General features: G+C 40.8%; 52 protein-coding genes and 1 CRISPR repeat array (2 of these 53 only partly in view). Of the genes, 16 read left to right on the top strand and 36 right to left on the bottom strand.

Annotated features, from left to right (window positions below; translation table 11 throughout):
* The 14 genes from BMW53_RS01395 to hisG all read right to left on the bottom strand — a co-directional run.
* Positions 1 to 636 carry the 5' portion of a cytochrome c3 family protein gene (locus tag BMW53_RS01395; protein ID WP_038561056.1) on the bottom strand. Its footprint begins 303 nt before the window's first position, so 636 of the gene's 939 nt are visible here — the first part of the coding sequence; it begins with the start codon at positions 634 to 636; its stop codon lies beyond the left edge, outside the window.
* Between the two features lie 112 nt (positions 637 to 748).
* Positions 749 to 1,645, bottom strand: coding sequence for a DUF5777 family beta-barrel protein (locus tag BMW53_RS01390; protein WP_139177992.1), 897 nt, complete (start codon positions 1,643 to 1,645; stop codon positions 749 to 751).
* A 16-nt stretch (positions 1,646 to 1,661) separates the two neighbouring features.
* Positions 1,662 to 2,039, bottom strand: coding sequence for a hypothetical protein (locus BMW53_RS01385; protein WP_139177991.1), 378 nt, complete (start codon positions 2,037 to 2,039; stop codon positions 1,662 to 1,664).
* A 67-nt stretch (positions 2,040 to 2,106) separates the two neighbouring features.
* Complete coding sequence (locus BMW53_RS01380) at positions 2,107 to 3,189, bottom strand: hypothetical protein (RefSeq protein ID WP_139177990.1); 1,083 nt, start codon at positions 3,187 to 3,189, stop codon at positions 2,107 to 2,109.
* A 146-nt stretch (positions 3,190 to 3,335) separates the two neighbouring features.
* Positions 3,336 to 4,067, bottom strand: a complete 732-nt coding sequence (locus tag BMW53_RS01375) for a Crp/Fnr family transcriptional regulator (protein WP_038561078.1) — start codon at positions 4,065 to 4,067, stop codon at positions 3,336 to 3,338.
* A 305-nt stretch (positions 4,068 to 4,372) separates the two neighbouring features.
* Positions 4,373 to 5,140, bottom strand: a complete 768-nt coding sequence (gene argB / locus BMW53_RS01370; protein ID WP_038561081.1) for an acetylglutamate kinase — start codon at positions 5,138 to 5,140, stop codon at positions 4,373 to 4,375.
* A 91-nt stretch (positions 5,141 to 5,231) separates the two neighbouring features.
* The gene (hisH, locus tag BMW53_RS01365; RefSeq protein ID WP_038561083.1) at positions 5,232 to 5,831 is read right to left on the bottom strand and encodes an imidazole glycerol phosphate synthase subunit HisH; all 600 of its coding nucleotides are present in this window, start codon (positions 5,829 to 5,831) and stop codon (positions 5,232 to 5,234) included.
* Positions 5,832 to 5,845: 14 nt separating this feature from the next.
* Entirely contained in the window at positions 5,846 to 6,394 is a 549-nt protein-coding gene (locus BMW53_RS01360) for a TlpA family protein disulfide reductase (protein ID WP_038565149.1), read from the bottom strand.
* A gap of 79 nt (positions 6,395 to 6,473) precedes the next feature.
* Entirely contained in the window at positions 6,474 to 7,358 is an 885-nt protein-coding gene (gene purU, locus BMW53_RS01355) for a formyltetrahydrofolate deformylase (protein ID WP_051567950.1), read from the bottom strand.
* Between the two features lie 57 nt (positions 7,359 to 7,415).
* Complete coding sequence (gene hisB, locus BMW53_RS01350) at positions 7,416 to 8,537, bottom strand: bifunctional histidinol-phosphatase/imidazoleglycerol-phosphate dehydratase HisB (RefSeq protein ID WP_038561086.1); 1,122 nt, start codon at positions 8,535 to 8,537, stop codon at positions 7,416 to 7,418.
* Positions 8,538 to 8,542: 5 nt separating this feature from the next.
* Entirely contained in the window at positions 8,543 to 9,574 is a 1,032-nt protein-coding gene (gene hisC, locus BMW53_RS01345; protein ID WP_038561089.1) for a histidinol-phosphate transaminase, read from the bottom strand.
* Between the two features lie 135 nt (positions 9,575 to 9,709).
* On the bottom strand, positions 9,710 to 9,997 hold the full coding sequence (locus BMW53_RS01340) for a GIY-YIG nuclease family protein (RefSeq protein WP_038561092.1): 288 nt from the start codon (positions 9,995 to 9,997) through the stop codon (positions 9,710 to 9,712).
* Between the two features lie 38 nt (positions 9,998 to 10,035).
* Positions 10,036 to 11,319: a histidinol dehydrogenase gene (gene hisD, locus BMW53_RS01335; RefSeq protein ID WP_038561095.1), complete on the bottom strand. Its 1,284-nt coding sequence runs from the start codon at positions 11,317 to 11,319 to the stop codon at positions 10,036 to 10,038.
* Between the two features lie 255 nt (positions 11,320 to 11,574).
* Positions 11,575 to 12,432 (bottom strand): ATP phosphoribosyltransferase, encoded by an 858-nt coding sequence (gene hisG / locus BMW53_RS01330; protein ID WP_038561097.1) that lies wholly within the window; start codon positions 12,430 to 12,432, stop codon positions 11,575 to 11,577.
* 336 nt (positions 12,433 to 12,768) lie between these two features.
* Between hisG and BMW53_RS01325 the strand changes: the two genes are divergently transcribed.
* Positions 12,769 to 13,872 (top strand): glycoside hydrolase family 88/105 protein, encoded by a 1,104-nt coding sequence (locus BMW53_RS01325; protein WP_038561100.1) that lies wholly within the window; start codon positions 12,769 to 12,771, stop codon positions 13,870 to 13,872.
* 256 nt (positions 13,873 to 14,128) lie between these two features.
* On the opposite strand, the gene BMW53_RS01320 is transcribed toward BMW53_RS01325, so the two are convergent.
* Positions 14,129 to 14,500 carry a hypothetical protein gene (locus BMW53_RS01320; RefSeq protein WP_038561102.1) on the bottom strand — a complete coding sequence of 124 codons (372 nt, stop codon included), beginning with the start codon at positions 14,498 to 14,500 and terminating at the stop codon, positions 14,129 to 14,131.
* Between the two features lie 233 nt (positions 14,501 to 14,733).
* On the opposite strand from BMW53_RS01320, the gene BMW53_RS01315 reads away from it, so the two are divergent.
* On the top strand, positions 14,734 to 15,846 hold the full coding sequence (locus tag BMW53_RS01315) for a DUF4934 domain-containing protein (RefSeq protein ID WP_038561105.1): 1,113 nt from the start codon (positions 14,734 to 14,736) through the stop codon (positions 15,844 to 15,846).
* Position 15,847: 1 nt separating this feature from the next.
* Here BMW53_RS01315 and BMW53_RS01310 read toward each other — a convergent pair whose 3' ends face one another.
* Both BMW53_RS01310 and BMW53_RS01305 read right to left on the bottom strand, forming a co-directional pair.
* Positions 15,848 to 16,468, bottom strand: a complete 621-nt coding sequence (locus BMW53_RS01310; protein WP_038561107.1) for an NUDIX hydrolase N-terminal domain-containing protein — start codon at positions 16,466 to 16,468, stop codon at positions 15,848 to 15,850.
* Positions 16,469 to 16,519: 51 nt separating this feature from the next.
* Positions 16,520 to 16,873: a hypothetical protein gene (locus tag BMW53_RS01305; protein WP_038561110.1), complete on the bottom strand. Its 354-nt coding sequence runs from the start codon at positions 16,871 to 16,873 to the stop codon at positions 16,520 to 16,522.
* 202 nt (positions 16,874 to 17,075) lie between these two features.
* Here BMW53_RS01305 and BMW53_RS01300 point away from each other — a divergent pair, with 202 nt between their 5' ends.
* Together BMW53_RS01300 and BMW53_RS01295 are read left to right on the top strand one after the other, a co-directional pair.
* Positions 17,076 to 17,417 carry a single-stranded DNA-binding protein gene (locus tag BMW53_RS01300; RefSeq protein WP_038561113.1) on the top strand — a complete coding sequence of 114 codons (342 nt, stop codon included), beginning with the start codon at positions 17,076 to 17,078 and terminating at the stop codon, positions 17,415 to 17,417.
* A gap of 179 nt (positions 17,418 to 17,596) precedes the next feature.
* Positions 17,597 to 18,046, top strand: a complete 450-nt coding sequence (locus BMW53_RS01295) for a hypothetical protein (RefSeq protein ID WP_038561116.1) — start codon at positions 17,597 to 17,599, stop codon at positions 18,044 to 18,046.
* A 125-nt stretch (positions 18,047 to 18,171) separates the two neighbouring features.
* On the opposite strand, the gene BMW53_RS01290 is transcribed toward BMW53_RS01295, so the two are convergent.
* From BMW53_RS01290 to BMW53_RS01260, 7 genes are all read right to left on the bottom strand, one after another.
* Positions 18,172 to 19,344, bottom strand: a complete 1,173-nt coding sequence (locus BMW53_RS01290; protein WP_139177989.1) for a hypothetical protein — start codon at positions 19,342 to 19,344, stop codon at positions 18,172 to 18,174.
* A 138-nt stretch (positions 19,345 to 19,482) separates the two neighbouring features.
* Positions 19,483 to 20,154, bottom strand: a complete 672-nt coding sequence (locus BMW53_RS01285; RefSeq protein WP_038561120.1) for a CAP domain-containing protein — start codon at positions 20,152 to 20,154, stop codon at positions 19,483 to 19,485.
* 41 nt (positions 20,155 to 20,195) lie between these two features.
* The gene (locus BMW53_RS01280; protein ID WP_038561123.1) at positions 20,196 to 20,879 is read right to left on the bottom strand and encodes an ABC transporter ATP-binding protein; all 684 of its coding nucleotides are present in this window, start codon (positions 20,877 to 20,879) and stop codon (positions 20,196 to 20,198) included.
* Between the two features lie 189 nt (positions 20,880 to 21,068).
* Positions 21,069 to 22,289: an ABC transporter permease gene (locus BMW53_RS01275; protein WP_038561126.1), complete on the bottom strand. Its 1,221-nt coding sequence runs from the start codon at positions 22,287 to 22,289 to the stop codon at positions 21,069 to 21,071.
* Between the two features lie 137 nt (positions 22,290 to 22,426).
* Entirely contained in the window at positions 22,427 to 23,647 is a 1,221-nt protein-coding gene (locus tag BMW53_RS01270; RefSeq protein ID WP_038561129.1) for an ABC transporter permease, read from the bottom strand.
* Between the two features lie 75 nt (positions 23,648 to 23,722).
* Positions 23,723 to 24,103 (bottom strand): four helix bundle protein, encoded by a 381-nt coding sequence (locus tag BMW53_RS01265; RefSeq protein ID WP_038565158.1) that lies wholly within the window; start codon positions 24,101 to 24,103, stop codon positions 23,723 to 23,725.
* 191 nt (positions 24,104 to 24,294) lie between these two features.
* Positions 24,295 to 25,038, bottom strand: a complete 744-nt coding sequence (locus BMW53_RS01260) for an outer membrane lipoprotein-sorting protein (protein WP_038561132.1) — start codon at positions 25,036 to 25,038, stop codon at positions 24,295 to 24,297.
* A gap of 425 nt (positions 25,039 to 25,463) precedes the next feature.
* On the opposite strand from BMW53_RS01260, the gene BMW53_RS01250 reads away from it, so the two are divergent.
* From BMW53_RS01250 to cas2, 7 genes are all read left to right on the top strand, one after another.
* On the top strand, positions 25,464 to 27,236 hold the full coding sequence (locus tag BMW53_RS01250) for a hypothetical protein (protein ID WP_038561135.1): 1,773 nt from the start codon (positions 25,464 to 25,466) through the stop codon (positions 27,234 to 27,236).
* 322 nt (positions 27,237 to 27,558) lie between these two features.
* A complete protein-coding gene (gene cas9, locus BMW53_RS01245; RefSeq protein WP_175463505.1) occupies positions 27,559 to 31,551 on the top strand; it encodes a type II CRISPR RNA-guided endonuclease Cas9 in 3,993 nt (1,330 codons plus the stop codon).
* A 192-nt stretch (positions 31,552 to 31,743) separates the two neighbouring features.
* On the top strand, positions 31,744 to 31,944 hold the full coding sequence (locus BMW53_RS01240; protein WP_139177988.1) for a hypothetical protein: 201 nt from the start codon (positions 31,744 to 31,746) through the stop codon (positions 31,942 to 31,944).
* Positions 31,945 to 32,141: 197 nt separating this feature from the next.
* Positions 32,142 to 32,798 (top strand): PQLLE family protein, encoded by a 657-nt coding sequence (locus BMW53_RS01235; protein WP_038561141.1) that lies wholly within the window; start codon positions 32,142 to 32,144, stop codon positions 32,796 to 32,798.
* Positions 32,799 to 32,861: 63 nt separating this feature from the next.
* Positions 32,862 to 33,485, top strand: a complete 624-nt coding sequence (locus BMW53_RS01230) for a hypothetical protein (RefSeq protein ID WP_038561144.1) — start codon at positions 32,862 to 32,864, stop codon at positions 33,483 to 33,485.
* A 52-nt stretch (positions 33,486 to 33,537) separates the two neighbouring features.
* Positions 33,538 to 34,428, top strand: a complete 891-nt coding sequence (gene cas1, locus BMW53_RS01225) for a type II CRISPR-associated endonuclease Cas1 (protein WP_038561147.1) — start codon at positions 33,538 to 33,540, stop codon at positions 34,426 to 34,428.
* Positions 34,429 to 34,524: 96 nt separating this feature from the next.
* Entirely contained in the window at positions 34,525 to 34,830 is a 306-nt protein-coding gene (gene cas2 / locus BMW53_RS01220) for a CRISPR-associated endonuclease Cas2 (protein ID WP_217642862.1), read from the top strand.
* A gap of 219 nt (positions 34,831 to 35,049) precedes the next feature.
* Positions 35,050 to 38,511: a CRISPR direct-repeat array (repeat unit 36 nt; unit sequence GTTGTGGTTTGATGTAAAATTGAAATGATATTCACC).
* Between the two features lie 116 nt (positions 38,512 to 38,627).
* On the opposite strand, the gene BMW53_RS01215 is transcribed toward cas2, so the two are convergent.
* The 6 genes from BMW53_RS01215 to BMW53_RS01190 all read right to left on the bottom strand — a co-directional run bounded on the left by BMW53_RS01215 (position 38,628) and on the right by BMW53_RS01190 (position 45,436).
* The gene (locus tag BMW53_RS01215) at positions 38,628 to 39,584 is read right to left on the bottom strand and encodes an L-threonylcarbamoyladenylate synthase (RefSeq protein ID WP_038561153.1); all 957 of its coding nucleotides are present in this window, start codon (positions 39,582 to 39,584) and stop codon (positions 38,628 to 38,630) included.
* Between the two features lie 170 nt (positions 39,585 to 39,754).
* On the bottom strand, positions 39,755 to 40,228 hold the full coding sequence (locus BMW53_RS01210; protein ID WP_038561156.1) for an AIR carboxylase family protein: 474 nt from the start codon (positions 40,226 to 40,228) through the stop codon (positions 39,755 to 39,757).
* Entirely contained in the window at positions 40,197 to 42,158 is a 1,962-nt protein-coding gene (locus tag BMW53_RS01205; RefSeq protein ID WP_038561159.1) for a DUF4914 family protein, read from the bottom strand. Before BMW53_RS01205 ends, BMW53_RS01210 begins: the two co-directional genes overlap by 32 nt.
* Positions 42,159 to 42,321: 163 nt before the next feature.
* Complete coding sequence (locus BMW53_RS01200; RefSeq protein ID WP_038561162.1) at positions 42,322 to 42,873, bottom strand: helix-turn-helix domain-containing protein; 552 nt, start codon at positions 42,871 to 42,873, stop codon at positions 42,322 to 42,324.
* A gap of 273 nt (positions 42,874 to 43,146) precedes the next feature.
* Complete coding sequence (locus tag BMW53_RS01195) at positions 43,147 to 43,719, bottom strand: DUF2179 domain-containing protein (RefSeq protein ID WP_038561176.1); 573 nt, start codon at positions 43,717 to 43,719, stop codon at positions 43,147 to 43,149.
* A 142-nt stretch (positions 43,720 to 43,861) separates the two neighbouring features.
* Entirely contained in the window at positions 43,862 to 45,436 is a 1,575-nt protein-coding gene (locus BMW53_RS01190) for a peptide chain release factor 3 (protein WP_038561179.1), read from the bottom strand.
* Between the two features lie 114 nt (positions 45,437 to 45,550).
* On the opposite strand from BMW53_RS01190, the gene BMW53_RS01185 reads away from it, so the two are divergent.
* Both BMW53_RS01185 and ovoA read left to right on the top strand, forming a co-directional pair.
* Entirely contained in the window at positions 45,551 to 46,087 is a 537-nt protein-coding gene (locus tag BMW53_RS01185; protein WP_038561182.1) for a GNAT family N-acetyltransferase, read from the top strand.
* A 111-nt stretch (positions 46,088 to 46,198) separates the two neighbouring features.
* Positions 46,199 to 48,298: a 5-histidylcysteine sulfoxide synthase gene (ovoA, locus tag BMW53_RS01180; protein ID WP_074780094.1), complete on the top strand. Its 2,100-nt coding sequence runs from the start codon at positions 46,199 to 46,201 to the stop codon at positions 48,296 to 48,298.
* Between the two features lie 109 nt (positions 48,299 to 48,407).
* On the opposite strand, the gene BMW53_RS01175 is transcribed toward ovoA, so the two are convergent.
* Complete coding sequence (locus BMW53_RS01175; RefSeq protein WP_038561185.1) at positions 48,408 to 49,520, bottom strand: gamma-glutamyl-gamma-aminobutyrate hydrolase family protein; 1,113 nt, start codon at positions 49,518 to 49,520, stop codon at positions 48,408 to 48,410.
* 165 nt (positions 49,521 to 49,685) lie between these two features.
* Between BMW53_RS01175 and BMW53_RS01170 the strand changes: the two genes are divergently transcribed.
* The gene (locus BMW53_RS01170) at positions 49,686 to 50,504 is read left to right on the top strand and encodes a prohibitin family protein (RefSeq protein ID WP_038561187.1); all 819 of its coding nucleotides are present in this window, start codon (positions 49,686 to 49,688) and stop codon (positions 50,502 to 50,504) included.
* Positions 50,505 to 50,689: 185 nt separating this feature from the next.
* Positions 50,690 to 51,172 carry a PaaI family thioesterase gene (locus BMW53_RS01165; RefSeq protein WP_038561190.1) on the top strand — a complete coding sequence of 161 codons (483 nt, stop codon included), beginning with the start codon at positions 50,690 to 50,692 and terminating at the stop codon, positions 51,170 to 51,172.
* Positions 51,173 to 51,222: 50 nt separating this feature from the next.
* Here BMW53_RS01165 and BMW53_RS01160 read toward each other — a convergent pair whose 3' ends face one another.
* A complete protein-coding gene (locus BMW53_RS01160; RefSeq protein ID WP_038561194.1) occupies positions 51,223 to 51,402 on the bottom strand; it encodes a hypothetical protein in 180 nt (59 codons plus the stop codon).
* 176 nt (positions 51,403 to 51,578) lie between these two features.
* Between BMW53_RS01160 and BMW53_RS01155 the strand changes: the two genes are divergently transcribed.
* Positions 51,579 to 53,462, top strand: a complete 1,884-nt coding sequence (locus tag BMW53_RS01155; protein WP_168136435.1) for an OmpA family protein — start codon at positions 51,579 to 51,581, stop codon at positions 53,460 to 53,462.
* Between the two features lie 21 nt (positions 53,463 to 53,483).
* Here BMW53_RS01155 and BMW53_RS01150 read toward each other — a convergent pair whose 3' ends face one another.
* From BMW53_RS01150 to ilvB, 4 genes are all read right to left on the bottom strand, one after another.
* Positions 53,484 to 55,568 (bottom strand): TonB-dependent receptor family protein, encoded by a 2,085-nt coding sequence (locus BMW53_RS01150; protein ID WP_038561200.1) that lies wholly within the window; start codon positions 55,566 to 55,568, stop codon positions 53,484 to 53,486.
* Between the two features lie 115 nt (positions 55,569 to 55,683).
* Positions 55,684 to 56,793, bottom strand: coding sequence for a mandelate racemase/muconate lactonizing enzyme family protein (locus BMW53_RS01145; protein ID WP_038561203.1), 1,110 nt, complete (start codon positions 56,791 to 56,793; stop codon positions 55,684 to 55,686).
* 192 nt (positions 56,794 to 56,985) lie between these two features.
* Positions 56,986 to 57,528, bottom strand: a complete 543-nt coding sequence (gene ilvN / locus BMW53_RS01140; RefSeq protein WP_038561208.1) for an acetolactate synthase small subunit — start codon at positions 57,526 to 57,528, stop codon at positions 56,986 to 56,988.
* A gap of 34 nt (positions 57,529 to 57,562) precedes the next feature.
* On the bottom strand, positions 57,563 to 57,671 hold the final stretch of the coding sequence (ilvB, locus tag BMW53_RS01135; protein WP_038561210.1) for a biosynthetic-type acetolactate synthase large subunit. 1,589 nt of this gene lie beyond the right edge of the window; 109 of the gene's 1,698 nt are visible here — the last part of the coding sequence; its start codon lies beyond the right edge, outside the window; the stop codon is at positions 57,563 to 57,565.

The raw sequence follows: 57,671 nt of genomic DNA, 5'->3' as shown, positions 1-57,671 counted from the left end.
GCACTCGATACAGCGTACATGTTTAAAGTGAAGCTCCTGGTTTGGCAGCCAGTCGTGAATATCAACAATGGCAGATTTTAATTCGCCTGACACCAGACTGAACTTTTTCATATCGTTGTGGCACGATAAGCACATGGCGTTGCTGTTTTCAACAATCTCCATAACACTGCTACTTGTGCGGGCACTGGTAGAGTAGTAGTGTTGGTTGTGGCATTTTGAACAGGTAAAATTGTCGCCAAAACTCTGGCGGTGAATACTCTTGTTAACTTCTTCGTCTATCTTTTCAAACTCGTATTTTGCAAACGACTCATCGCCGGCATGGCAATCCAAACATGTCATCATTGGCTCGAGCTTTAACGATGCCGCATGTGGGTAGGTTGTATAATCGAATGAGTGGCAGTCTGTGCAATCGAAATTTTGATGAACACCTGTGCGTAACCGAATGGTATCGATTATCAGGTAAGGATTCATCAGACGTTTCTCCTCGGTATCCATCATGTCGTTATGGAATGCATAGGTCTGTTGGGAGTGACACTTTAAACAATCGTGACTTTTGGGATCGTCGTAAAATTGCCCGAAACTTTTTAACGTGATTGTTAAAAGCATCAGGATTTGTAAAGGAATGAAATATTTCATGGGTTAAATCGTGTAAAAAAATCTGAAGTTTGCAATAACTTTATGGAAAGAAAAATGGTAATATCACCTTTCCCGGATATTACCATCTTTATCTTTTGTACTTTCTAATCGATTAGAACATCCAGATACGAGTTATAGTAAAACCAAAGGCCAATCCTTTATTGGTCCAGTCTTTTTGGTTATACATCATCGCATCCTGAGGAAGAATACCCTGTGCTGTTCCAACATAAATTTGGAAAGCGTGGGTGAATGTAAAGAATTCAACACCAACTGCCAGGTTTTCTTTAGCATGTGTATCCCAGGTGTACTGCTCGGTAATATCTTTAATTTTAAGTGGATTGTCGTAGTTGAAAATAAAAGACCCCTGTGGAGAGAATTTAATTTTTCCACTAAAATGTAGTCCGATAACATCGTGATCGTAATCCCATTCTACCGTATTGTAGTGCGTAAAGCTGGCACCTGCCTGCAACGATAATACATCGCCGAAATTGCGGGTAACCATAGCTTGCGAGAAATATGAAAGACGGTCGGTGAATCCAAACTGGTACTGAGCCGGTTTGCCTTTTGATTCAACGGTGTTACCGGTTCCAAAAGCGCTTTTGTTTCTTCCATCGATAGCTATATTACCAAATACGGTAAGTGATACTGGCATTCCGCTTGTTTTTTGCTGTAGTATTTTGTACTTCGCATTAAAATCGGAATACATGAATTTTTTTGTGATACCTGCACCAATTTGAAGATTTTTAACCGGTACATAATTTAGTGCTAACCTTACATTAGACCCCGGAGCATAAATTCCCCACAAATCGGATTTACCGTTTTCGAGTGTGCCGAATTTGTGTTGAATAACAAATTCCAGTGTACGTGCATCAGGAATGTAAGATGTTTGTGCATCAATCAGTATTCCGCTGTTAAAGGCGTAAACCGGATCTGCTTCCTCCTCCTGTGCAAACGAATTGGAAAAAGTTACTCCTAAAATAATCAGAATCAATATATATTTTTTCATCATTAATCAGTTTAGGTTTTTAATTGTTTTGAGCTCCTTGCGTTATCCATGTTAGCACCAGCGCTGCTTCGGCTTCAGAATACTGCACGTGGTTTCCAGTTGGGCTTGCTTTGGTGTAAATCAAGCTCGATGCCGGATCTGAAGTGTTTATATAGCGGCTGCTGTTAAGCGAATTATACGCATTGGCAGAAGTAAGGTCTGGCATTTGATTTCCGGTGGTATGGCATGCTGTACATTTCGATGCGAAGATAGGTGTAATATCTGATGAGAATGATACTTCTTCTGCATTCGGATCAGTAGGATCTATTACTGGTTCTTCAACAATCCAATTGTACGCACAGCCACCAAAAATCAACCCTATAAGAAATATTGATAATAGATTTTTTAGTGCTTTCATAATCATATTCAAGTTTATTGAAAAAAAAGACTTCCCGAGAGAAGTCTTTTCACTCTATTTCTTTTAATTAATTAGCTGCCGTAGCAGATAATTCAGCTTCCATTGCTTCGATAGAGTTGAGCAATAACGCTTTAACATATTTTGGATTGTGTACACCCAAGCTGCGGTCTTCTTCCAGACCTGTCCAGTTAAAGAATGCCTGTACCTGTACCATTGGGAAGGTTCCGACAACAGGGTGGTAGCCGTCAGTATCATCTCCGGCAACTACACCAAGTTCGATAAGCTGGTCGCGCAATTCAACCAATAATTCTTCAACCTCGGTTTGAACCCCACCGTAATTGTAGTCTTCCAATTCTGTATCGTGACATTCGTTACATGCAGCAACACTTGGAATAAATGAATGGCCACCTTCTTTGTCGGTAAAATCACCCATATGACAACCAGTACAAGATGCCTGTTCCAGGTGAATCGAACCTCCGGCTGTTGGGTAAGCAACAGATCCTTCAATTTCGGCAAATCCTGTTCCGTAAACAACGTTGGCCTGTGCACCGTGGTGTGGTCCGTAGTGTGTACTTGTAATTCTGTATGTATCGCCAGGACTTTCAATATTTGGTTCTGGTCTTCTTGATTGATGACAGTTTGCGCATAAATTGCTGTTTCCATTTAAATCCATGGTAAAACCAGCAACAACTTCCATGTCGTCCACGATGTTCGAAAGAGGACTTACAGCATCGTGCATACGTAATGCGTAATCTTGTCCTTCAAACGTTTCGTGAAGTCCGTGGCAAGTATTACATTCCCAGGCTGAAGGATTTGAAATATCTCCAAGAACTTCGCCTAATGTTGCATATTGAACGAAACCCTCGTGAGAGTGGCATTGTGCACATGATTGACGGCCACCGGCATAATCAACAGCAATGGCACCAACTGCGTGGGCAGACATCCAGAACTGTCCTTGCTTGGCTTCCATATTGGATCCCGAGTGGCAAACTAAACAAGTAACTTGTCCGTCAACACCGTCAGTTCCATCAGTTCCGTCAGCACCGTCAGCACCGGCAGGTCCCATTGGCCCTTCCTTTGTACATGAAGAAAACATGAATGCCAGAATAAATCCTAGCAAGAATAATTTTGAGATAGATTTGTAGTTCATAACGTAGTATATTAGGTAATTTATATTTGTTATTACTCTTTGGGAGATAAAAGTAGTTGGATAACTATTATGAACTTTAGCGGAAAGAGTGATATAATAGAATGGCTAAATTGATAATAAACAAGCGAAAAGTTGATATATGTCAATTATCCGTTTTCGCTAATTGAAACTAATGAACTTTCGTCTAGTATGCTTATTCTGTTTCCCTTGGTATTAATGTATTTTGAGTCTTTAAATTGGTGGAGTATCCGAACAAAGCTTTCTTTTGTCATGTTCGACATTTCGGCTAATTCCTGCCGCGTAAGAGGCACCGAGAACTCATCAGCACTGAAAATTTCGTTCTTTAAATACAGTAAGGTATCGGCTACCCGTCCCGGCATATATTTTTGTGTATGGTCAACCAGTTTTTTTAGCAGGTAATTGTTTTGTTTGGTGTGGTTGCGCAGTAATTTTACAGCAAACTCGTTGTTATTGGCAAAAATGCTGGTTAGGTTTGCCGAATCAATCATGCAACACCTGACTTTTGTGATTGCCGAAACGCTAAAATGTTGAAAGTTTCCGTTAAAAAGACCTCCACCACTTATAAAATCGCCGGCTTTGGCAATCCGAATAATTACGTTTTTTCCATTTGTACTTTCAACATAAAATTTCGCCAACCCTTCGTTAATACAAATCACCGAAGTTGAAGCCGTATTTTGTTTGGTGATGGTTTCGCCAACGTTATATACAATTTGTCGTTTTTTGTCAATCAGAAAGTCAATTTCTTCCTGCGTGAGGGGTGAAAAAATGTTGTTTCGATGTTCTTTTATACACGATTTGCAACCTCTTCCATGAAGCTTACTGCCATTGTTACAATTTTCGGTATTATTGAGCGCCATTATAAAGTTTTGGTATTAAGTTAATTATAGCTGTTAGGTTTCTCTCCTTATATTGTTGTGCACAATTTCGTTTCTGAACTTCAACATAGTAAAATATTTCAATATATAAAAGTGTGGATTGCTGCAAATTTTATATGAACTAATGTGAAAATTAGCAATAAAAATCGGGAATAAGTAAAAATGCGATCGAAAAACAGATTTACATTTTTCTGTTTTACGACAGGTAAGGGTTACTTATACATAAACATAAGTAAGCAAAGGGTTTGAGAATATATGTGGAAATGGGGGAGTTGTGCAAAATAGAATCAGGTAAGCCGGGTACCTCTTCCGGTTGCAATATTTTCGGGGTTGGTAATCAGGATTTCCTGTACGCCTTTTGCTTTTGCACGGAAACCATTGTCCAGTTTTGGAATCATTCCTTCGCTGATAACTCCTTCTGTTTTGTACTGATCAAATAATTTGTAATCGAGATCGTAAATTACGGATGATTCATCGTTTGGATCGGTTAAAACACCACGTTTTTCGAAACAATAGAAAAGGTAAACCTTAAAGTAATTGGATAATTCGATGGCCAATTCGGAAGCAATGGTATCGGCGTTGGTATTTAATAACTGGCCTCTGGCATCGTGGGTTAGTGGTGCAACAACCGGAATAACGTTTTCTTCGATAAGCATTCGCAGTTCGCGGGCATTTACATCGTCAACGTCGCCAACAAAACCGTAATCAACATCCTGTACAGGGCGTTTGTGGGCTTTTATTAAACCCAGGTCGGCTCCGGTCAAGCCAACTGCATTCATGTCTCGTGCCTGCAAACCGGCAACAATTTTCTTATTAACCAAACCGCCATAAACCATGGTAACCACTTCAAGCATGTCGGCATCGGTAATACGGCGGCCATCAACCATTTTGGTTTCAATTCCCAATCGTTTTGCAATTTCGGTAGCCGTGCGTCCTCCACCATGAACCAGTAGTTTATTTCCTGAAATTTTACGAAACTGATCGAGCAGTGCATTTAACGATTCAGGTTCTTCAACTACTTTTCCGCCTACTTTAATGATTGTTAGCCTATCCATGATTTTGCTGATTATTTTTTTTGTTGCCAGTTTCGATTGAGTAACGTTTGTTACCAGTTAAAATTGTTGTTGTAAAGTTACGTTAGTGTGCTCAGAGTTTTAGAAAGTTCTCCAATATTTTTGCGCCAATTGTTCCACTTTTTTCCGGATGAAACTGCGTGGCATAAAAATTATCGCGATGCAAAGCTGCACTAAATGGCAGAATATAATTGCAGGTGGCAATGGTATGCTCGCTTTTTTCGGCGTAATACGAGTGTACAAAATAAACGTATTCATTTTCCAGATCAGCCGTAAAAAGGTCGCTTTTCAGGTCTTGAATGGCATTCCATCCCATGTGCGGAACTTTGGTAATGTATTCTTCGCCGGGTTTTGGAATAAAACGTTTTACTTTTTCATCGAAAATACCCAGGCACTCGGTATCGTTTTCTTCCGAATGCGAGCACATCAACTGCAATCCGAGGCAAATTCCCAAAACCGGTTGCTTCAGCGAAACGATCAGTTCGTCGAGTTTGTTTTCGCGCAGGTAGGCCATTGTGGTGCTGGCCTCGCCAACTCCCGGAAAGATTACTTTGTCGGCCTTCCTGATTTTGTCGGGATCGGCTGTAATTTCCGCATTCACTCCCAATCGGTTGAGTGCGTTATTTACCGACTCGATGTTTCCGGCGTTGTATTTTATTATTACGATATTCATTACAACTTGTGGTTTTATTTTTTCAGTAAAAGATCAATAACGTCCACCATTTCATTGAATTCGTCTTCTTTAAAAAGGCGGGTCATATATACAATTTTTCCTGTTTTGTCGATAATTACATTTCGGGTTACACCGGCACCTTTGGCGGCAAAAGTATAAAAGATTTCGGCGCCCGGATCAAGAGCCAGCGGATAGGTAGTTTTCATCGTTTTTTTGAAAGCTTTAACCTTATCGAGCGGTTCGTCCATATCTACACCGATCAGCACAAAATCATCGTTGTTTTTGTGTTTTTGCCAGATCTCTTTTTCAATGTGTGGCATTTCTTTTCGGCATACCGAACACCAGCTGGCGGTAAATTGCAACATGGTTACTTTGCCTTTTAAATCGGCGGTAGTAATTTTTGTGCCATCGGTAAGTTCCATTGTAATATCAGGCATTTGCTGGCCAATTTTTACAACGTAACCGTAATCGGCGGGAATTTCTTTCTCAGGGATTGTACTTAGTTGTGCAAATGCTGACATGGCGAATAATGTTATACTTATGATGGATAGTAGTATTTTCATGATTTGTTGTTTGTTACATGTTTTAAGCTGGTTACTTGTTTCTGGATATTGGATACTGGATACCAGTAAGCGTATCAATTTAATTAAACACAACCGTTCGGTTTTTATATACCAAAACTTTACGCTGAAGGTGTTTGTAAACGGCTTGCGAAAGAACGATTTTTTCCAGATCGCGGCCTTTGCGTATTAAGTTTTGTACCGTATCAACGTGGCTGCAGCGGGTAACATCCTGCTCAATTATTGGCCCTGCATCTAACTCGGAAGTAACGTAATGACTGGTAGCTCCAATAATTTTAACTCCGCGCTCGTGTGCTGCATGATAAGGTTTGGCGCCCGCAAATGCCGGCAAAAACGAATGGTGAATGTTGATCACTTTGTTCGGGTAGTTCTTTACAAAATCCTCTGAAAGGATTTGCATGTAGCGTGCCAGCACCACAAAATCGATCTTGTTTTCCTGTAACAGTTTTAGCTCGGCAGCTTCCTGTTCTTCCTTGTTTTCTTTATTTATTGGGAAATAATGAAAATCGATGCCAAAACGTTCGGCAACCGGACGCAATGTTTCGTGGTTACTAATAATCATTGGTATTTCCACATCCCATTCGCCGGCCGTATAACGCGCCAGGATATCGAACAAACAATGTGGCATTTTCGATACAAACAGCGCCATTCGCGGAATTTCATTCGAAAAATAGATTTTCCAGTTCATTTGCAACGGGCTACCGATTAAAGTGTCGAAATATTCACCGATTTTATCTGCCGGAATTGCAAAATTCTCTAATTCCCATTCAACCCGCATGTAAAAGATCTTCTCCTGCCGATCGACATGCTGATCGAGGTAAATAATGTTGCCTTTATTTTTGTTCAGAAACTCAGTTACAGTGGCAAGGATTCCTTGTTTATCCGGACAGTGAATCAGTAAGATTGCCGTGTCCTTTTTTTCGTTTAATATTTTTATTGTCTTCATAGTTTTTAACCGCAGAGAGCACAGAGTTTTACTCAGAGTTACGCGGAGTTTTTAAAATTACAACATTCCTTTAGTTGAAGGCAAATCAAAGTTAAATACATCGCGGCGAATGGCCATTTTTATCGCTTTTGCCAGTGCTTTAAAAATCGCTTCTATTTTATGGTGTTCGTTAGTACCTTCGGCCTTAATATTCAAATTACACAAAGCTGCATCGGAGAACGATTTAAAGAAATGCATAAACATTTCGGTAGGCATGTCGCCCACCATTTCGCGTTTAAAATCGGCCTCCCAAACCAACCACGGACGTCCGCCAAAATCAATAGCAGCCATAACCAGGCACTCGTCCATTGGCAGGCAAAAACCGTAGCGTTCCATACCGAGTTTGTTGCCAACAGCCTTTTTAAAAGCTTCGCCAAGAGCCAGTGCTGTATCTTCAATGGTATGATGCTCATCCACCTCTAAATCGCCTTTTACCTTGATGTTCAGATCAACACCACTGTGGCGCCCAATTTGTTCCAGCATGTGATCGAAAAATCCCAACCCGGTTGAAATATTACAAACACCCGAGCCGTCGAGATTTAACGAAACCGAAATTGCAGTTTCTTTTGTGGTTCGTTCAACTTTTGCAGTTCGCTGAGGCGAGGCAACGCATGCGTAAATATCGTCCCAGTCGTCGGAAATTAAAGCACAAACATTAGCCAAACCTTCTTTTTCAAGTTCTTCAACCTGGTCGCCGTTATTAATGAAAATACCTTTTGCACCGAGGTTTTTGGCCAGCATAATATCGGTAAGCCGATCGCCGATTACAAAGCTGTTTGCCAGATCGTAATCGCCTTCGATATATTTTGTAAGCATTCCGGTTGCCGGCTTGCGGGTGGGCGAGTTATCTTCCGGAAAATGACGGTCGATACAAATATCGTCGAAAACAACACCTTCGTTTTCAAAAGCTTTCAGAATAAAGTTTTGTACCGGCCAAAAGGTATCCTCAGGGAACGAATCGGTGCCCAGACCGTCCTGGTTGGTCACCATTACCAGCTCGTAATCCAGGTTTTTACGGATGTAATGCATATTACGAAAAACCTTGGGCAGAAACTCCAGCTTTTCAAATGCATCAATTTGTTCGTCGGGCGTTTCGTAATTCAAGGTTCCGTCGCGGTCTATAAATAGTACTTTCTTCATCGTTTTTAAATTAGTTTTTTTAGCGCACACAGCAGGTTTTCGTTTTCTTCTGAATTACCTATGGTTATTCGCAAACTTTCGTCGCACAAATGTACTTTCGAACGGTCGCGAACGATTATTCCTTCCTCAACCAGGTAGTTGTAAATGCCTCGGGCATCGTGCATTTTTACCAGCAGGAAATTTGCTTCAGATGGATAAACCTTAACTACAAACAGAAATTCAGCAAGCAGTTTCTCCATTTTTTCGCGCTCGGCAATCAATAGTTTCACCCATTTCTGCACGGTAACTTTTTTGTCGAGCAGTTCCATGGCTTTTTCCTGCGTAAGAATATTCAGGTTGTACGGGTACTTAATTTTGTTCAGAATACTGATCAGTTCCGTACTTGCGAATGCCATTCCTAAACGTATTCCGGCCATTCCCCAGGCTTTCGAAAAAGTTTGCAGAATTACCAGGTTGGGGAAGTGTTCCAGTTCCGGCATCAGGGTTTTTCCGGGTGCAAAGTCGATGTACGCTTCATCAACAATAACCAGCCCGTGAAACTGATTGGCCAGCTCCAGCATGGCTTCTTTTTTCAAACTGTTGCCGGTAGGATTGTTGGGCGAACATAAAAATATCAGCTTGGTATTTTTGTCGGTTTCGCCAAGTACGTCGTTAATATTCAGCTGGAAATCCTCGGTTAGTGAAACTTTGCGCAGTTCAACACCCGAAATGTCGGCTGCAACCTGGTACATGCCGTATGTTGGGTCGATGCTAACCACATTGTCTTTTCCCGGTTCGCAAAAGGCGCGGATGAGCAAATCTATAGGTTCATCGCTGCCGTTTCCGAGGAAAATATTTTCAGAACCTACCTTTTTTATCACAGCAATTTTCTCCTTTACCATTCGCTGCAAAGGGTCGGGGTAGCGGTTGTAGGGGGCGTTAAAAGGATTTTCGTTGGCATCGAGAAAAACCATTGCATCGCCACTGTACTCGTCGCGTGCCGAAGAGTAAGGTTTCAGGTTTTTAATGTTCTCGCGAAGTAGATTATTTAGTTCCATAATATGTTATGTACGTCATGCCGAACTTGTTTCGGCATCTGTTTTTGTATTTATTACCAGATATAGACTCTGAAACGAGTTCAAGGTGATGTCTTTGATCGTATCCGTCATACTGAACTTGTTTCTGTATCTTATTCATCTTATTTCCCAATATAAATCATTCATTTGTGGATTCTTCGATTTTATGAGGTTGATTTTCCATTGTCTGTGCCAATTCTTTAATTGTTTTTCCCGATCGATGGCTTGATAGATATCCGGAAAATCTTCGTAATACAATAAATCTGTTAGTTTATATTTTGATGTAAATGCTGAACCAATTCCATTCTTGTGATCAGCAATTCTGGTCTTCAAATCACTGGTAACGCCAATATAAAATGCGGTTCTCCTTTCATTACTCATAATATAAACAAATCCTCCCTTCATAATTGAGAACCTGAAACAAGTTCAGGTTGACGTTTTGATCAAGTTAAATATTTCAAACGTAAAGTTACGGCATTTTTGTGCGCTTCAAGTTGTTCGGTAGCGGCCATTTTTTCAATAGCAGGGCCAATTGCCAGGAGACCTTCTTTATTAATCTCCTGGAAAGTTATTTTTTTCAGGAAACTATCTAAATTAACTCCGCTGTACGATCGTGCCCAGCCGTTTGTAGGCAAGGTATGGTTGGTGCCCGAAGCATAATCGCCGGCACTTTCAGGTGTGAATTCGCCCAGGAATACCGAACCTGCATTGGTGATTTTCTCTGCCAGTTCCATATAACTTTTGGTGCTGATGATCAGGTGTTCCGGCGCGTATTCGTTAATTAAATCCACACGCTCGGCATCATCCGAAACAACGATCAATACACTGTTGGATAGTGCTTTTTCTGCCAGTTCTTTTCTGGGCAGTTGTGCAACCTGAGCGTCAACTTCTGCAACTACTTCTTTTAACGTATTTTCGTTATTAGTAACCAGCACCACCTGGCTGTCGGCACCGTGCTCGGCCTGCGACAACAAATCGGAAGCCACAAAAGCCGGATTCGATGTTTCGTCGGCAACAACCAGTACTTCTGAAGGGCCGGCCGGCATATCGATCGAAACTTGGTTCATGCTAACCAACTGTTTTGCAGCTGTTACATATTGATTTCCGGGGCCAAAAATTTTGTAGGTTTTCGGAACCGTTTCGGTACCATAAGCCATTGCACCGATAGCCTGTACACCGCCGAGTTTGTAGATTTGAGTAACTCCTGCAACCTTCGCAGCGTACAAAATTGCCGGATGAATTTCTCCATTTTTATCCGGTGGCGAACAAAGCACAATTTGTTTGCAGCCTGCAATTTTTGCCGGAAGTGCCAACATTAACACCGTTGAAAAAAGTGGTGCTGTTCCGCCCGGAATATACAAGCCAACTTTTTCGATGGCCACCGGTTTTTGCCAGCAGATAACACCTGTCCGGGTTTCCATTTTTTTGACTTCCGGCATTTGAGCGCTATGAAAAGCCTGTATGTTTTCAGCAGCTAAAGCAATCGCGTCTTTTAAATCCTGATCGATTGCAGCTTCTGCTTTGGCGATTTCTTCCGGCGAAACCTCAAAATTATACAGTTTCACACCGTCGAAACGTTCGGTGTATTCGCGCAATTTTTCATCGCCCTGCTCACGAATTTCTGTTAATATATTTTGAACGCGTTCGTGTAATTCCGAAACATCGAAAAGCGGTCGTTTTAAAATGTCTGTCCAGGTATTTTCTCCCGGATTTATATAAGTTTTCATGAAGTCATTTTTATTACCAGTTTATTCTTACATCTTATCTCCGAAAATTCTGAATTATCACAATTCATTTTGTTGCAAAAAATGTTTCAAGAGCTTTTATCTCCAAGATCACTATATCACAACGTTTAGCAACAGAATACTTCGCATTTCTTTGTGCCTTCGTGTTTTAATTTTTCAACCGCAAAGCCCTATTGATGCCCGAAAATAGCAAATTATTGCTTTGGCCTTTTGCAAGGCGGTTTCAAACGTATAACGTTAAAAAATCATTTTCTCGATAGGAACAACCAAAATTCCTTCGGCACCGGCTTTTTTTAGTTTGCCAATTACATCCCAAAAATCGTTTTCTTCAATTACCGAGTGCATCGAGCTCCAACCTTCCTTAGCCAGTGGAACCAGCGTTGGGGCTTTCATTCCCGGAAGCAGCGAAATTATTTCTTCCACTTTTTCGTTCGGAACATTCAGCAGAATATATTTTTTACCTTCAGCACGTTGCACCGATTCGATTCTGAAAATCAGTTCGTCAAGAATTTCCTGCTTTTTGGCTGAAAGGTTGGGATTGGCAATCAGTACGGCCTCCGATTTCATCACCACTTCAACTTCTTTCAAACGGTTGCTCACCAGTGTAGATCCTGAGCTTACGATATCAAAAATAGCATCGGCCAAACCAATCCCCGGTGCAATTTCTACCGATCCGGTAATTACGTGAATTTCGGCAGTGATGTTGTTTTCATCCAGAAACTTTTTCAGAATAACAGGGTAGGAGGTGGCAATTTTTTTACCGTTAAAGAATTCAACTCCCGGATAATCGATGGATTTTGGAATCGCCAATGATAAGCGGCATTTCGAGAATCCAAGTCGTTTGGCGATTACCACATTTTCGTCTTTCTCGGCCATTTCATTTTCGCCAACAACACCAATGTCAGCAACACCATCAGCAACGGTTTGCGGAATATCATCGTCGCGCAGAAACAAGGCATCCATTGGGAAGTTTTTCGCTTCCGATACCAGTTTACGTTTACCAACACTCAAGCCAATTCCGGCCTCGTTAATTAGCCCCATTGAATCTTCGTTTAACCTTCCTTTTGTTTGAATAGCAATCTTAAGTTTTTCCATGTTTGTTTATATAAAAAAAGGCCTGCCTTATATGGCAAGCCTTTATTAATTAATATCGTTGAGTTTAAACAAAACAATTACAGCCTACCCGATGGTTGGTTCTTCCAATGATGGCCGTGATGTAGTGTTATTACTGTCATTTCATTTATTATGATGCAAGTATAATTATAAAATTGTATTGAACAATACCTATCGGTGTTAATTTAAAATTAAAGTTAAGCCGGGCAATGCTATGCCTACAATTTATGATCAGTTTGGATTTTGCCTGATAAGAAATTGACAATGTATTTTGCAAACTGCAATCGATTGCATAGTTTTGTATAAACTTGAATCAACATGTATAAAACGATCATTATTCTACTGGCCGCGGTAGTTTTTGGAGGAACAACGCAGGCACAAAAAGCAGGTAACGAGAAGCTTTTTAAAGACAGAACCATTAAAAAAACAATGAAAAAGGCCTTGGATTGGCAGCTGGAGCATCCAAAGCACGAATTGTACGACTGGACCAACGGTGCATTTTACGCAGGCGTTTTTGCCGCGTACGAAACAACCGGCTCGAAAAAAATCTGGAAAGCCATGTACGAAATGGGAGAGGCCAACGAGTGGAAACCTGGGCCGCGTTTACATCATGCCGACGATCATGTAATTTGCCAGACTTATATAGATATGTACCGGGTTTCGGGCGATAAGAAAATGATTGAACCATTCATCGCGACCCTGGATGAGTTTATGAAAACACCGTACGAAGCCGATGGTATTTTCGAAAAAACATGGTGGTGGTGCGATGCGCTGTTTATGGCGCCTCCGGCATTTGTAAAGCTCGGAATGACTTTAGACGACGATAAATACCTGAAACTTTCGGATAAATTGTGGAAAGAAACCTACGATCTGCTTTGGGATAAAGAGCATCAGTTGTATGCCCGCGATATGAGCTACAAATGGAACGTACCCGGTATTGAAAAAAAGCAGGAAGCCAATGGCCGAAAAATTTTCTGGTCGCGCGGAAACGGCTGGGTTATGGGCGGTTTGGTGCGTGTGTTGAGCGAACTTCCTGAAGATTATCCGAACCGTGATTTCTATATTCAGAATTACAAAGAAATGGCGGCAAAAATTGTTTCGCTGCAGCAGGAAGACGGATTGTGGCGTGCCAGTTTGCTCGATCCTGAATCATTCCCGGGAGGAGAAGCCAGCGGCTCAGGTTTCTACTGCTATGCTTTGGCATGGGGAATCAATAACGGCATACTCGATAAAGAAACTTATCTGCCTGCGGTTGAAAAAGCGTGGGTAGGATTAAATGGTTTGATTCAGCCCGACGGGCATGTGGGCTGGTGCCAGCCCATTGGTGCCGACCCACGGAAAAACTTCGAAGCAGACAGCTGGGAAGTTTACGGAACCGGAGCCTTTTTACTGGCCGGCAGCGAGGTGATAAAATTAGATTAGTCGATCAAGTATTTTAACAATAAAAAAGGCCGCTGCAAATTATTTTGTAGCGGCCTTTTTTCTGAAAGTCACTTTGGTAAAAACAAAAAAGTTCACGCAGAGTAGATCCCTAAGTTTTCGCAAAGCACGCAAAACAGATTCTATACCTTTGCGAATTTTGCGCTTCTTCTTTTCTTTGCGTGAAACAATATTAATGTCCTTTCATTCCTGTAGGTGATTCCTTAAATCATGAATGTTTTTTGTCGGAATAAGGATTCTATTTCACCTTCTTCGCAGTAATTGGAATTTCGCCTTCGGGGCTGTTTACAATCCCCTTCATTTCCTCTCCTTCAACGTTAATTTTCAGTGTTACGTAATCGTAATCAACGTATAAACCAAATTTTAATACGCCTTCCTCATAAGTTATGTCCTTTAAATCAATTTTGTTGTTGTCTTCCAGTTTTACAAAACCCTTTAAGGCTCCTTCCAGTTCTTCAAAAACCAGGTTGCCGGTATTGTATCCGTAAGGTGCGTTCGGAACTTCGTATTTCCATTCGCCAATAACATCTGAGTTGGCAGGGCGTTCAGCGGCATTTACAAAGTTTGCCATTAGCGCGAAAACAAAAAGAATGAGAATTAATTTTTTCATTGTGTAAAATTTTAGGTAAGAAATTTAGTTTTATTATTTAGCTGATTACAAGTTTAGTAAGAACATTTTCATTTGCCAATGAAAGTGCCTTAAAAATTACGCTTTCTCATGAAAATGAAATTAACTGTATTCGTTGGCCCGGTTGCAGAATATTATTCTTTGCTTTGTGCACTCAAAGGCATGATATTTGCCGGAACAGAACACCATTAAACAATTACCGAAAGATAAAAGTCGTGAAACATACAATTATAATTTTATTATTCGTAACGCTGTTTGTTACCTCGTGCACCGAAAAGCCGGTTCAGGATAGCGGTTTGCCGGAAATACTGCTGAAAAAATCGCAGGACATTTTACCGATCTCAAGTTTTATTGAAAATCTTGATTATCTGGAATTAAAAGTAAACGAAGCGAAAATTGAGCTGGGCGATATTTTAACTATTAAAAAACTGGATGGCGATTTAATCATTCTTCAGCGCCGTGCCCGCGAAATCAGCTTTATCCGGTTTACACAAAAAGGCGATTTTATAAATACCATTGTTAGTAACGATGAGGGGAGTGGCAGAATTAAAAAACCACTGGATATTATTGTTTATCAGAACGGTTTTGCGGTATTGGCCGAAGATGGAATTTACCTTGTTGGCAAAGATGGGAAATACAAAAGCAAACTTATTTCGGCGAAAATGCCCGGAACCCAATTCTTTGAATCGAACAACCGGTTTTATGTGGTAAACGATGTTCCGGGTTATGGTTTGTATAGCCTGTATTCTCCAAATACGAAGGTAAAAAAGGTGTCGTTTCCGGAGGAACGTCTGAAAGATTTGGGACGTTCGAACCTGGCCGCTGTGGGAACAAAAAACATTTCGCTGGTGTCATCGTACAGCGATACGGTTTTTGCCTATAATAACGCGACTTTTGAACCTGAATATTTAATTGAAAGTGATGGTTATCCGTCGTTTGCCGAAATGTGGCGAAACACCGGCGATAAAAACGATATTGAAACGCTGAAGTACATCCATAACACGCACCACTCGAAAATTAAAAGCTACTTCGAAAACAAGCATTATATTTTTATTACTTACTGGCTGGGTTCGCATCAAACCTCTGCATTGATTAAAAAGCAGGATTGGGAAGCCACGTATTTTGCCGAGGCGGTGAATAATATCGACGGAGGAATTTGGGATAATCCATCGTTTCTTTCGCAACAAAACGAGCTGTACATACCCATTACTGCCTACAAAGTTAGCGGACACAAAATTTCGGATAAACGCCACAACGAATTCGAGAAAGTACAACTTCATATTGCAGCTACAGGAAATCCGGTTTTAATGCGTTGTCGGCTGAAATAGGCTAATCAAAATAGGGATCTGTCCGCTCTCCGCGCTTGTACTCAAAAATCATTTTTAGTTGTGCTTCGTTGTTTCGCGGAAGTGAAAGTGCCGGTAGTGCATTTTCGTTAAACCAAGCCACATCGCAGGTTTCCGATCCGGGCGAAAGGGTGTCACTCTCTTTTTTACAAAGCAGGAAAATTTTATAAACGTACTCAAATGCCGGTGGCATGTTTTGTTTTTGTTTGTCCATAATGGCCAAAAGTCGCGTGGCTTTAACCTTTAACCCGGCTTCTTCCATACATTCTTTTTCGGCCACTTCGGCGGGACTGTAGGCTATATCGGTCCATCCGCCGGGAAGTGCCCACAGATTATCCGCTTTTTCCTGTACCAGTAAAATCTCGTCGTTATCGTTAAAAACAACGGCTCTTACATCCACTTTAGGCGTTCGGTAACCGTTACGTTCTTCAATAACCGGAATAATGTCGGCAACAGGTGTGCGGGTTATCTTCTCCAGCATTTCCAGACAAATATCCCGTATTTCCTGGTAGCGTTCAACGTCGTAAGGAATTGTGTTGTATTCCAGCCCGATTTCGGCCAGGGCGTGCAGGCGTTTTATTTTCTCGAAATAGTAATGGCTCATATTTTAGTTGAAATGTTCTTGTGCGATTGAAGTCGTTTCTGCAATTAAAACTTATTGTTCTTTTTTTACCAGCATGAGTTTGTTGCCCTCCAGTTCGGAGTAGCCCTGGTCGTAAACAAAGTAATAAACACGCCCGGTTTTGGTGGTGTAGGTACTGGTAAAATAGGTGAAATTAAAACCACGTTTTTTGAGGGTATTTTTGTAGGTGGTGGTTTTGTCTTCCGGGTTTAGTTCTTCCAAAACCGAATGATTGTTTTTCAGAATGCGGTTGATTTTTCGCATAAAATTGGTCGATCCACTGGCCTTTTTATTGTTGTAGGCATTGCGGCAACTGTCGTTGCAAAATTTCTGATCGGCTCGCCCTTTTAAGGGTTCTCCACATTCGAGGCAGGTTCTATTTTCCATTTTTTATTGTTTTAGTTTGAGCTGCTAAAATGCTAATATACAAAAATATATCCGTTTGTAAACGTTTGCAAACGTTTATTGTCGACTACAAACGTTTAAAAACCGGTTAGCTTATGGTGGCCGCTGTAGCTTTGTTTCAACAATTGCGTTACAGGACTCGCATAAGACTCAGTCCTACAGTATTAACTAAAAAAGAAATATCATGAATGCATTACGAAACAGCGTACGATTGTTAGGCCACCTTGGCGAAGATCCAAAAGTGAGAAGGTTAGAAAGTGGAAAAGTAGTTGCCAATTTTAATATTGCAACCAACGAAATTTACCGCGACAGTCACGGAAACAAAAAAGAGGAAACCACATGGCATCGGTTGGTGGCCTGGGGTAAAAATGCCGAAGTTGCCGAAAAATACCTTAAAAAAGGAAAAGAAATTGCCGTTGAAGGAAAACTGACAAACCGCCATTGGGAAGATAAAAACGGCGAAAAACAGTACATCACCGAGGTGGTTGTTAATTCCTTGCTGATGCTGGATAAAGCCCCGAATTAACAGATGCTAACGTTAATCCACAAAATAGCAGTAGTGTGTTCTCGCGCTGCTGCTTTTTGTTTTCCAAAACCTTACACCAATCAGCCCAGCCAACAGGCATTGTCAAAGCTATTCTTTTAGTGTTGCGAACATTCAGATTTCAAAAAAATAATTAAACTTTGGGGCTTACAAATCAGGAAATGGAAAGAAACTATTACATGATTAACAGCCCAAAACTGCTATTTGTGGTTTTGGAATTACATAAGCGTGGCTACGAAAAATTACATATTGTACCTGCTCTGGCGCCCAGTGGAATGGCGTGGAGATGTACTTTCGTATCAGAAATGTATAAAAGTGTAAGAGCAACAGAATGGTTCGAAGAATTTGCACGGGCTGAGCGGGAAATCAATTATACGATTGAAGAATTGACGGATTGGTTTGAACGTGATCATTCTGATTTTCTGGAATCTTGCAGAGGACGAAATACCGATTATCTACTTTGTTTTAGAGGAATGTTGAACCAGTTGGAAAAGGGCGAACTTCCCTATGCTTTGGCAGAGTATTTCTATGAAACTGAATTCTGGGGTACCACAAAACAAAAGAAGATTCGAACATTGCCCGACGAAAATCGCTTTTACAGCTATTTGTAGTTTTTTTTGCAGAACAGGTTTGCTGAATGGAGCAGAAAGTATGGAATAAGCTTTCTGAAATTAGTTGAACGTTGAGCGGAGTAAGTGAAAGGCTGAGCTTTTGGGCAATTCATCTTTGCTGTGTCCTAAAATGCCCATTTTACACGTGCATAAACTGCTTGTCCGTAATCGCCGTATTCTGTCCCATCACGTCCGAAAAACAGCTGACCGTTGAGCATTAACTCCCAGTTATTCCCCAACGAGTAGGTTAAAGCCGGACCAAGAAAGGAAGAGCCATCGCAGGGATTTACCATGGCTGACAGGTTGGTAGAAAATAAGGGAGTAACAGGATAACTGATTTGCCCGAACAGTTGATATTTGCCTAACGAAAGCATTTTGGCAGAAATATCGGGAGCAAAAAAACTACGACCACCGGCATCGCCTGTTGTTCCGTAGCTGTTGAATAAGGTTCCGAAATGCAGGTAGAAACTATTCGGGAATGTATAATCTGCCGAAACCGAAGCGACAAAAGTTTCGAAGTTCGCTGTGTTGCCTTTATCGCGCGGACGGAACCAGGTTGCCTCACCCCGAAATCCGGCACCTTTAATATCGCCGGCCCAACCGCCACCAAAAACAAAATCTTTACCAACCCGACCACCCAAAAATTGGATGTCGTAATCAAATTTCGAAAACCGGTACATGCCGGCAATGGCCGTTTCATCACTATTGTGACCAATTTTATAAACCAGTTCTGCCGAAGAAGTTACACCGGTATAATATTGCACCCGAATTCCATCGGTTCCGGGGCGTTCTTCGTAATCGAAATCGAAGTAGGAAAAGGTATTGAACACATCATTCGGATTCGAGACCAGGTTGGTGCCCCAGTTAATACGCTGTCGTCCGAGCCGTACCTGAAGTTTTCCGCTGGTGTAATCAACCCAGGCCCGGTCGAGCATGGTGTGTAAAAACCAACTGTCGGCCGAGAGCAACACCGTTCCCATATCGAAATAACCGTTGTCGTCATCAACAAAATCTTCGTAATCGGGAAATTCACGAATCATTTGTCCCATGTAAATGCGGTTGCGGGCTTCCAGTGCGATGGTCAGTTTGTCCGATGCATACCACTTGAAATTTAAGCGGTTGTGTATCTCATTCAGAAAAAGGTAATCTAGCGATTTATCTATTGAAACCGGAATTGGCTCCACCGGATGATAATACATACCCAAATCTTTTACGTAGCCGTAAAACGATAGCTTCGGCTGAGCGTAAACCGCAGTGCTAAAAAATAGTAGCGATAGTATGAGTAAGTTTTTTTTCACTTCTGAATACTGTTAAATCAGGGATTCTCTGCTTCCTACATCTTCTGAATTTTTATTGGAGATGTGCGTTTCAACATGGCTTGATTTTGCTTTCTTTCAATCGTCAATCTAAAATCGTTAATAGATATTCGTAATTCATCAGTTGTTTTCCATTCCTCCCGCCAAATCCATTACACACATGGTGTTGTATTGTGGATGTGTGCCGCATGCAACTCCAAGAGATTTAAAATCCGCTTGAAGAAGATTTGCCCGATGGCCCCGGTTTTTAACCCCATCGTCTATCAACAGAAATATTACGATTTGCCGTGCCGAAGTATTTCCATAGGCAATGTTCTCAGCTATGCGTACCTGCCACTTTCCGTAGCGTTCTATTCGTTCTTTTGAGTTTGAACCATCCCGGCCTATGTGTCCGGTTTTGCCGGTTTTGGATTGGTCTTTCTGATGATCGTTGGCAGCTTTAGTTAATAGTTTGTCGGGATATAAAATCGGAGCAGGAACCGCATTTTTCAGCGCTCGTACACATTCACGCAATGCGCTTACGCCTTCCTGCGTCAGTATCGATTTATCGCCGGGGTAATGCAATATTCTTTTGTCGTAAAATTGGGCGAGGGGAGCAATATATTTCTCCGCATATTCCGACGGATTTGAGCGGAACAAGTTGATCTCGTAGATCACTTCCTTCTCGAGCTCCGACAAGTAGCTAACATCGGCTGCCGTGTTTAATGTACGGTCTTTTAGTTCTTCTTTTGCCGAAACTCCCAGGCACAGACCGATTAATAAAATCGCTATCGAAATTTTCGTGATTCTCATTACTTAATTTTCATGTGTTAGAGCCACCAATAATGTGGCCTTTACTTTCTCTCATCGCTTATTATTTTTCCATCCTCAATGGTAATTACACGCCGCGCTTTGTTTACCACCCGCTGGTCGTGTGTTGAAAATAGAAACGTAATTTTTTCCTCTTTATTTAGTTGCTCCATAATATCGAGCAGGTTTTCGGTAGAGTGCGAATCGAGGTTGGCAGTAGGCTCGTCGGCCAGTACAAATTTTGGTTTCGATGCCAACGCACGTGCCACAGCCACCCTTTGTTGCTGCCCGCCCGAAAGTTTCGATGGCCGGCGATCCATCATTTCTCCCAAGCCAACAGCTTTTAGCAATTCGCTGGTTCGTGCATCGCGGTCGGCTTTTTTTCTTCCCTGCAAATGCATAATAAATTCCACATTTTCTTTGGCCGTAAGCACCGGAATCAGGTTGTAAGCCTGAAAAACAAAGCCAATATTTTTCATCCTGAAATCAGTCAGTTTCCGGGATGATAAATCGTTGATTTTAACACCGTCAATTTCTACCGATCCTTCTGTGGCGTCATCCAGCCCGCCTATTACATTTAGCAACGTGGTTTTCCCTGATCCTGATGGACCAACAATGGCAGTAAATTCACCTTCTTCAACCGACATATTAATGCCGTTAACCGCATGTACAGAAACGGAGCTGCCGTTGTAAACTTTGTGCAGGTTTTTGATTTCTATTATTTTCATATCAATGCTTTATTGATTCAATGCTTCAATGCTTCAATGCGAAAATGCTTTAATGCCGGAATGCTTTAATAGTTGATGCTGAGCATTAATGGTTATTATTTTTGTTAATTGTGTCTTTTAATCTTATCCTTTTATTTTAATGATCTTCTTTTTCTCATTTAAGCATTTAATCCTTTATACATTTACGCATTAATCTGTTCTGGTTGCTTCCGCGGGATTTAGCTTCAGCGCTTTTCGTGCCGGGTAAATTGCAGAAATCAGTCCGGTTAATACCACCAATGCTATTAATATGCCAAGCGAGTGCGATGGAAAAACGGTTGCAATTTCTGTTGACATGCCGTATTGTTCCAAACCCTGGGCAAATGCCGAAAGATTAATTGGGTGATTCTCGAAAATTCTGGAAATGCCGATTCCTAAAAGTATTCCAACGACTCCGCCTGTCAGCGTAAGCATTATCGATTCCAGAATGATCATGTTAAAGATTTTTCGATTGTTCATTCCAACCGCCATCAACATTCCAATTTCCTTTACGCGTTCCAGCACAGCCATCAGCATGGTGTTGATAATGCCAAAACACAATGCGAAAAGAATGATCAGGATAAAAATGTACATGTACTGATCCATTGAATCGGTAATGAGCGACATTTCCGGACTCAGTTCTTTCCAGGTTTGTACGTCCAGTGCTTTGGCTATTTTTTGCACCGATGGTTTTACCAATGGTGCGTAACTGTTGTCTTTAAGCAGAATGGCAATCTCGTGAACAGCATCGGGTTGAATGCCAATTTGCGATTGCAGGTCGTTGATGTTGACAAACAAATGCATTTCATCAAAACCGGTGTTTACCGTTTTGTAAATGCCCGCCACACGGTAACCTTTTGATGATAAATCGCCGTTAAAATCTACGAGCTGGACATTTATTTTGGTGCCCACCTTTAATCGTAGTTTATCGGCCAGTTTTTTACCCACCAGTACTGGTGGCATCCGGCTGGTTTTTTCAAGGTAAGTACCATCAACCAGGTGTTCCCAGATGTCGGTCACCTGCTTTTCCTTTTCCGGATCGATTCCCAGCATTTTTCCGCCGCCCGTTCCGTGAGCTGCCATAATAAACGGCTCAGCAATCAGACGGGGAGAGGCAGCTTCTACAGAATCGAGTGCTGCAATTTTTTCGGCCAAAGCAAAACCGTCGGGAATAAATAATTCCGATTCGGTGTTATCCAGAAAACCTGGAGCGTGAACTTGTATGTGCGATAACTCCGATTTTGTGGCCGATTCAATCCGCGAATTGTACATGCCATTCATAAATGCCATCATGAATATTCCTGCAAACAGGCCCAGTGCAATGGCCGCAATCATAACGATACTGCGGGTTTTGCTTCTCCAAACGTTTCGCCATGCTATTGAAAGTATCATTTTGTTTTATTTAAGCCGGAAGCACGAAGTGGTACTCTTCATATCCAAACTGTTGTATTCCTTATTATTATTCATCTTCATTATTGTGAGAACTGAAAACTATTACTGAGAACTGAAAACTGCGACTGTAAACTTTCTTACGCTCGCATTGCCTTTGTGATTTTTAAACGACTAACATTGGATATTGGGAAAATCGTTATAAAAATGCTGATGATGAAAACCACGATCATCTGGTTGTAAAAGAGCGAGGCTTTCATGGAAACGAACATGTATGGTTCCATGCCATAGATTTCGGTGGCTTTTGCCATGTCGCCGGTAAGCGGAATCGGGTTGTAGAAAAAGTACAGGCAGAAAAAGTAACTGATTATCAATCCTACTGCACAACCGATAAATCCGATAAAAAGCGTTTCGATAAAAACCAGCGAGGCTAGTTTTCGTTTTTGCATTCCAATGGCGTGTGTAACCCCAAATTCGCGCTGGCGTTCTTTCACCATCATAATAACCACGCTAAACATGCCAAAGGCGATAACCAGGTAGAGAATGCCCAGCATAATAATTCCGCCGCCGCGGTCGCTTTGAATTATTTGCAATAGTTCAGGAGTCATCTCTGTCCAGGTCATTACGGTGTTCTTTTCCGGCAGGATTCGTTCGATTTCTTGTTTAATGTGATTTACACGATAATGATCATCGGTCATTACCACCAGCGAAGTGGATAAACCATAGGCTGAATAAAATTCGCGGGCCGTTTCAATTTCCATGTAAATTAAGCGCTTGTTAAACTCTGCGTTAGGATGTTTAATAATTCCTTTTATCGGAAACAGGCCACTCGCACTAATGCCGTGGTAGCCTTGTGAGATCATCACCAGTGTATCGCCAACGCCCAGTTCCAGGTATTTGGCCAATCCTCCGCTGATTACCACTTCTTTATCGCCTGATTTAAGAAAGTCTCCCGACTGTATTTTTTTCGAAAGGTTGGTGATCTGATCCTCGGCTTCAGGCTCAATACCCATCACCATGACCGGTTTGCTTTTCATGTGGTCGGCAGCCAGCGAAAACGATTCCAGCCGGTTCGAAACCAGCGAAACATTTTTTATCTCCTTTATTCGATTTTGTAATTCAGAATCTACCTCAAAGCTGTTGTCAAGCGTGCGTTCGTCCCAATAAGCAGTATCTTGTATCTGCAAATAGCCGGTGTAGAATTTTACGGAATTATTGATCATGCTGTCGTACGAACCTTCCTGCATCGATCGCATATACGAGGCCAGCAACACACTAAACACGATAGACGATATGGCAATGATAGTCCGGCGTTTGTTCCGCCACAAGTTGCGCCATGCTAGTTTTAGGTTTGTTCTCATTTGTTAATGCTTAAATGCGTTAATGCATAAATGCTTAAATGTTCGTTTTTTTGTGACACCTTCTTAATATTGATACTATTTACCGTTGAGGTTTTTGTAAGTGGTATCTTTTGCTTTTGTCATGATTTTTGAAATTTCAATAGCTTCTTTTATCAGGCGTGTCAGCTCTTTTGGATCACCAGATAAGTTTGCTTCTTCAATCACTTCGAGCCAGTACAATGATTCGTCAGATTCTTCAACAACAATACAAACTTTACTGAAGAACTCTGATTTTGAACGTCCCCGGCAAGCTGCCCTGTAATTTGCTCCTGTTGATGTTGCTGATTTAATAAGTTGATAGGTAATAACTGAGGTTGCTTTGCAATTCTTTAACGTTTCACAAAAAAGAATAATATCCACCGCAAACTTTTTTGTTCGTTGTTTTAGCTCTTCAATAAATTTATCTTTTGTATTCATCCGTTTAAAATTTTTTGATTTCTGAATGTTCAAAAAATTTGAATACATTCAGGAACTCACATAAATTTTAATCATTCTTGTTTTTGAATTTATGATTTAAAAAGTTCATGTTCGTTTCATAGTATTATCTTTATTAGTTGACTTAAAATTAAAGCATTAAAGCATTGAAGCATTTTCGCATTAAAGCATTGTCACCTGATTCTCTTCATATTCTGCTGCGAGAAAAAGCTCTCTTTCAAATCAACGTCAAACTCAATAGCGTCAAAAATCATAACTGTTTTGTTGCCTTCTTCATCGGCCGGAATCATTTCCAGGCGTGTTGGCATTTCTCGGTCGTCCATCATTTTTATATTCGTCAGAATTTCGGTATTTACCAGGTAGCCGTCTTCGTCGTAAAACTCTGCTTTCAGCCAGTGCAGTTCTTTTTTCGATATCCACATCATCACTTTTCCCCAAACAACGGGTGCATCTTCGTGTGGTATCAATTCAATTTTGTAGCACGAATAACCGTCAACTTCTTCTTCGGCCAATAATTTGTTGGAATAGTCTTTTGCCATTTGCGATTCTTTTACCAAATCGTCGTTGGTAAAATCCGAGCCCATCCACGACTGCATCATCATCGAGGGCGGAATTTTTATCATCCGCTCAATGTTAGGCACCCAATTCCACATCTCTTTATCGCGTTTCAGAAAAACCTGGCCTTTTTCTTTGGCCGGTGCGGTAATGTAAATCAGCGAATAGTCGTTTCCCAGCGTCCAGTTTTTCATCGATACTGTTCGGCTCCATCCCGGGCGTTCAATAATCATGGTTATTTCGCTGCGGCTCGATTCGCCCCTGAATTTTTCGTCGGCTTGTTTTATAATGGCGGTCATGTCCTGGGCAAAAACTGCGAGAGCCAAAAGCACTGTTGCTATTGTGAGTACTATACGTTTCATTATTCGTTGATTTTAAATTTCATGTTACAGCTTTTTTATCCTGTACATTGGGAGCATACAGCTGTGGCAATTAATTTAAGCGGGGGCGCGGTTACTTGTTGTTTTAACTTTTCCGATATGCTTAATTTGTTGCAGACGGCCCCGAATTTTTTAGTCATAACCAAAGCTTTGGTAAAAGTTATGCGATGGCTGATTCAATTGCAAATAAATTGGAGAATTATTGACCGGCTATTCAGTAAAAATAATAAAGCGTAGCCGTAAGGGATTAAAAAGAAGGGTAGGTGATAAAAAAGGTTAAATTATGCGAACAATTAAAGCAATGCAGCAATTGTTTCAAACATTTGAAAAATTACTTGCTTTCTTTGCGCCCAATTGTTTTAACAGAACCGGGGCCTAATTAACCCCGTTATTTATAATTTACGTAAATGAAAATATTTGAAGGACATTCTTTCCATATACCCGTTCTGGGTGTTGGATTTTCAATGGACACACCTGTAAATGTAGCACCCTTCGGAATTTCATCGGTGATTTCGCTTGTTGACGATTCACTGATGGAAACGATACGCGAATTCTACTGTAAAAAGTTTGATTTGCCGTTTACTGCCATCTCTAAAAAAGTGGATGACCACAGGGCAAAACGCATAACATCGTACCTGAATACGATGGAAGAAGTGGTAACCCAAAAGGTGGAAAGCCTAAAAGCATCGCTGTTGAATGTTGGTGGCGAATTGGAAAAATATTACGATATGCTTCCTGAAGCATCGGAACTGAAGGCGAAATTCAACAACCTTGGATTTAAAAAATCAGTAAGCGAAGAACTGAAGAAGTGGGTGAACGAGAAATTACCGGTAGGGTCGATTGATGTAAACATTATGACCAAACTCGACCAGGCGAACAAAAAAGATGGCGAAGAACTTCCCATCGAGTATAACGATGCACATGCGGCACTGCGTGGTTTTGCCAACAGTAAGCTGAGTTCGTCGCTGGTGCTTTCGGCCGGAATGAGCCCGCGTTTGTACAGCTACATCGAAAATTTCAAGGACTTCTTTCCTGATATTACCGGATCGATGAAAAAGAAAATTATTCTGAAAGTAAGCGATTTCCGGTCGGCACTGGTACAGGGCAAAATGCTGGCTGCAAAAGGGCTTTGGGTATCCGAATACCGTATTGAGTCGGGGGTAAACTGTGGTGGACACGCGTTCCCTACCAATGGTGTTTTATTGGGGCCTATTTTGGAAGAATTCCGGCAGAACCGCCAGAAGTTATTCGATACCTGTGTAGAGGTTTATAAAACGGCGCTTCATAAAAAAGAAATTTCGCAACCGGCAGAAGATCCGGAAATGAAGATTACGGCGCAAGGCGGTGTAGGAAATGCAGAAGAGCACAACCTGCTACTTGAGCATTACAACATGGACAGTGTTGGCTGGGGATCGCCGTTTATGCTGGTGCCCGAGGTGGTAAGTATCGATAATGAAACGATGAATCTGTTGGCCGATGGCAAGGAAAAAGATTACTATTACAGTGGCTTGTCGCCGCTGGGGGTGCCGTTTAACAGTATTAAAGGTGCATCAATGAGTAATTTGCGCCTGGCCATGGCTGCCGAGGGAAATGCCGGAATGCCTTGTACGAAAGGATTTTTGCGCTTTAATACCGAATTTACCGAACAGCCGGTTTGTACCGCATCGCGCAAATACCAAAGTAAAAAGCTACAGGAACTGGAAACGATGAACCTGCCCGAAGCAGAATACAAAAAGGCCTACGATAAAATTATTGAACGCGAATGCCTGTGCATCGGACTGGGAATTTCCATGCTGCAATCGAAAGGCATTGCAGTAAAGGAAAACGAAAAAGTAACCGTTTGTCCGGGGCCAAACCTGGCTTACTTTTCGAAAATATCGAGCCTGAAAGAAATGGTGGATCACATTTACGGTCGTATTAATTTGTTGGATAAAGGTTATCGTCCGCACATGTTTTTGAAGGAGCTGAGTATGTACCTCGATATTTTTAAGGAGCGTATGGAAGCATTTCAGAAAAATGCCGACGACGTAAAAGAAAAACGTAACCTGGTAAAATTCAAAAGCAACCTGATGGACGGCATCGAGTACTACAAAAACTTTTTTGGTGAAAAGAAAAAGGAAGTGGTTCAGGAATTGGAAAAACTTATTCAGAACTATTCAGTGCTGAACGTGGAATTGTAAGTTTTTACATTTAAACGATACTTAAGCGGGATTCATTTGGTTGGGTTCCGCTTTTTATTTGTATTAAATATTAGACCTTCAAGGTTTTCAAAACCTTGAAGGTCTTGTGGTTAAAATCAGGCACAAAAAAACTCCCACCGAGGCAGGAGTACAGGAATTTCTTTCCTTTGGCATATAGCCTTATTGTGATAAGATGTAAAATTGAATTTCTATGTTATTGAACAGATGCTTTGCAAATGTTCAGTAAATATAGTGTAAAATGATCAAATTTCCTACATTTAACATCATATTTTTTTCAAAACCTTTTATAACCACAATAATAATGGCTAAAATTTTAGGACTCGACCTCGGAACAAACAGTGTTGGATGGGCTGTTGTGGAAAAACAAGACGGAGAATTTTCTTTGTTAGATAAAGGAGTGAGAATTTTCCAGGAAGGAGTGAAAATTGAAAAAGGCATAGAAAGTTCGAAAGCGGCAGAACGAACAGAACATCGCAGTGCCCGAAGATTGAAATTCCGCAGAAAGCTACGCAAAGTAAAAACCCTTAAAATGCTTTCGGAATATGGTTATTGTCCGCCATTAACAAACGAAGAATTAGACTTGTGGCGATACAAAAAAATATATCCACAAAATGTTAGTTTTCGTAATTGGTGGCATACCGATGAGAAGTCGGAAAAACACCCTTACTTTTTTCGAAACCTGGCAATAACTCAGCAACTTGATTTAACCAACGAGGAAGACAGACATAAGTTAGGTCGTGCATTTTACCACATGGCGCAGCGTCGTGGTTTTTTGAGTAATCGTCTGGAATCTACCCCAGAGAATGAAACAGGGAAAGTAATTGGTAGCATTAAAGAATTGCAAAAGAAGAAGGGGGATAGAACTTTAGGTCAGTATTTTTACGAAGATTGTTATTTGAAGGGAGAAAAAATAAGAGACCAATATACTCACCGCGAAGATGACTACCTGGATGAATTTAAACGTATATGTGCATTTCAGCATATTCCGGAAGAAATACAGCAAAAGTTACACAGAGCTATCTTTTACCAGCGGCCGTTAAAATCGCAAAAAGGATTGATTGGTAAATGTGTGTTTGAACCCAATAAACCCCGTTGTGCAGTTTCTCGGCCGGAGTTTGAAGAGTACCGGATGCTTTGTTTTATCAATAACATTAAAATAAAAACACCTGATGATGAAAAGTTGAGACCGCTCAATACTGAAGAAAGAAAAAAAATAATCCCACAATTCTTTAGAAAAAGTAAAGATCATTTCGACTTTGAAGATTTAGCCAAACAACTTGCACCTAAAAAACAGTACAAATATTACAGGGACAGGAACAAAAATCCCGAGGATTACCTGTTGAACTATTCAATGAAAACAACGGTGAGTGGTTGCCCTGTTTCGGCTCGTTTTAAAGATTTATTTGGAGCCGATTTTATTGATGATGATTTCTCTTTCGTGAAAGACAGCAATAACAGAACGCCCAAACTTATAACTGATGCCTGGCATGTTCTTTATACTTTTGATTCTGATAAAAAATTGAAAGAATTTGCCCTGAATCGTTTGAATTTTACTGATGAGCAGTGCACAACATTCCTGAAAATCCGCTTAAAACAAGACTTTGCTTCATTAAGTCTGAAAGCAATAAACAAGATTCTACCTTATTTGCGCGAAGGTTTAATTTACTCGCATGCCGTTTTTTTAGCCAATATGGAGGAGACAGTGCCTGTTCATATCTGGAAAAACGAAGAGAATAGAAAAGTAATAAGAACGGCCATAAAAGAGATTATTGAAAACCATTCGGACAATACCACAATTGTGAATATGGTGAATGGATTTATTACCAATGCCCGACGAGAAAATGAAGTGTGGAGCGAAGAGGCTAAACAGTTGTACTTTAATGATCTGGACAGGAAGATAAAAACGACTTTTGGAGCAAAGCGGTTTGAAAACTTTTCGGAGTATAAAAAAACGAATCTTATCAACACGGCGCAACAATTGATAACCGAATTTATGCCTAAAAACCTTGGAAAAGGAGAACATGTAAAAGTGGATCGCCTCGACGAAGCTGTTTTATCATTTCTGGCCGATAATTTTGGAAAGGAAAACCTCAATGCAAAAAAGTTATATCATCCCTCGGCAATTGAAACTTATAAACCCGCCAAAAGAGGAAAAGATGGAAGACTGTATCTTGGCAGCCCGATCACATCGTCAGTTCGGAATCCTATGGCGATGCGTGCGCTGCATCAACTTCGTTTGGTAATAAATGAATTGATTAAAAACGGTTTAATCGATACCAATACCAAGATTAACGTAGAAATGTCGCGCGGTTTGTTAAATGCTAACGAACGAACCGGATTAAAGCGCTGGCAAGACGACAGGGAGAAAAAACGCAAAGAATATGTTGATCGAATAAAAGAACACTTCTCGCCCGATTATCAACCTTCGGAAGATGAGGTATTAAAATATCAGCTATGGGAGGAGCAACGACGCATTTGTTTATATACCGGCAAGCCAATCAGTATTGAAGATTTTCTGGGAGCTGATCCGAAATTCGATATTGAACACACCATACCACGCAGCCAGTCGTACGACAATTCGCAGGAAAATAAAACGCTTTGCGAAAATGAGTTCAACAGAAAGGTTAAACGAAATAGAATTCCTTACGAATTAACGAACCACGCCGAAATAATAGTACGGATAGAGCATTGGAAAGAAGAAATTGAGAAGCTGGAGAAAGAGATTCAAAAGGCAGTTCGTCAGGCGAAAGGAGCTGTCGATAAAGATCAAAAAGATAAGGCCATTCAAAAACGTCATCAGCTTAGCTACGAGCGTAACTATTGGCAGAATAAGTACAAGCGCTTTACGATGGAAGAAGTGCCTGAAGGCTTTAAAAACAGCCAAATGGTAGATATTGGTATCATTACTAAATATTCGCGACTCTATCTGAAAACCGTTTTCTCAAAAGTATATACAGTAAAAGGCAACACCGTTGCTGATTTTCGTAAAATGTGGGGCCTACAGGATATCTACACTAAAAAAGCCCGTGTTAATCACGTTCACCACTGTATCGATGCCGTTACAATAGCTTGCATGGATAAAAGTAATTACGAGACTCTGGCTAAGTTTTATCACGACTGGGAAGAATTGTATGTTGCAGGAGTCGATCAACTTCCTCCGGTAAATAAACCTTGGCCAACTTTTACCGAAGATGTTAAAGGAGTTGAAAAAGAAATACTGGTATCGCACCATACCCCCGATGTGTTGCCAAAACAAAGCAAAAAGAAGCTGCGGAAACGTGGAAAAATACAGTACAATAAAAATGGTGAACCAATATATCAGCAAGGTGATAGTGTAAGAGGCAGTCTTCATAAAGAAACCTTTTATGGAGCCATAGAAAGAGAAATTCTGAATAAGAAAGGCGAAACTGAAAAGCAAATAAAATATGTAGTAAGGAAACCGCTTGACGGTTTGGAAGATTCGGCCATTAAAAATATTGTTGACGATAGAGTGCGCGAAATTGTAAGCCATGCACGGAAAGAAGAAAAGGAAATCCAAAAGCAAATTGATGCGCTTTTAAAACAACGCAGAAAAGCCGAAGAAAATGAAGAAGCTGAAATCGATAATAAAATCGCCGAACTAAAACAGCAGATTGTTGAACTATATTCTCTGCCCAACAAAAACGGAGCTCCTGTGCCTATAAAAAAGGTTCGGGTTTATCAAACTCCCAAAGGAATTTTAGAAATAAAGAAGCATAGAGATTGCATAAAAAAACATAAGGCAAACTATCTTACAGAAACAGATGATAATTACATTATGGGGATTTATGAATATTCTCAGAACGGTAAAATAAAACGCAAGTTTAAAGCTTATAACAATTTTACTGCTTCTAATTATTTGCGTTCAGATATTAAAAAAAGCTTATCGCCACAAGGAATTGGAGCAATTAGTGCTATGTTGCCGAATAATTTTATCAACGAAAAGGGCATTGAATTAAAATTGAAGGCTGCACTTAAGATAGGAACTCTTGTTATAATGCACATGCCAGATGAAAATTTAAATGATCTTACCAATTGGGATGACCTGCAAAAACGACTATACAAAGTATATGGATTTAGAGGAGATGATGGCCGAATTAAACTACGATTTCATAATGAAGCGAGACCTGATAAGGAACAGGAGAAACCTTCTAGTTCATTTTCACTTGATATTATTCATTCAAAGCTTATTATATCACTCGGCAATTTCCACGCTTTAATTGAAGGCATAGATTTTAAAATCGACCCACTCGGAAACATAAAACGTATTAACTAATCCTTCAAGGTTTCCAAAACCTTGAAGGATTTGGGGCAACCGAAAACAAGCGGCCAGCCTAAGCCAAAGTTCCAACCTTTTCCAAAGTTTCAAACTTTGGAAAAGGTATCCGAAACAAATACCGAATAGATAAACCGTAAAACAACACAATGTGCTAAAAACCAAAACAAAACTGCTAAAAACCACTGCGGAATGGAAAAAACCAGCGCGAAACGGCATTTACCGCGGAGAAATACAAAAAACCGGCGCGGAATGGCTCACTACCAGCGCGAAACAGAAAAAACCACCGAGGAATGGAAAAAACCACTGCGAAATGGAAAAAACCAGCGAGAAATGCAAGGCAACGCCGTTGTATTGCATTCCGCGCCGGTAAATTGCATTTCTCGCTGGTAAATTGCATTTCGCAACAGAAAAAAACAGAAAACCAAAGTATCGTTCATGTAAATATTGTTAATCGACCCGGAACAGTGGAAAAACCCAAAACTGCTGGAGAATAGCCTCCAATTTTCAGTTTCTCCCAATGTTCGTCCTTCAGCTGCCTGTTTAGGCAGGATACGTTTTAAATTTTTTTCAGATTTAAATTTTCACAAATGAATGCATCACAAATGAATGTGGACGAAATTTTATTTCAGTCGGGATTGCGTATTAATAACAGCTTAAGCGATCCGCTTATTCTCAATGCAGTTAGCCTTATGGGCTACAATCAGGAAAAACTTTTGGAAGGACAAAACCTGCTGGACGAGGCTACCACTTTGGTTGAAACTCAAAAGCGCGAATACGGCGAGGTGGATGCCGCCCAACAGGTTTTCGATAACCAGCGCACAAATGCACACAAAGTTTATATGGCCGTTTTGGCCATCAGTAAAATTGCTTTTAAAGGCGATGTACAGGCTATTTCAACCCTCGATTTAACAGGGCGCCGTGCTTCTACCTTCAGCGGATGGTTAAACCAAACCCGTAGTTTTTACCGGGCCATTTTGGCCAACGAAGCCTGGAAAACGGAGCTGGCAAAATACGGGCAAACCGAAGCGATGTTGACCGGAGAGCTCGCTATGATTGATGCTGTTGCTACCGCATCGGAGAATAAGAAAAAGGAAATGGGCGATGCCCAGAATGCGACACAAGAGCGCGACGAAAAAATGGAAGAACTGGCCGAATGGGTAACCGACTACGAAGTTATTGCCCGTATAGCCCTGGCCGATAAACCTCAGTTGCTGGAAAAACTGGGTATTGTGGTGAAAGGCTGATCTTGTTCGAACCAGACCTTCAAGGTTTTAAAAACCTTGAAGGTCTATTAGTAAAATAAAGAAATGAAAACCATCCTGCTCGAATACGGAAATTTCTATCACATCTACAACCGTGGAATTAACGGCTGCAACCTGTTCCGCGAGAATGAAAACTATGAGTATTTTCTGCATTTGTACGATAAATATATTTCGCCGGTGGCAGAAACCTTTGCCTGGGTATTGATGCGGAATCATTTTCATTTTTTGATTAGAATTAAAACTGTTAAGGAACTAAACCTTCAAGGTTTCCAAAACCTTGAAGGTTTGAAAGGAACAAACAGAAATGGGGTTAATCAACAATTTGCAAACTTGTTCAACGCCTACACCAAAGCCATAAACAAACGTTATCACCGCACCGGAAGTTTGTTCGAACATCCGTTCCGAAGAATAAAGGTTGAATCTGATGCCCATCTGAAATATTTAGTTTATTATATTCACCATAACCCAATCCATCACGGTTTTTGCGATCATTACCTTGATTATCCGTGGAGCTCGTACCTAACAATTGTATCGCCAAAAGCTACAAAACTAAGTAGGGCAGAAGTGCTAAAGTGGTTTCGTGATAAATCGAATTTCGAAAAGTTTCATTTGCAGGAAGAAATAAGAAAATTCGATGAATTGAATATTCGTTTACCGGGAGACCTTTAAGGTTTAAAAAAACCTTAAAGGTCTGTATATAAAAACCAATTAAGTTAAAACCATGCTAAAACGAACCTTATTCATCTCCAACCCCTACTACCTGTCGTTAAAAAACAAACAACTGCAGGTGAGCGAAAGGGGAGGGATGTTGCTAAAATCGGCCCCGGTTGAAGATATCGGCTTCCTGGTGCTCGACCATCCCCAAATTTCATTCTCGATGAAACTGGTAGAAGAACTGAGCGAATACAATGTGGCTACCGTTTTTTGTAACAGCAAACATATGCCCTCGTCGATGTTGCTGCCGCTCGATGCCCATCACATTCAAAGCGAACTTTTCAGGGCACAGATAGCAGCTTCCGAACCGCTGAAAAAGAACCTGTGGAAACAAACCATCGAGGCAAAAGTGAAAAACCAGGCGGCCTTACTCGATAAATTGGGGAAGAAAAGTTTACAACTAAAAAATATTGCTAAAACAATTAAAAGTGGCGACAGCGATAACCGCGAAGGCTTTGCTGCCCGTATTTACTGGACGGCTTTACTCGGAAAAGAGTTTATCCGCGACCGCTACGGCGCACCACCCAATAATTTTCTGAACTACGGCTATATTCTGTTGCGTTCGGCTGTGGCACGGTCACTGGCGGGGTCGGGGCTGTTGGCTACGCTGGGCATCCACCACCGCAATCGCTACAACGCCTTTTGCCTGGCCGACGATATAATGGAACCTTACCGTCCTTATGTTGATGAAATTGCCTGCGACCTGGATGAAAAATACCCGGGAACATTTGCGCTCGAAAAGGAACACAAAGCCGAACTGTTGCAGCTGATGACAGCAGATGTAAAAATTGGCGACAACAAACGTCCGCTTATGGTAGCCCTGTCGCAAACTACTGCCTCGCTGGCCCGCTGTTTTGCCGGCGAACAACGTAAAATCATTTATCCGGTGTTTGGATAATCTTTTCAAATTAGACCTTCAAGGTTTCTAAAACCTTGAAGGTCTGAAAACACGAACAATGCTATGCAACAAACCCGATTAAACGCCTATCATATTATGTGGTTATTCGTTTTTTTCGACCTCCCGGTTACCACCAAAAAGGAGCGCCGGCTGGCAACCCGTTTCCGGAAAGATCTGATGAAAGATGGCTTTTCGATGATGCAGTTCTCGGTGTATAACCGCCATTGTGCCAGTAAGGAAAGTGCCGAGGTGCATATAAAACGTATCAAAAGTTTTATCCCCGAACACGGACAGGTAAGCATACTTACCGTTACCGACAAACAATACGGAAACATCGTTAATGTATGGGGCAACAAATCGAGCCCCTTGCCCGAAGGCCCCAAACAGTTGGAAATGTTTTAATTGACTTTCTTAAACCTTCAAGGTTTCGAAAACCTTGAAGGTTTGGATGGAAAACACTATATTCGAACTCCGTTCTTTGATATTGTGACCGAATATCAATTATACCACATAGAATGAAAAAAACAGTGCATCATTCCGCTTCTCTGCCGGAAACAGGGTATTATAGCCATCGTGTTTTTACCGGAAACACCCGTAAAAACAGGGCATACCCACCGCTTGGTTGTGGTTTGATGTAAAATTGAAATGATATTCACCGTTCAAGGATTGTAGAAACTTAGTTTTTTAGTTGTGGTTTGATGTAAAATTGAAATGATATTCACCTTTTCATTTTCAAGGTCCGAATTCTGATCAGTTGTGGTTTGATGTAAAATTGAAATGATATTCACCTTTATTCATGTAGATCCGCTCGTATGCCGAGTTGTGGTTTGATGTAAAATTGAAATGATATTCACCTAATATCTTCAAGTTTAGACTCTAACTCTTGTTGTGGTTTGATGTAAAATTGAAATGATATTCACCGCGAACACCAAATTTGATTAAATGTAATTAGTTGTGGTTTGATGTAAAATTGAAATGATATTCACCAATTCCACGACTTATACCTTGACCATCCAGTTGTGGTTTGATGTAAAATTGAAATGATATTCACCTATCAGCTTAATAAACAACGAAGCATTTGTGTTGTGGTTTGATGTAAAATTGAAATGATATTCACCTTCTCTGATCATTCGTAGTTTATTCAATAGTTGTGGTTTGATGTAAAATTGAAATGATATTCACCGCAAAACGACACCGCCCCCCGCCCTATTCAGTTGTGGTTTGATGTAAAATTGAAATGATATTCACCATAAACCAAGAATAAAATATGCCCACCATCGTTGTGGTTTGATGTAAAATTGAAATGATATTCACCTTGCCGGTGTACCAATCGTTTCGGAATTGGGTTGTGGTTTGATGTAAAATTGAAATGATATTCACCAAACTTTATTCAGCCACTTATTCTGACCAGTTGTGGTTTGATGTAAAATTGAAATGATATTCACCTCCAACGTCTTTAACCACTCTGTCGTGACAGTTGTGGTTTGATGTAAAATTGAAATGATATTCACCTCCGGCTCATTTGTTATGAAAGCCTTAAATGTTGTGGTTTGATGTAAAATTGAAATGATATTCACCGAGGATGGTTCGATCATGGTTGTAGCTGAGGTTGTGGTTTGATGTAAAATTGAAATGATATTCACCAATGAAACAAACTCCGCTATCTATTGTAAAGTTGTGGTTTGATGTAAAATTGAAATGATATTCACCATCTGGAATGAGCCTGACGATTTATCACAGTTGTGGTTTGATGTAAAATTGAAATGATATTCACCTTGAGGGGTTATTATCCAAACAATACCGCAGTTGTGGTTTGATGTAAAATTGAAATGATATTCACCTTAAATGTAGAGAAAAACGACCGACGCGAGGTTGTGGTTTGATGTAAAATTGAAATGATATTCACCACAGTGCAAAGACACTCAAGGTGGTATTAAGTTGTGGTTTGATGTAAAATTGAAATGATATTCACCAAAATTTAAGTCGTAGTTAAATACATTCCCGTTGTGGTTTGATGTAAAATTGAAATGATATTCACCGAAATTTATGAAGGAGATTGGATAAAATTAAGTTGTGGTTTGATGTAAAATTGAAATGATATTCACCGTTTAGATACTGTCTTATTTGCGGCAACCAGTTGTGGTTTGATGTAAAATTGAAATGATATTCACCAACATCGTAAACCCGCTCAACATAGTTCTGGTTGTGGTTTGATGTAAAATTGAAATGATATTCACCGAGACTGAAAACTATATCCTAACCATCGAGGTTGTGGTTTGATGTAAAATTGAAATGATATTCACCAACCGGGGTTTTCATCGCACTGCCATGAAAGTTGTGGTTTGATGTAAAATTGAAATGATATTCACCGTAAATGGTGTTAATACAGGTTCGATACCTGTTGTGGTTTGATGTAAAATTGAAATGATATTCACCAGTGGAGTAGGGCAGGACTCATTTTGTTGCAGTTGTGGTTTGATGTAAAATTGAAATGATATTCACCCATAACCTGCATGGAAATTCGCTGCGACTTGTTGTGGTTTGATGTAAAATTGAAATGATATTCACCAATGTTTCGGTGAAGGTGTCGCCAAGGGTGGTTGTGGTTTGATGTAAAATTGAAATGATATTCACCCGAGGTGTGTTGGAGAAACGTTTGCACGAGGTTGTGGTTTGATGTAAAATTGAAATGATATTCACCTGAAAAACATGTTATACAACACACTAAAAGTTGTGGTTTGATGTAAAATTGAAATGATATTCACCAGCCGATAAAAGAATTAAAGATTTGCTGCTGTTGTGGTTTGATGTAAAATTGAAATGATATTCACCAACGGATTTATCACTTTGAAGCTTGCTTCAGTTGTGGTTTGATGTAAAATTGAAATGATATTCACCTCCTAAAGCAATGGGAATGGTCGCACTCCGTTGTGGTTTGATGTAAAATTGAAATGATATTCACCACCAACGGCGGCACCAGCGGCGGCCATACAGTTGTGGTTTGATGTAAAATTGAAATGATATTCACCAATACACATCTTCTTTTTATCTATCAAATGGTTGTGGTTTGATGTAAAATTGAAATGATATTCACCCTGGGTATAATTCTCAACTTGCTTCACGAAGTTGTGGTTTGATGTAAAATTGAAATGATATTCACCTCCTGTAGGATGGGTAAAAGCGTACAGATAGTTGTGGTTTGATGTAAAATTGAAATGATATTCACCAAAAATTGTTGTAATGAGTAACGCCCTGGAGTTGTGGTTTGATGTAAAATTGAAATGATATTCACCGCCGACGAAGCCGTGCAGAGCTATATACCTGTTGTGGTTTGATGTAAAATTGAAATGATATTCACCAATAATAGTTGGAGTGTTTGCCATTCTGGTGTTGTGGTTTGATGTAAAATTGAAATGATATTCACCTGCCAGTGCCTCAATCGCCTTTTTGTGCTTGTTGTGGTTTGATGTAAAATTGAAATGATATTCACCCCGCCCTATTTTCATCAAACGTAACCACATGTTGTGGTTTGATGTAAAATTGAAATGATATTCACCGGTGGGATTGTTGGTATAGCTCTTACGGCTGTTGTGGTTTGATGTAAAATTGAAATGATATTCACCTGGAACATTTAAATAGGAACTTTAAGGAAAGTTGTGGTTTGATGTAAAATTGAAATGATATTCACCGGCACTGAAAGACGTTCAGGAAAACCACTTGTTGTGGTTTGATGTAAAATTGAAATGATATTCACCTTATTGACACCCCTGCAGCTTATGGTTATAGTTGTGGTTTGATGTAAAATTGAAATGATATTCACCTGTGTTAGATTGTGCAGAAGTGTTCCCGGGTTGTGGTTTGATGTAAAATTGAAATGATATTCACCGCTATTGCTGATTATTTCAATCCAACTTACGTTGTGGTTTGATGTAAAATTGAAATGATATTCACCTACAGGGAAACATTAAAGAGCTGATCCCAGTTGTGGTTTGATGTAAAATTGAAATGATATTCACCACACCATACTTCCGTAACTGTCGGCTCGGCGTTGTGGTTTGATGTAAAATTGAAATGATATTCACCTGAAACATCATTAATATCGTTATGACAGAAGTTGTGGTTTGATGTAAAATTGGTGAAATTTGTAATGGATATACCTACAAGGTTTTCAAAACCTTGAAGGTATAAATATTTCCTGCTTATTTCCCCCGATACTGATAAACAGCCTTGTTCAGGCGATCCATAATGGCAATGCCGATACCGGTTTCAGGCACCGGTTCTGCAATAATCAGATCGACATCCGAATCCTCGAGACGGTGCAATGCCTCAAAGAAATTTGCTGCAGCCTCGCCTAAATCCGCGTTGGTTGACAACCTTTCTATCTGATGATATTTGTCCGGATTTTTTACTTCAGAAAAAGCCAGAAATCCATATTTTTTGTTGGCAGAGTATTCCGGTTCGTTGCCCAAAAGGTACATTGGTTTCCGGGGGCTGTAGTGCGATTTTAGCAACCCCGGTGATTTGATCGGCGAATTGGCCTCTTTCGCTTTACTTTGCGGTAGCACTTTCATTAAATCCTGCTCGGTAATAAAACCGGGTCGCAGTATTTTAAATTCTCCCTGGCACAGTTCAATCACTGTTGACTCAATACCAACTTTAGGAAGTTCGCCGTTGAGTATGCATTTGAGCTCAGGAAGCTGTTTTTGAACGTGCTCGGGCGTAGTTGGGCTTAACATCCCAAATCGGTTGGCACTGGGTGCAGCAATGCACTTCCCTGAAAGTTTTAACAGTTCGCGGGCAGTTTGGTTGGCGGGCATACGAACAGCCACTGTATCCAATCCGGCTGAAACGATATCGGGTACCGCTTGTTGTTTTTTGGCAACAATGGTTAAAGGCCCCGGCCAAAAGTGTTCGGCCAGTTTTAAAAGCGCATCATCGATCTCAACAAAAAGTTTTTCCAGTTCTGAAATATCACGAATATGTACAATTAGCGGATTAAATGTTGGTCGTTCTTTTGTTGCAAATATTTTTGCAACCGCCTCGGCATTAAATGCATCTGCACCTAAACCATATACCGTTTCGGTAGGAAAAGCCACCAACTCACCATTCCCGATAAGCTGGGCAGCTAATTTTATATCGTTGCTAATCGAACTCATTCTTGCTTCAATTTTGTGGGCACAAATATCTAAAAAATTAGGGAGAGTTGTTAAAACAAATCTCCCTTTATGATTAAAGTTTTCCTGAACTGCCGATAAGTTATCAAGTTAATTATTAAGTAGATTGTGAAAAAAAACTACCTGCCTCCAGGAAAAAGACCAATATTTAACTAATTACTTCTTATTGAACTGTTGTCTTCAATTAATTTTTGCCGTTGTGCCTCCTGAAATTTTGATACCTCGGTACGCACTTCATCGTTGTTTAATCCAATAATTTTAGCTGCTGCCAGTGCTGCGTTTTTGGGATTTAAAATTACCATGGGAGCAACACCCGAAGGCATTCGCAGGCTCGAATAAATATCGGCGCCGGCAAACGAGTCGCCAACAGGAGGACATGCAATAACCGGGCAATTGGTTTGCGCATCGGAGAATCCGCTTAGTGCGTTGCTCATTCCTGCTATGGTAATGAATACCGGGTTGTGCATTTCCTGCTCTTTAATAATGTTATAACACTCAAGCGGTACCTTGTGCGCCGAAGCAATAAAACATTCTGAATCGATTTTAAACCCGTTTAGTGCATCAACAATTTTGTTGGCCCAGTCCAGATCGGCTTTAGAGCCCATTATTATAACTACTTTGCTCATAGTCTTCAATATTATTAAATGAATATTCGTAATCCATAGGAATTATCTGGTTGTATTCTTCAATCGACGCGTTTGACAAACAAGCGTCAATAATTTTTCTTCCGGTGTGGAACAGGTCTTTGTGCATGAATTTCTTCAGCTCGCGGTTAAAGAATTCCTGTAAAACTTCTGCTCCGGCATCGTAGCCTTCGGTACCCACTTCAACCTGGTTGTACACTTTCAGGAATCGGGAAGGGATTTTTGAGCTTTCGATGGTGAGGTAATTTAGCTCGTAACCCAAAAGCGGACAACGTGCTGCTTGTATCTGGTCGTCTTTTAATTTGGCGCCACCTCTTCGGGTTAAATATTCGCGCATTAAAAGCTGCGGTTTAAAACCAACTTCCCAAACGCCAATGTTTTGGTTGGGTACCAGCGAAAAAATGGTACGTGGTGTTTCAATAATTTGCTTCAACAACAGGTTGGCGTGAATAATCCGGTCGCCGGTGGCAAAAGGCCAGTACGAACCAACTCCTTCGCTTTCCATGGCTCCGGTGCCAACAATACTTGGGTTTTTGTGTCCGCGAGGGGCAACCAAACGCCACAACCAGGCCAAAGCCGGTGGCAATACGTGAAACAAACCTACAATTCCGTACGTTGGATCTTCTTTCGAACATTTAGGTGTACGGATACCAAAACTACGCACATCAACCGAAACCGATCCGTTAATGGTGTTTTCAACACTTTCGCGTGGAAGAACAACCCGTGGATTCGGACAAGGCTTGCCCGGTTCATCTTCAATATGATTCCAGATCAGGGCTGTTGATTCAGGCTTTGTGTCGATATTTAAAAACAGCAAGGGTTTTTTCGGATGTATCGTTGCCTTTTCAAGAACCGGATCATCGCCGTATTGGTTAACACTGTCAACCCTGACAAACCATGCGTTTTCCGCATCCATAATACCAAGTTTACCGTTCTTTTTCTGGAACGATGGATGACAGAAAGCCATATCGTCGGCAATGGGCAGGAAGTTACAGGTGCGCGGAATAGTGATATAACGGGTTTCGCCAGTAACCGAATTCTTACCCAACAGAACTCTACCGTCGGTTTCTCTTACAATGTGCTGGTGCAGTTCCGATTTTCCTCCGCCACTGGCCCCTTCGTGCATAAATGTGGTAACAATGTCGTACGGACTTATCGATTGAACGGCAGAACAGTGAGCCGTTACCCATTCTTCTTTTTCGCCCTGGGTTAACAACACGCCATACAGCCCTTTTTTGGCACTGGGACCCGGATATAGGTTGTACGAATACAATTCGTGAATATCGTCTAAGCGGTTGTGAACAACCACTTGTTTTCCATCGAAATGGGTGTGCCTGAATACCGGCGCAACATAAATTACCGATTTTAATTCGCTGTTTTCTGCCAGCTCATCGATAGCCACAATTTCCTGTAGCATGGATAAACCCATGGCGAAAAATCCGGCATTGGCAGGCGCAATTGCAATGCCTAATGAGCCGATTCCCTGTCGTCCGGCAAAATAGAAAAACACAGCAAGGTCATTTTCTTTTAACCAGTCAAAGGTTTCTTTCTGAATATCGGAAAACGGGTAATTATATTTTTCTGAAAAACGTTGTTTACCGGTAGGTTTATCATCTCCAATAACCATGGTTCCCGGATCGCGCCGACGCATGTACGCTTCGGTGTAGTTTACGGAAATACCGTTTTGTACGCGGTGTACTATCGCTTCTGTAAAAGTTCCTTTGCCTTCAATATCGTACGATACGGCAAACTCATTGTTCTCTTTTCCGCAGGTAGCAGCATCGGCAAGCTCTTCGGTTGTATTGTAGCATGTAAAAGATTGGCATGCACTTAATACTTTTTCAATGTTTGCAGGCAGCTTAACGCCTTTTTTATCAAGTTTAGTTTTAAAATCTGGAAAAGCTATCTTCATTCTTCTTATTTTTTGTGGTGTAATAACCAAATCGGTATAAAATCGAATTCGACCACAAATGTATAAAAAGCTTTAGTATTGATTAATAAATAAAGTATAGCTTAATAAAAATTAGAAAATATTTAATAAATGAAGTGGTATTTAAATTACATGCCTGTTTTAACTAGATATTGGGAGGTGTTACTACCCAAACAACTCGTGTAGTTCCTTCAATTATGTTTTGCGCATTATGCGTAATGTTTGAATTAAAATAGAAACTGTCGCCCGTTTCAAGAATATACGGTTTACCATCAAGCAGAATTGCCAGTTTTCCTTCTGTTACATGACAAAACTCCTGACCCGGATGGGCAGTCATAATACCTTTGCTATCGGATCCCGGTGCAAATTCAAGTTCATAAGTTTCCATTTGTTTGTGCGGATCGTGATGAGAAAGCAGGTATAATTTTGTGCCCGATTCATTCTTCTTTACAAACTTTTTTTCATCGTTTTTTATGAGTGGTTGATTAAGTAATGTTTCATTTTCGCCAATTAATTCGCCCACTGTGGTGTTTAAACTGTCGGCAATATTCTTAAGAGTAAGAATGGAGGGAAATGCTTTGGCTTTTTCAATTTGTGAAAGTGCACTTGAACTGATACCAACTTTTTTTGATAAGTCGTTGAGTTTTAGGTGTAAGGCGTCCCGCTTTCTTCTTATTCTTTCGCCAAGTCGTTTCATTAGTATAATTTGGTTTTTGCCGGGTATTAGCTTTCCGGTATTTATGTGTTGCAGTAAATTTATTATGAGGCATAAAAGTAAAAGAAAAATGCAGAATGTTAAAATGCATTTAAATAATTAAGTGAGGGTTAATTGGTTTTTGTGTGCTACGTGCTTTGGGGTAACAACAATAAAATGCTTTAAAGCCTGTAGGTCTTCACTAATGGTTTTAGAGCAATTTTAAAAAGTGTAATACGGTTTGGTTGCAGGAATTAAATGTTGGCGGGAACAGAATTATTTTCCTTTTCGAATGCGGAAACGCGCCGGATGAACAGGGAAGACGCCTTCATTTACAAATTTCACATCTTCAACCGAATAGAATGCCTTTGGGTTGGTTGTTTTAACAATTGTTTCCACTTTTTTAATTTCCGAACGCTTGATAATACTGTGAATAATGCTCACCCGTTCGTTGGCTCCCTGAGCGTTATGATGTGTTATTCCATAACCGGCGGCAGTAAGGTTTTCAATAAGTTTGCTTGCTTCCTTACGGGTAATTATTTGCAGCTTTACAATACCAACAGCCAGTTTCTCTTCAATAAGTAAGCCTACATAATTTCCACAGGCAAAACCGGCCGCATAAGCGATGTAACAAAACCAGTTGTCGAGATTTTGAAAAATTTTTGAAATGGCAATCAGCCAAATCAGAATTTCGAAAAATCCGAGTAACGGGGCCCATAACTTGTGCCCTTTTGAAACCATAACAATTCGAATGGTTCCAATAGTTACATCCATAACACGCGAAAAAAAGATCAGCCCGGGAAGTAAGCCGTAGGTAAAAAATGCACTATCGTAAAAACTTGTTTCCATAATGTAAATGTATGAATTCTTACATCATTTCGATGCCGGAAAAACTGCTAAATAGTTGTTTCAAAGTTAGCGGTTTCTCTTTTTGTTCGAAATAACAGTCCCCATACTTTTTATTTTGTACTTTTTACTTTTGCCTTTTTTCCTAAAACTCCGAAGTAAAATGGAACTTAATGTCTTTAAATTCGTCCTGCGCCATTTGTAAAATAAAGGCAGAATCGGCCATAAAAACATCGCGCCCCAGTTTGTCTTTTGCCATTTTCTGGTGCTTGCGCTTTTTAAATTCGGTCAGCACTTTTTCGTCGTTGCACTCAATCCAGCAGGCTTTGTGCATCGACAGCGGCTCGAACCGACATTTTGCGCCGTATTCGTGTTCAAGGCGGTACTGAATAACTTCAAACTGAAGCTGACCAACGGTACCAATAATTTTGCGTCCGTTAAAAGCACTGGTAAAAAGCTGCGCCACACCTTCGTCCATTAACTGGTCAACTCCTTTCGCCAGCTGTTTCGATTTCATTGGGTCGGCATTTTCAACAAAACGGAACATCTCGGGCGAGAAGCTTGGCAAGCCTTTGAAATGGATATCTTCTCCATCGGTAACGGTGTCGCCAATGATGTAGTTTCCGGTGTCGGGCACACCAATAATATCTCCGGGGAAAGCCTCTTCAACGATTTCTTTTTGTGAAGCCATAAAAGCGGTTGGGCTCGAAATGCGGAAGGATTTTCCCAACCGGACATTTTTATACATTTTATTCCGCTCGAATTTTCCCGAGCATATTTTTACAAAGGCAATCCGGCTGCGGTGGTTCGGATCGATGTTGGCGTGAATTTTAAAAACAAAGCCGGTAAATCCTTTTTCCTCGGGTTTTACAACACGCTCTTCTGTTTCGCTGGGTTGTGGTGTTGGCGCAATTTTTACAAAAGAATCGAGCAATTCCTGTACGCCGAAATTATACAGCGCACTACCAAAAAATACCGGTGCCAGTTCGCCCGACAGGTAGTCTTCGTTATTAAACTCCGGGTAAATTCCTTCCACCAGTTCCAGTTCTTCGCGCAGTACGTCGGCATCTTCGCCAATGTGGTCTTCCAAAGTGGGGTCCGAAATATCTTCAAACTTAATACGTTCTTCAATTTCCTGAATATCGGGCGTAAACAATTTCAGGCTGCGGTTAAAAATATTGTAAACGCCTTTAAAGTCGGGGCCGTTGTTTATCGGCCAACTTAGCGGGCGCACTTTAATTTTCAGCTGATCCTCAATTTCATCCATCAAGGTAAACGGATCTCCCGCCGGGCGGTCCATTTTATTTACAAAAACGATAACCGGCGTTTTGCGCATGCGGCAAACGTTCATTAGTTTTTCGGTTTGCGGCTCAACCCCTTTTGCAGCATCAATAACGATAATTACACTATCGACGGCGGTAAGTGTGCGGAAAGTATCTTCCTGGAAATCCTGGTGACCTGGGGTATCCAGAATATTTACTTTGTAGCCGTTATACTCGAAACCCATTACCGAAGTAGCCACAGAAATACCACGCTGGCGCTCGATCTCCATAAAATCGGAAGTGGCACCCTTTTTAATTTTGTTGCTTTTTACGGCACCTGCCACACGAATTGCTCCACCAAAAAGAAGCAGCTTCTCGGTTAGGGTGGTTTTCCCGGCATCCGGGTGACTCACAATTCCAAAAGTGCGACGACGTTGTATTTCTTCTAAAAAACTCATTTGCTATCTTATATGTAATGCGGCCGCAAAAATAGAAAAGATATTTTAATTCAATTAAATAAAACAGAAAGAGCGCTTGGCTGTTAAAACTAAAAAAGGAAAAGCAAAGGAAACATGATATTTATAAATGTCGACGAACTGAAATTCAATGCCTACAAAAATGACCTGGTGAATTTGTATATCAACACATTTTCGGCAGGAAAAAGTTTTCAATACCATTCGGAAGAAGAAACAGCTGCCTATCTTCAGGCAATTTTTGATGTTGGATACGGAATTTTTGCCATGGAAGAGCATGAAGTGGCAGGAGTAATTTTGGTAACACCGTTAAGTTTCGATCGATTACTGCCCGAAGAGATCGCGCAAAACTTTGATGTTAAACGTTCGGTTTATGTGGCTGAAATGATGGTTGAAAAATCAAAACAGAGGCAGGGAATTGGAAAAAGGCTACTTACCTTATTTCTTAAAGAAACAGACAGGACGCAATTTGACCATGCTTTTATCCGCGTTTGGGAAGAGAATGAAGCCGCTGTTGATTTGTACAAAAAAATGGGATTCGAGGTTTATGCAACAATGGTTCAACCCAAAATGCTGGCTGATAAAAGTGGAACTTTTGATTTTGAAAAGATCTATCTGCATCAAAGACTTAGCTGATTTTCAGCTCAATTTTTATCAATAACTTAAACATTTTTCATCGTTGATTTGCTATAAGCTGATTATATTCGTCAATATTTTGAAATCCGATTCTCCTATATAGATTAGATTATGAATAATTTTGTAGCCTGTACAACCGATTTAATTAATGGAAATGCCGAAGAAAAAAAGGCTGAAATCCGCGATTACTTTTTAAAAACATATGCGCTGGATGAAAAACTGTACGAGCACCTGAAAAACGATAAAGCTTTTTATCGCCGGGCCGATCCGCTGCGGCATCCACTCATTTTCTATTACGGACATACGGCCGTGTTTTTTATTAATAAGCTGGTGCTGGCTAAAATTATCGATCATCGGATAGATTCTCATTTCGAGTCGGTTTTCGCCATTGGTGTTGACGAAATGAGTTGGGACGATCTGAATGAATCGAACTACGATTGGCCTACTGTAAAAGAGGTATTTGAATACCGTCGGAAAGTGAAAGAAGTGGTGTTAAAGGTAATTGATTCCACTCCGCTTACTTTGCCCATTAACTGGGAGAATCCGTTTTGGATAATTATGATGGGGATTGAACACGAACGCATTCATATCGAAACTTCGTCGGTGCTGATAAGGCAATTACCGCTGGAATTTTTAAAGCCGGATGTTTTTGATGTTCCTTGCAAAGAATCGGGAACTGCTCCCAAGAATCGTATGTTAAACGTTGAAGGAGGGGTAGTGGTTATCGGAAAACCTTACGAGCACCGATTTTACGGCTGGGATGTTGAATATGGCGAGCACCGGATTGAGGTTAATGCTTTTAAAGCATCGGAGTATTTGGTGTCAAATGGTGAATTTTTAGCGTTTGTAGAGGCTGGCGGTTATAAAACAGAAGATTATTGGACAGAAGAAGGTTGGAATTGGTGCCAATATAAAAAAGCAGAATTTCCGCTGTTTTGGCGGAAAAATGAGGATAAATACTTTTTGCGGCTTTTTGATCAGGAAATTGAAATGCCCTGGAACTGGCCGGTTGAGCTGAATTACCTGGAAGCAAAAGCTTTTGCCAACTGGAAGACTAAAACGACAGGTAAAACTTATCGTTTGCCAACCGAAGCGGAGTGGTATCGACTGGCGGAACAGAACGGCATAACCGACAACAATTTTAATAAGCTACAAGCAAATATTGGTTTGGAGAAGTTTGTGTCGCCTTGCCCCGTAGATCAATTTAAGCACGGCGAATTTTACGATATTATCGGAAATGTGTGGCAGTGGACTGAAACGCCGGTTACCGGTTATCCGGGCTTTAAGGTGCACCCTTTATACGACGATTTTTCAACGCCTACTTTCGATGGCAAACACAACATGATAAAAGGAGGTTCGTGGATTTCAACCGGAAACGAAGCCACCTGGCACGCACGCTATGCTTTCCGCAGGCATTTTTATCAGCATGCCGGATTTCGCTTGGTGGAATCTGAAAATCCACTGATTATTCGAAATGATTCGTATGAAACCGATTCGGAAGTAGCACAATCGTGCGAGTTTAATTACGGTAAGCCGGTTTTAGGATTTAATAATTTCCCGAAAAGTATTGCTGGAATCTGCAAACAATATGCGGGCAATCAAAAATCGCTGAAACTGCTCGATTTGAATTGCGATACCGGAAGAACGGTTTTCGAATTGTCGGATTCTTTTAAACAAATTACCGGAATCGATTTTTCAGCACGTTTTATCCGAATGGCCATTCAATTGCAGGAGCAGGGCTTTATTCGCTACATTACAAAAGATGAAGGTGAACTCGTACATTATAACGATGTGCAGTTGTTGGAGCTTGGATTGAATCCAAAAGATAACCTGCAGTTTATGCAGGCCGATGCCAACAACTTAAAACCAATTTACACAGGTTACGATGTTATTTTGGCCATTAACTTACTGGAAGAACTTTATAATCCAAAGCAGTTTCTGGCATCGATTCACGAGCGATTAAATGCCGCAGGAATTCTAATCTTAGGCTCAGCTTACGATTGGGAAAAGAACAAAATAAAACGGGAAAACTGGCCGGGAGCGTTTAAGCAGGATGGTGAGCCGGTTACTTCATTCGAAGGAATAAAAGCTTTGTTGCAGGATAATTTTGAATTAGTTGAAGAACGACAAAACCTGCCTGCAGCAAAAATTTTGTCATCGCGTAATGTAGAGGTTTCTGTGGTTGAAATCTCTGTTTGGAAAAAGCGCTAAGCGCCGGAAATCGAAAAGAAAGGAGCCCGAAGTTTGAGTTGTTCGTTAATCTTCGGGCTCTTCATTCTGAGGCATCCGGCATACCGCTATTTTGTTGAGATATTCAACGTTATTTCGGCTTTTTCACGTCTTTAAACGATTTTGAAATGTGTTTCCAATAGTTCTTGTGAAACTTAACACTTGATTTTCCAAGGATGTCGTGGTAAGTGGCGGGCTCATCATCCGGATGAAAGATTTTCAGTTCCATGTTTTCGTACAAAGCCGAAACTTCGGGGTGGAACTGTACGGCAAAAACGTGCGGATAAGTGCTGTGTGTAACTCCTTCAATAATTTTTCCGTCGGGCGATAAACAGGTAACTTCCAAACCTTTTCCCAGCTTTTCAATAGCCTGGTGGTGACTGCTGTAAATCCGCGGAGTAGCCTTCTTTGATGTTTTTATGGTTTCACCAAAAAACGGATTATCGGTAAATTGGATGGTGTGCAGGTTGATGCCCATAAAAAGCGAATCTTCCCCGATTAACTGCCAATAGTTGCGGTGCATATTGGCACGGCCAATGGCAACGGTTTCTTCGGGTGTTTCGGCCTTGTAAATTTCGGCAGGAATATCCTGAATCAACGTTCCACCGGTGGCCACATTCATGGTTTGCATACCCAAACAAAATCCGGTTACCACATAATCGGGGCGCTCGGCAAGGAAGGGTTTAAACGATTCGTTCTGGTAACCTCCCAGCAGGTGAAACATAAAAGTGGCTTCGTAATAATGGCGGGCAGGCGTATAAACACCCGATTTCGTATTTTCCTCGCCATAAATGGTCGGAGGAATATCGGCTCCGCCAAAAAAGATAACACCGATCGAGTTATCGAAAACCTTTTTCAGTTGGTGGGTAACAGCATTTTCCCGGTACAAATTTGTTTCGTTCAACTCGCCTGTAATTTCGTGCAGGTAAAAGTTTTCAAGCTTGTTTTCGTTAATGTAATTTTGCGTTTCGGTGTAATCGGTTTTTTGCCCCTGGTAATAAACAGCCACAAATTTCACCTTGTTTTTATTTAATTTCAGGATGTTGTTATCAGCAAGGTATTTAATAGTTTTTATGTGATTAACTGTAGGATCGCAAAGAATAATGTACTTTTTGCGGGGATTAAAATCAGTATCGAAAAAATGTTGTGCGAATGCGTTACCAAGCAACAGAAACGCAAACAGAAGTAAAAGCAGCTTCTTCATCTTAAATCAGTTAATGTTTTTCGCCTCGAGTTTTCATCATCAAAATTAAAAGAATACCAGTTCCGGCAATACACTGATAGCAGTATTTAAATAAAACATAATTTAGGCCGTGCACATTCTGTAAACTTTGTACATTTGTCTAATCACATAAAAAGAAGAAAGGTTATGAAATTCAATTTTAAATCATCTTACCTGGTATTGGGTGCAGTTATCTTAATTGTTTTGCTGCTTTTTGGTGGCCGCATGTTTAAAATATTAAAGCCTGGTGAAAAGGCGGTAATTTTTAAACCTTATACCACCGGTTTGGATAAGGATAATATTTTTGGAGAAGGATTCCATGTAATCGCTCCGTGGAACGAACTGGAAATTTATAATGTACGCGAACAACAGCGCGAGGAAACAATGGACGTGTTGGATAAAAACGGTCTTTCGGTGAATGTTGATGTGACAGTACGTTTTAATCCATCGTATAGTAAAATTGGATTTTTGCACGAACAGTTCGGAGTTAACTTTGTAAATGTGTTGGTTATTCCTGAGGTTCGCTCATCGGTAAGGCAGGTTGCAGGTCGTTATACTGCCGAGGAAATTTACTCAACAAAAAGGGCCGAAGTAGAGCAGTCGATAATTACAGAAACCAAAAAAGCATTAAGTGCAAACTTTATCGATATGCGTGCTTTGTTAATCCGCTCGATTAATTTGCCGGCTCAAATTAAAGGGGCAATTGAAAATAAATTGCAGCAGGAACAGGAAGCCCTGGCGTATGAATTTCGGTTGAAACGCGAAGAGTCGGAAGCCGAACGACGCAGAATCGAGGCCGAAGGTATTGCGAATTATAACCGTATTATCAATGCCAGCTTAACTGACAACATTTTAACGCAGCGTGGTATTGAGGCAACAACGTCGCTGGCCGAGTCGCCAAACTCGAAAGTGGTTGTTATTGGTAGTGGAAAAGACGGGCTGCCGATTATTTTAGGAAATAATTAGAAGTTTAAAATAGGTTGAGAAACGAGCTGGTATTTGCCGGCTCGTTTTGGTTAAACAAGCGTGTGCCTAGGCTGATATTACCCCCTGTCGCTTCTTCGGCGCTCCTGTCCCCCTTGAGGGGGGACAATCGGAACAAAGTGACGATAGGGGGTGAATAGGCAGAGTAAGATGAAATAATACTTAGCATGAAAAAAATCAAAAATCCCTGGAAAGATCCACAGAACATTGGCGAATACAATTGTTTTGCCTGTTCGCCATACAACAGTGCGGGCCTGCAGCTCGAGTTTTGGGAAGATGGCGAAGAAATTATCACCAAATGGAAACCCGAACGTAGTTACGAAGGTTGGATTGGCGTTTTACACGGTGGAATTCAGGCTACCTTGCTCGACGAAATCGGTGGTTGGGTAGTTATGCTGAAACTAAAAACCGCGGGTGTGACCACTGATATGCAGGTGAGCTATTTAAAGGCAGTGAAAGTTTCAAAAGGCGAAGTTACCATAAAAGGAAAACTGGTTTCGCACGAAGGGCGGACGGCAAAAATAAGCGCATCGCTTTACGACGGAGCCGGCGAGGAGTGCGCAAAAGCAGAGCTTTCGTACTTTGTTTTTCCCGAGAAAATAGCCAAAGCACGATACCAATACCCCGGTATTGAGGCATTTTACGATTAATTTTCTGCAGCCTCTGCCGTGCAGAAAAAATGAATTAATATGGAAGGAGACTATTCTTCTTCTTCGTCGAATTCGGAAGTATAGTCCGGCATATCGTCTTCTTCATCGAATTCGTCGTAAATAGAATATTTATGTTTTGAACTTTTTTCACGGGAACCTCCGTGTTTCTTTTGTTTTCGGTCGAATTTGTCCAGTTCCGGGTGTCGGGTTTTGTTTACTTTCTTTTTCATCACGTCAGCAAACCAATGTCATTAATTGTAATACTCTTAAAATAATTAAATTTACGAGGGCAAAATAGAAAAAAAATAAATAAAACAAATCATTCGTTTATTATTTTTACCAAATTGTATTTTTATACGAAAGTGTTTGTACTATGTTATCAATGAGTAAATTAAAAAAACTTCTAGTGTTAATAGTTTGTGGAGTGTGCTGGGTAAGCACATTTGCACAAGATAATAAGCGTTCAGAAAAGTTGTTTGAAGAGGCCAGAAGGTACTATGTTGAAGATAGTTATCCTGCTGCAATTGAAACAGCGGATAAGATTTTACAGAAAGATCCCGGGTACGCTCCGGCACATTTGCTTTTGGCTGAGATTTACAAAGATATTGATTCAACCCGATTGGAAATTAAACACTTAACACAAGCTGTTGAGCTGGATGATAATCCGCTTATCGATTTCCGACTCGGAGAAGCGTTTTATAAACTGGGCATGTATTCTGAGGCACTCAGTTTCTACGAAAAATACACGGAAAACAAAGATATCCCGGAAAAGCGGCAGTTTCTTCTGGCCTGCAAAATTGCCAGTTGTCGGTTTGCCATCAACAGTATTGCGAATCCGGTAGCTTTTGAGCCCACTAATTTGGGTGATGAAATAAATACACCTAATGATGAGTATTGGCCAACTCCTTCGTTAGATGGGAAACACTTGGTTTTTACGCGTTTAATGAAAGACGGTGGCCGGCCACAGGAAGACTTTTTTATGGCCGGGATCGACTCGTTTAACTGGGACAATGCTATTCCGATAAGCGAAGTCAATACCAGCGATAATGAAGGCGCACAAACCTTATCGGCCGATGCAAAAATACTCTTTTTTACAGCCTGTAACCGCGAAGATGGTTTGGGAAGTTGCGATATCTATTTCTCGCGATTGGTTGAAGGAAAATGGACAGAACCGCGAAATGCAGGTGCTCCGTTAAATTCTTCGTCGTGGGAGGGACAGCCATCGCTGTCGTCGGATAACCGATACTTGTATTTTTCGAGCAACCGGCCCGGCGGAAAAGGACAAAAAGATATCTGGCGAATAGCCTTCAATGGTTTTGCTGAAAGCGGGGAACCACAATGGGGAAAGCCCGAAAATATGGATGCCTTAAATACTTCGGGCGACGAAATTTCACCGTTTATTCATGCCAATAACCATAATTTCTATTTCGCTTCCGATACGCATGTGGGTATGGGCGGACTTGATCTGTTTACCGCCGAAATAAACGAAAACGGCAAGGTGGAAAACCTGAAAAATATGGGTTACCCCATTAATACCTACCAGGATGATATGGGGCTTACAATTAGTTCGATTGGCGATGTTGCTTATTTTTCATCGGCAAGAGAATCGGAAAACGGGCTCGATATCTTCTCCTTTAACCTCGATCGTGGTCTGCAACCGCGACCTGTTACTTACATAAGAGCAAAAGTTACGAACAAAGTAACCACAGCGCCTATTATGGCCGATATTGAACTGGTTAACCTGAATTCATCGGTTGAAGAGCCTCGCATTGAAAAGGCCGACGAAAATGGCCAGATTATGCTGGCTTTGCCTGTTGGCCGCAATTATGCCTTTAATGTTTCGGAAGATGGATTTATGTTCTACTCACAATCCATGCGTCTGGCTGATGAAAACTCATTAACCGATCCGTTTATCCTGAACATCGATTTGGAGCCCATAGAAGTTGGTGCCGAAATGGACCTTCACAATATTTATTACGAAACCGATTCGTTTGCCATTCTTTCCGAATCAGAACCGGAGCTTCAGAAACTGGTTAGCTTTTTGAAAAACAACAGCGGTTTAAAAGTGGAAATTCAGGGACATACCGATAGCTCGGGTAATCCGGAAAGTAACCTTGAACTTTCAAAACTAAGGGCAAAATCGGTGGTTGATTACCTTGTTGAAAATGGTATTCCCGGTAGTCGTTTACAATCGCAAGGTTATGGCGATACCAAAGCTGTGGCCACTAACGAAACAGTTGAAGGCCGCCGCTTAAACCGTAGAACAACGATTAAAGTCATCGCAAAATAATGATCTCGGCTTCTGGCTTAATTATGGAGTATTATTTCCGGTAAGGCCAATTAGTATGCTTATATAGAAATTTCGGGGATTTCCCGGATAGTAGTAGCGTGGAGGATTGCCGCCAAACGATGGGGCATTAACAGCAAGCATTGAGGCATAATGCATATCAAAAATATTTTGAATGCCTCCGCGTATATCAAATTTAAAGTTGTCTTTTTTCCCCTGATACCTGATTTCAGCGTTTGTCAATCCAAATGCATCAGAGAAAGTGGAATTGGCATCGTTAACAGGCATCTCTCCGTTATAACGGTACCAGCCGTTTATCGACAAATTTTTGACGGGGATTAACGTGGCACCGATACTAAAGGTCTCTTTTGCCGTTCCGGGTAAAAGATTGCCGGAATAATCGTTTCCAAGATTCACAAAATCGTTAAAATGATAGTTGGCCAATGTGGCGCTTCCGTATAAGGTAAGCAGGGGATTTCTGCGATGCGTGATTGTTACCCAGGTGAATTCGGTTTCAAAACCCGGGTGCACCGATTGTCCGGCATTAACACCAATATAAGCATCTTCGCCGGTGCGGTGTGCAACAAGCAGGTTGTCGATATAAATGCGGTAGTAGCTTGCCGAAAGTTTAAAACGGTTGGTAATCTGGGTTCTGAATCCTGTTTCAAAACTCCATCCCGATTCCGGTTTTATTTCTGGGTTTATGCTGCCTTCGGGCATCAGCGTTTCTTCGAAGCTTGGTGTGGAAAATCCATGGCTGATATTTGCAAAAACAGAATTTTCGTGATTTAAAAGAACGTTAACACCTAAACGTGGCGACAAAACTGGTTTGTAATTTCGGTTGCCCGATTGGTCGCCGTTTTCGGTATAATGATCGGTGTATTTAAAACGGGTGAGGTTGCCGTTCAGCCCGGCAGAAATAAATACGCGCTCTTTAATGTTCGATTCCAGCTGAACAAAGATATTTTCGTATTGCCTTTTTTCATTGTTATCGGAAAGTAACTGGTCGTTGTCATTGTTAAAAGTTTGCCAGTCGTACGTTTCGCGAAACATCTCCAAACCGGTTGTCATTACCAGGCGAAACTCTTCAGTGGCAACAACTTTTTGAATGTAAGCGCGCCAGCCGATATAATCTGACGATTCTTTCAGTCGATTAAACGGACGCAGTTCATCTAGATCGCGGATACTTCCGAAAACACCAATCGATATTTTCCCATCGTTAAGCGTAAAACGGTTAAACGAAGCACCAAACTGCGAGTTGGTATATTCTTCGAAGCCTTTCACCGAAGCCCAGTTTTGTGCCGCACTTTCCGGATCGTTTTTATAGGTTTCCAAATCGAGCGAACTCGGAATATATCCTTTCATTTTAGTGGCTTTTAGCAAAAACTGAAGGTTCGATTTTTCCGAGAAGTTGTAAATCGAATTAATGAGGAGGTTGCCCCGGTTCGTCGAATTATTTTCGCGGTAGCCATCGCTCGATAGCAGTGAGCCAAGTGTGTAAATCTGAAGCTTATTTGTACTAACTCCAGCGGTTAGTGTGTTTTTATACGTTCCGAACGACGCCACTGTAGTCCTGTTCTGAACAAAATCTTTCACCACTGTTTTCGGGTGAAAAAGTAATACTCCGGCCAGGCCGGCACCGTACAAACTCGATGAGGGGCCTTTAATAATTTCAACGCGCTGGATAGCTGAATTTTCAAGGTCTTCCAAAACGGTTTCACCATCGCCGGTGGTTAATGGTATTTCGCCGAAATAGGCCTTAATTTTATTGGTGCCGTATGGCGTTCGCGAGCCAATTCCGCGAATGGTTAAGCGGTTGGTGTTAATGGTGCCGTGGTGCATTAAAATTCCCGGAATGCGGTTTAATGCATCTATGGGAGTGAGCGCATCGCCCGACTCCAGTTGCGCGGGTTGCAGCAAATTAACCGGTGCCGGTGTATTAAAAATATTGTAAGGCGAACGAAATGCAGTAATGGTAATTTCTTCTATCTGGTCGCTTAAGAGCGTTGTATCTTGTCGGGTAAACGGTAATTGTGCAAACACCACCTTCGAAGGAATAAACCCAAAAATAATCAGTAAAGCCAGAAATGTACACCATCTCGTTTTCATGACACGCTTTTTTTGTTCTCTAATCAAAGTTAACAAAAAGTAAGGAATATTTTAAGCCATAAAATGTACGAAAACGAAATGACCAAAATTGTGTTTTTCCGGTTATCCGCTTCGTTTAAACGCTTATCTTTTTTAAGCCCAACAGAAAATCTTCGTTGATGCTCGCGCCAAGTCCGGGCGTGTCGGTAATGGTAATTTTGCCTTTTTCGCCATAAAGAATTCCGCCTTCAACCGGGTCTTCTTCCATCATTAACGGTGTATCAAAATCGAAATAAACAATGTTTTTCGAAGAAAGCGCAAAATGGGCTGCTGCCGTAAATCCCAAACGTGTTTCAAGAAAACCACCAACCTGAATGTGCATTTTTGCAGCCTTGGCAATTTCCACAATTTTCAGTGCTTTAAAAATACCACCCGATTTGCTTAGTTTAATATTGATCAGGTCGCAGGCATACAAATCAATCAGTCGTTTTGCATCGATATGATCGCAGCAGGTTTCGTCGGCCATTATAGGAATTGGGCTAAACCGCCTTATTTCGGGCAGTGCCATGTAATCCCAGCGCGGAATGGGCTCCTCGCAATGTTGTATTTTATAAGGAGTCAACGCTTTTAAAATATCGAGTGCTTCTTCGGTTTTCCATCCCTGGTTGGCATCCAACCGAATCGGGATTTTCGGGCCAATTGCTTCACGTATTTTTTTTATGCTTTCCACATCTTGTTCTTTCGAGTGGCCAAGCTTTACTTTTACAATCTCAAAACCGTTGTCAACAATACGTTTAGCGTCGGCAGCCATCTTCTCCGGGTTGGAGAGACTTACCGTATAATCAATTTGCATCTCCTTGTTGTTTTGCCCTCCAAGAAATTGATAAAGTGGTACTCCGGCCTTTTGTGCAGAGATGTCATACAAGGCCATGTCGAAAGCGCTTTTTATGCTCGAATTACCATAAATAGTTTTGTCCATGGCATGTGTGCATTCCTCAATATTTTCCGGGTTTTTTCCTTTTAAAACCTGGGCCAGATACTGCCCTACAATAAAACAGGTTTCCATGCTTTCGCCATTGATTGTCATAAACGGACTGCATTCGCCAAAGCCAGTAATACCCTGGTTTGTGTGAATAATAACGATCACATTTTGGGCGTGATACATGGCGCCTAACGAAATAACAAAAGGTTCTTTTAATTTGATGGGAGATTGGTAGATATCAATCTGGTTGATTAGATGGTTCATTGTAAAAGTTTAGTTTTTTACAAAATTGATAAATCTTTTTATTAATTTGTATGACAAATAATTTAATTTAATCGATTGACAAATGAATTAAGATTGAAGGAAGCTGATAAGCAAGTTAAAAAAGCGGCATGATAGCAAATAAAAAGCCCGTCAGAATAGCTGACGGGCAGGTAGTTTTGGACTATAGATTTTTTAATCTAAACTTGTTAAAAACGCATCACGTTCTTTCAGGAATTCGGATAAACGTTCAATGGGGTCGCGTGTTATCGCTACTCTTCCTGAGCGGATAAACTGCATTACCTTAAATTGGTTCAACTCCTCGAACAGCGCTTGTGTATCTTCCTTATGTCCGGTCTTTTCAATTACCACATAATCTTTGGTAATTTCAAGAATACGGGCACCTGCTTTACGCACTATCTTTTCAATGGTGTCGCTTTCGTAAATCGGCTCAATCGGAACCTTGTACAAGGCTATTTCCTGGAAAATCATTTCCTCATTGGTGTGATAAAAAGCTTTTAATACATCGATTTGCTTTTCAATCTGGCTAACCAGTTTCACAGCCATCGCATCGGTACAGTGTATTACAATTGTGAATTTGTAAATGCCCTGCAATGCCGATTCTGATACGGTAAGACTGTCGATATTTGTTTTTCTTCGGGTGAAAACGTTTGTGATCCTGGTTAAAAGACCAATGTGGTTTTCGGAATAAACTGTAAGGATATATTCTTTTCTCATTTTTTTAACTTTTTTCGTTATTCAATTTACGAGATTAAGGCTCTAAAATTACATCCGAAACTGATGCTCCCGTAGGAACCATCGGGAAGACATTGTCTTCTTTCTCAATTTTAACCTCCAGTAAATACGGACCGTCATGGTCG

The organism is Draconibacterium orientale (assembly GCF_900111425.1).
GTDB classification, from domain to species: domain Bacteria; phylum Bacteroidota; class Bacteroidia; order Bacteroidales; family Prolixibacteraceae; genus Draconibacterium; species Draconibacterium orientale.
Note: the sequence above shows the minus strand (reverse complement) of the source record. Positions and strands in the feature narration are given on the sequence as shown.

What these genes read in the sequence shown, in the direction of transcription:
- BMW53_RS01190 (WP_038561179.1), bottom strand. Translation starts at nt 45,436, where the DNA reads ATGAGTTTTTTAGAAGAAATACAACGTCGTCGCACTTTTGGAATTGTG.
- BMW53_RS01375 (WP_038561078.1), bottom strand. Translation starts at nt 4,067, where the DNA reads ATGGCGCTCAATAATACCGAAAATTGTAACAATGGCAGTAAGCTTCAT.
- BMW53_RS01260 (WP_038561132.1), bottom strand. Translation starts at nt 25,038, where the DNA reads ATGAAACGTATAGTACTCACAATAGCAACAGTGCTTTTGGCTCTCGCA.
- BMW53_RS01360 (WP_038565149.1), bottom strand. Translation starts at nt 6,394, where the DNA reads ATGAAAATACTACTATCCATCATAAGTATAACATTATTCGCCATGTCA.
- BMW53_RS01385 (WP_139177991.1), bottom strand. Translation starts at nt 2,039, where the DNA reads ATGAAAGCACTAAAAAATCTATTATCAATATTTCTTATAGGGTTGATT.
- BMW53_RS01285 (WP_038561120.1), bottom strand. Translation starts at nt 20,154, where the DNA reads ATGAGAATCACGAAAATTTCGATAGCGATTTTATTAATCGGTCTGTGC.
- BMW53_RS01325 (WP_038561100.1), top strand. Translation starts at nt 12,769, where the DNA reads ATGTATAAAACGATCATTATTCTACTGGCCGCGGTAGTTTTTGGAGGA.
- BMW53_RS01270 (WP_038561129.1), bottom strand. Translation starts at nt 23,647, where the DNA reads ATGAGAACAAACCTAAAACTAGCATGGCGCAACTTGTGGCGGAACAAA.
- BMW53_RS01280 (WP_038561123.1), bottom strand. Translation starts at nt 20,879, where the DNA reads ATGAAAATAATAGAAATCAAAAACCTGCACAAAGTTTACAACGGCAGC.
- BMW53_RS01235 (WP_038561141.1), top strand. Translation starts at nt 32,142, where the DNA reads ATGAATGCATCACAAATGAATGTGGACGAAATTTTATTTCAGTCGGGA.
- argB (WP_038561081.1), bottom strand. Translation starts at nt 5,140, where the DNA reads ATGGATAGGCTAACAATCATTAAAGTAGGCGGAAAAGTAGTTGAAGAA.
- BMW53_RS01195 (WP_038561176.1), bottom strand. Translation starts at nt 43,719, where the DNA reads ATGGAAACAAGTTTTTACGATAGTGCATTTTTTACCTACGGCTTACTT.
- hisB (WP_038561086.1), bottom strand. Translation starts at nt 8,537, where the DNA reads ATGAAGAAAGTACTATTTATAGACCGCGACGGAACCTTGAATTACGAA.
- BMW53_RS01250 (WP_038561135.1), top strand. Translation starts at nt 25,464, where the DNA reads ATGAAAATATTTGAAGGACATTCTTTCCATATACCCGTTCTGGGTGTT.
- hisH (WP_038561083.1), bottom strand. Translation starts at nt 5,831, where the DNA reads ATGAATATCGTAATAATAAAATACAACGCCGGAAACATCGAGTCGGTA.
- BMW53_RS01165 (WP_038561190.1), top strand. Translation starts at nt 50,690, where the DNA reads ATGAAAAAAATCAAAAATCCCTGGAAAGATCCACAGAACATTGGCGAA.
- BMW53_RS01145 (WP_038561203.1), bottom strand. Translation starts at nt 56,793, where the DNA reads ATGAACCATCTAATCAACCAGATTGATATCTACCAATCTCCCATCAAA.
- cas1 (WP_038561147.1), top strand. Translation starts at nt 33,538, where the DNA reads ATGCTAAAACGAACCTTATTCATCTCCAACCCCTACTACCTGTCGTTA.
- BMW53_RS01185 (WP_038561182.1), top strand. Translation starts at nt 45,551, where the DNA reads ATGATATTTATAAATGTCGACGAACTGAAATTCAATGCCTACAAAAAT.
- BMW53_RS01210 (WP_038561156.1), bottom strand. Translation starts at nt 40,228, where the DNA reads ATGAGCAAAGTAGTTATAATAATGGGCTCTAAAGCCGATCTGGACTGG.
- cas2 (WP_217642862.1), top strand. Translation starts at nt 34,525, where the DNA reads ATGTGGTTATTCGTTTTTTTCGACCTCCCGGTTACCACCAAAAAGGAG.
- cas9 (WP_175463505.1), top strand. Translation starts at nt 27,559, where the DNA reads ATGGCTAAAATTTTAGGACTCGACCTCGGAACAAACAGTGTTGGATGG.
- BMW53_RS01205 (WP_038561159.1), bottom strand. Translation starts at nt 42,158, where the DNA reads ATGAAGATAGCTTTTCCAGATTTTAAAACTAAACTTGATAAAAAAGGC.
- hisC (WP_038561089.1), bottom strand. Translation starts at nt 9,574, where the DNA reads ATGGAACTAAATAATCTACTTCGCGAGAACATTAAAAACCTGAAACCT.
- BMW53_RS01160 (WP_038561194.1), bottom strand. Translation starts at nt 51,402, where the DNA reads ATGAAAAAGAAAGTAAACAAAACCCGACACCCGGAACTGGACAAATTC.
- ovoA (WP_074780094.1), top strand. Translation starts at nt 46,199, where the DNA reads ATGAATAATTTTGTAGCCTGTACAACCGATTTAATTAATGGAAATGCC.
- BMW53_RS01390 (WP_139177992.1), bottom strand. Translation starts at nt 1,645, where the DNA reads ATGATGAAAAAATATATATTGATTCTGATTATTTTAGGAGTAACTTTT.
- BMW53_RS01380 (WP_139177990.1), bottom strand. Translation starts at nt 3,189, where the DNA reads ATGAACTACAAATCTATCTCAAAATTATTCTTGCTAGGATTTATTCTG.
- hisD (WP_038561095.1), bottom strand. Translation starts at nt 11,319, where the DNA reads ATGAAAACTTATATAAATCCGGGAGAAAATACCTGGACAGACATTTTA.
- BMW53_RS01340 (WP_038561092.1), bottom strand. Translation starts at nt 9,997, where the DNA reads ATGAAGGGAGGATTTGTTTATATTATGAGTAATGAAAGGAGAACCGCA.
- BMW53_RS01200 (WP_038561162.1), bottom strand. Translation starts at nt 42,873, where the DNA reads ATGAAACGACTTGGCGAAAGAATAAGAAGAAAGCGGGACGCCTTACAC.
- BMW53_RS01310 (WP_038561107.1), bottom strand. Translation starts at nt 16,468, where the DNA reads ATGAGCCATTACTATTTCGAGAAAATAAAACGCCTGCACGCCCTGGCC.
- purU (WP_051567950.1), bottom strand. Translation starts at nt 7,358, where the DNA reads ATGAAGACAATAAAAATATTAAACGAAAAAAAGGACACGGCAATCTTA.
- BMW53_RS01300 (WP_038561113.1), top strand. Translation starts at nt 17,076, where the DNA reads ATGAATGCATTACGAAACAGCGTACGATTGTTAGGCCACCTTGGCGAA.
- BMW53_RS01170 (WP_038561187.1), top strand. Translation starts at nt 49,686, where the DNA reads ATGAAATTCAATTTTAAATCATCTTACCTGGTATTGGGTGCAGTTATC.
- hisG (WP_038561097.1), bottom strand. Translation starts at nt 12,432, where the DNA reads ATGGAAAAACTTAAGATTGCTATTCAAACAAAAGGAAGGTTAAACGAA.
- BMW53_RS01215 (WP_038561153.1), bottom strand. Translation starts at nt 39,584, where the DNA reads ATGAGTTCGATTAGCAACGATATAAAATTAGCTGCCCAGCTTATCGGG.
- BMW53_RS01275 (WP_038561126.1), bottom strand. Translation starts at nt 22,289, where the DNA reads ATGATACTTTCAATAGCATGGCGAAACGTTTGGAGAAGCAAAACCCGC.
- ilvN (WP_038561208.1), bottom strand. Translation starts at nt 57,528, where the DNA reads ATGAGAAAAGAATATATCCTTACAGTTTATTCCGAAAACCACATTGGT.
- BMW53_RS01150 (WP_038561200.1), bottom strand. Translation starts at nt 55,568, where the DNA reads ATGAAAACGAGATGGTGTACATTTCTGGCTTTACTGATTATTTTTGGG.
- BMW53_RS01175 (WP_038561185.1), bottom strand. Translation starts at nt 49,520, where the DNA reads ATGAAGAAGCTGCTTTTACTTCTGTTTGCGTTTCTGTTGCTTGGTAAC.
- BMW53_RS01320 (WP_038561102.1), bottom strand. Translation starts at nt 14,500, where the DNA reads ATGAAAAAATTAATTCTCATTCTTTTTGTTTTCGCGCTAATGGCAAAC.
- BMW53_RS01295 (WP_038561116.1), top strand. Translation starts at nt 17,597, where the DNA reads ATGGAAAGAAACTATTACATGATTAACAGCCCAAAACTGCTATTTGTG.
- BMW53_RS01265 (WP_038565158.1), bottom strand. Translation starts at nt 24,103, where the DNA reads ATGAATACAAAAGATAAATTTATTGAAGAGCTAAAACAACGAACAAAA.
- BMW53_RS01305 (WP_038561110.1), bottom strand. Translation starts at nt 16,873, where the DNA reads ATGGAAAATAGAACCTGCCTCGAATGTGGAGAACCCTTAAAAGGGCGA.
- BMW53_RS01240 (WP_139177988.1), top strand. Translation starts at nt 31,744, where the DNA reads ATGGAAAAAACCAGCGCGAAACGGCATTTACCGCGGAGAAATACAAAA.
- BMW53_RS01230 (WP_038561144.1), top strand. Translation starts at nt 32,862, where the DNA reads ATGAAAACCATCCTGCTCGAATACGGAAATTTCTATCACATCTACAAC.